At 70.2% G+C, this 57,671-nt stretch carries 45 protein-coding genes and 4 pseudogenes (2 of these 49 only partly in view); 24 read left to right on the plus strand and 25 right to left on the minus strand.

The genetic code is table 11. The annotated features are described in order from the left end of the window. From LNW71_RS09635 to LNW71_RS09670, 8 genes are all read right to left on the minus strand, one after another. On the minus strand, positions 1-425 hold the beginning of the coding sequence (locus LNW71_RS09635) for a dipeptide ABC transporter ATP-binding protein (protein ID WP_250967859.1). 724 nt of this gene lie to the left of the window's left edge; 425 of the gene's 1,149 nt are visible here — the first part of the coding sequence; it begins with the start codon at positions 423-425; its stop codon lies off the left edge, out of view. After that, positions 418-1,476: an ABC transporter ATP-binding protein gene (locus LNW71_RS09640; RefSeq protein WP_250967860.1), complete on the minus strand. Its 1,059-nt coding sequence runs from the start codon at positions 1,474-1,476 to the stop codon at positions 418-420. The genes LNW71_RS09635 and LNW71_RS09640 overlap by 8 nt, the downstream gene beginning before the upstream one ends. Before the next feature lie 11 nt (positions 1,477-1,487). Further along, positions 1,488-2,444, minus strand: coding sequence for an ABC transporter permease (locus LNW71_RS09645; protein WP_250967861.1), 957 nt, complete (start codon positions 2,442-2,444; stop codon positions 1,488-1,490). Continuing rightward, positions 2,437-3,369: an ABC transporter permease gene (locus LNW71_RS09650; protein WP_250971951.1), complete on the minus strand. Its 933-nt coding sequence runs from the start codon at positions 3,367-3,369 to the stop codon at positions 2,437-2,439. The genes LNW71_RS09645 and LNW71_RS09650 overlap by 8 nt, the downstream gene beginning before the upstream one ends. A 170-nt stretch (positions 3,370-3,539) precedes the next feature. Then, entirely contained in the window at positions 3,540-5,183 is a 1,644-nt protein-coding gene (locus tag LNW71_RS09655) for an ABC transporter substrate-binding protein (protein ID WP_250967862.1), read from the minus strand. 480 nt (positions 5,184-5,663) lie between these two features. Continuing rightward, positions 5,664-7,535 carry a translational GTPase TypA gene (typA, locus tag LNW71_RS09660; RefSeq protein ID WP_250967863.1) on the minus strand — a complete coding sequence of 624 codons (1,872 nt, stop codon included), beginning with the start codon at positions 7,533-7,535 and terminating at the stop codon, positions 5,664-5,666. Between the two features lie 137 nt (positions 7,536-7,672). Next, entirely contained in the window at positions 7,673-8,368 is a 696-nt protein-coding gene (locus tag LNW71_RS09665; RefSeq protein ID WP_250967864.1) for a hypothetical protein, read from the minus strand. A gap of 298 nt (positions 8,369-8,666) precedes the next feature. Continuing rightward, positions 8,667-11,063 carry an ABC transporter family substrate-binding protein gene (locus LNW71_RS09670; protein ID WP_250967865.1) on the minus strand — a complete coding sequence of 799 codons (2,397 nt, stop codon included), beginning with the start codon at positions 11,061-11,063 and terminating at the stop codon, positions 8,667-8,669. 480 nt (positions 11,064-11,543) lie between these two features. On the opposite strand from LNW71_RS09670, the gene LNW71_RS09675 reads away from it, so the two are divergent. The 4 genes from LNW71_RS09675 (at position 11,544) to LNW71_RS09690 (ending at position 15,529) form a co-directional block, all read left to right on the plus strand. After that, entirely contained in the window at positions 11,544-11,792 is a 249-nt protein-coding gene (locus tag LNW71_RS09675; protein WP_250967866.1) for a hypothetical protein, read from the plus strand. A gap of 177 nt (positions 11,793-11,969) precedes the next feature. Continuing rightward, positions 11,970-12,845, plus strand: a complete 876-nt coding sequence (locus LNW71_RS09680) for a hypothetical protein (protein WP_285802083.1) — start codon at positions 11,970-11,972, stop codon at positions 12,843-12,845. Continuing rightward, positions 12,846-14,759 (plus strand): fumarate reductase/succinate dehydrogenase flavoprotein subunit, encoded by a 1,914-nt coding sequence (locus LNW71_RS09685; RefSeq protein ID WP_250967867.1) that lies wholly within the window; start codon positions 12,846-12,848, stop codon positions 14,757-14,759. After that, positions 14,756-15,529, plus strand: a complete 774-nt coding sequence (locus LNW71_RS09690) for a succinate dehydrogenase/fumarate reductase iron-sulfur subunit (protein ID WP_250967868.1) — start codon at positions 14,756-14,758, stop codon at positions 15,527-15,529. Before LNW71_RS09685 ends, LNW71_RS09690 begins: the two co-directional genes overlap by 4 nt. 57 nt (positions 15,530-15,586) lie before the next feature. Here LNW71_RS09690 and LNW71_RS09695 read toward each other — a convergent pair whose 3' ends face one another. The 3 genes from LNW71_RS09695 to LNW71_RS09705 form a co-directional block, all read right to left on the minus strand. Then, positions 15,587-16,138: an isochorismatase family protein gene (locus LNW71_RS09695; protein ID WP_250967869.1), complete on the minus strand. Its 552-nt coding sequence runs from the start codon at positions 16,136-16,138 to the stop codon at positions 15,587-15,589. Positions 16,139-16,292: 154 nt separating this feature from the next. After that, positions 16,293-17,825: an MFS transporter gene (locus tag LNW71_RS09700; RefSeq protein WP_250967870.1), complete on the minus strand. Its 1,533-nt coding sequence runs from the start codon at positions 17,823-17,825 to the stop codon at positions 16,293-16,295. Continuing rightward, positions 17,822-18,277 carry a MarR family transcriptional regulator gene (locus tag LNW71_RS09705; RefSeq protein WP_250967871.1) on the minus strand — a complete coding sequence of 152 codons (456 nt, stop codon included), beginning with the start codon at positions 18,275-18,277 and terminating at the stop codon, positions 17,822-17,824. The genes LNW71_RS09700 and LNW71_RS09705 overlap by 4 nt, the downstream gene beginning before the upstream one ends. A 168-nt stretch (positions 18,278-18,445) precedes the next feature. Between LNW71_RS09705 and LNW71_RS09710 the strand changes: the two genes are divergently transcribed. Further along, positions 18,446-19,501, plus strand: a complete 1,056-nt coding sequence (locus tag LNW71_RS09710) for a LacI family DNA-binding transcriptional regulator (protein WP_250967872.1) — start codon at positions 18,446-18,448, stop codon at positions 19,499-19,501. Between the two features lie 104 nt (positions 19,502-19,605). On the opposite strand, the gene LNW71_RS09715 is transcribed toward LNW71_RS09710, so the two are convergent. Further along, positions 19,606-20,625, minus strand: coding sequence for an acetylxylan esterase (locus LNW71_RS09715; RefSeq protein WP_250967873.1), 1,020 nt, complete (start codon positions 20,623-20,625; stop codon positions 19,606-19,608). A gap of 267 nt (positions 20,626-20,892) precedes the next feature. Here LNW71_RS09715 and LNW71_RS09720 point away from each other — a divergent pair, with 267 nt between their 5' ends. The 7 genes and pseudogenes from LNW71_RS09720 to LNW71_RS09750 all read left to right on the plus strand — a co-directional run bounded on the left by LNW71_RS09720 (position 20,893) and on the right by LNW71_RS09750 (position 30,411). After that, positions 20,893-22,137, plus strand: a complete 1,245-nt coding sequence (locus tag LNW71_RS09720; protein WP_250967874.1) for a sugar ABC transporter substrate-binding protein — start codon at positions 20,893-20,895, stop codon at positions 22,135-22,137. Between the two features lie 5 nt (positions 22,138-22,142). Beyond that, positions 22,143-23,135 carry a carbohydrate ABC transporter permease gene (locus LNW71_RS09725; protein ID WP_250967875.1) on the plus strand — a complete coding sequence of 331 codons (993 nt, stop codon included), beginning with the start codon at positions 22,143-22,145 and terminating at the stop codon, positions 23,133-23,135. Then, on the plus strand, positions 23,132-24,040 hold the full coding sequence (locus tag LNW71_RS09730) for a carbohydrate ABC transporter permease (protein ID WP_374119374.1): 909 nt from the start codon (positions 23,132-23,134) through the stop codon (positions 24,038-24,040). The genes LNW71_RS09725 and LNW71_RS09730 overlap by 4 nt, the downstream gene beginning before the upstream one ends. A gap of 114 nt (positions 24,041-24,154) precedes the next feature. Next, positions 24,155-25,357: a family 1 glycosylhydrolase gene (locus tag LNW71_RS09735; protein ID WP_250967876.1), complete on the plus strand. Its 1,203-nt coding sequence runs from the start codon at positions 24,155-24,157 to the stop codon at positions 25,355-25,357. A gap of 270 nt (positions 25,358-25,627) precedes the next feature. Next, positions 25,628-27,136 carry a glucoamylase family protein gene (locus LNW71_RS09740; protein WP_250967877.1) on the plus strand — a complete coding sequence of 503 codons (1,509 nt, stop codon included), beginning with the start codon at positions 25,628-25,630 and terminating at the stop codon, positions 27,134-27,136. 338 nt (positions 27,137-27,474) lie between these two features. Continuing rightward, positions 27,475-29,555, plus strand: a pseudogene (locus LNW71_RS09745) (TPM domain-containing protein). Positions 29,556-29,697: 142 nt separating this feature from the next. Beyond that, positions 29,698-30,411, plus strand: coding sequence for a PspA/IM30 family protein (locus tag LNW71_RS09750; protein WP_250967878.1), 714 nt, complete (start codon positions 29,698-29,700; stop codon positions 30,409-30,411). 50 nt (positions 30,412-30,461) lie between these two features. Here LNW71_RS09750 and LNW71_RS09755 read toward each other — a convergent pair whose 3' ends face one another. From LNW71_RS09755 to LNW71_RS09780, 6 genes and pseudogenes are all read right to left on the minus strand, one after another. Beyond that, positions 30,462-33,041 (minus strand): SpoIIE family protein phosphatase, encoded by a 2,580-nt coding sequence (locus LNW71_RS09755; protein WP_250971954.1) that lies wholly within the window; start codon positions 33,039-33,041, stop codon positions 30,462-30,464. A gap of 192 nt (positions 33,042-33,233) precedes the next feature. Beyond that, positions 33,234-33,662 carry an ATP-binding protein gene (locus LNW71_RS09760; protein ID WP_250967879.1) on the minus strand — a complete coding sequence of 143 codons (429 nt, stop codon included), beginning with the start codon at positions 33,660-33,662 and terminating at the stop codon, positions 33,234-33,236. A gap of 190 nt (positions 33,663-33,852) precedes the next feature. After that, positions 33,853-34,257, minus strand: coding sequence for a (deoxy)nucleoside triphosphate pyrophosphohydrolase (locus tag LNW71_RS09765; protein WP_250967880.1), 405 nt, complete (start codon positions 34,255-34,257; stop codon positions 33,853-33,855). An 84-nt stretch (positions 34,258-34,341) separates the two neighbouring features. Continuing rightward, positions 34,342-34,542, minus strand: coding sequence for an SPOR domain-containing protein (locus tag LNW71_RS09770; RefSeq protein WP_250967881.1), 201 nt, complete (start codon positions 34,540-34,542; stop codon positions 34,342-34,344). 201 nt (positions 34,543-34,743) lie between these two features. Further along, positions 34,744-36,414, minus strand: a pseudogene (locus LNW71_RS09775) (cytosine permease); the annotation flags it as partial. Between the two features lie 285 nt (positions 36,415-36,699). Beyond that, on the minus strand, positions 36,700-37,452 hold the full coding sequence (locus tag LNW71_RS09780; RefSeq protein ID WP_250967882.1) for a GntR family transcriptional regulator: 753 nt from the start codon (positions 37,450-37,452) through the stop codon (positions 36,700-36,702). Between the two features lie 296 nt (positions 37,453-37,748). Between LNW71_RS09780 and LNW71_RS09785 the strand changes: the two genes are divergently transcribed. The 3 genes from LNW71_RS09785 (at position 37,749) to LNW71_RS09795 (ending at position 43,229) form a co-directional block, all read left to right on the plus strand. After that, entirely contained in the window at positions 37,749-39,155 is a 1,407-nt protein-coding gene (locus LNW71_RS09785) for a glycoside hydrolase family 18 protein (protein WP_250967883.1), read from the plus strand. A gap of 75 nt (positions 39,156-39,230) precedes the next feature. Then, on the plus strand, positions 39,231-40,328 hold the full coding sequence (locus LNW71_RS09790) for a pyridoxal-phosphate dependent enzyme (RefSeq protein ID WP_250967884.1): 1,098 nt from the start codon (positions 39,231-39,233) through the stop codon (positions 40,326-40,328). Between the two features lie 243 nt (positions 40,329-40,571). Next, complete coding sequence (locus tag LNW71_RS09795; RefSeq protein WP_250967885.1) at positions 40,572-43,229, plus strand: discoidin domain-containing protein; 2,658 nt, start codon at positions 40,572-40,574, stop codon at positions 43,227-43,229. A gap of 160 nt (positions 43,230-43,389) precedes the next feature. Here LNW71_RS09795 and LNW71_RS09800 read toward each other — a convergent pair whose 3' ends face one another. Next, positions 43,390-44,295, minus strand: coding sequence for a DMT family transporter (locus LNW71_RS09800; RefSeq protein WP_250967886.1), 906 nt, complete (start codon positions 44,293-44,295; stop codon positions 43,390-43,392). A 39-nt stretch (positions 44,296-44,334) separates the two neighbouring features. Between LNW71_RS09800 and LNW71_RS09805 the strand changes: the two genes are divergently transcribed. Then, on the plus strand, positions 44,335-44,859 hold the full coding sequence (locus LNW71_RS09805; RefSeq protein ID WP_250967887.1) for a MarR family transcriptional regulator: 525 nt from the start codon (positions 44,335-44,337) through the stop codon (positions 44,857-44,859). Positions 44,860-45,062: 203 nt separating this feature from the next. Here the strand turns inward: LNW71_RS09805 and LNW71_RS09810 are convergent, their stop codons facing one another. After that, positions 45,063-46,334 (minus strand): MFS transporter, encoded by a 1,272-nt coding sequence (locus LNW71_RS09810; RefSeq protein ID WP_374119375.1) that lies wholly within the window; start codon positions 46,332-46,334, stop codon positions 45,063-45,065. 95 nt (positions 46,335-46,429) lie between these two features. Here LNW71_RS09810 and LNW71_RS09815 point away from each other — a divergent pair, with 95 nt between their 5' ends. Beyond that, positions 46,430-46,810 (plus strand): helix-turn-helix transcriptional regulator, encoded by a 381-nt coding sequence (locus tag LNW71_RS09815; RefSeq protein WP_250967888.1) that lies wholly within the window; start codon positions 46,430-46,432, stop codon positions 46,808-46,810. Between the two features lie 105 nt (positions 46,811-46,915). On the opposite strand, the gene LNW71_RS09820 is transcribed toward LNW71_RS09815, so the two are convergent. Then, a complete protein-coding gene (locus LNW71_RS09820) occupies positions 46,916-47,260 on the minus strand; it encodes a DoxX family protein (RefSeq protein ID WP_250967889.1) in 345 nt (114 codons plus the stop codon). Positions 47,261-47,339: 79 nt separating this feature from the next. Here LNW71_RS09820 and LNW71_RS09825 point away from each other — a divergent pair, with 79 nt between their 5' ends. Together LNW71_RS09825 and LNW71_RS09830 are read left to right on the plus strand one after the other, a co-directional pair. Beyond that, positions 47,340-48,236 carry a LysR family transcriptional regulator gene (locus LNW71_RS09825; protein WP_250967890.1) on the plus strand — a complete coding sequence of 299 codons (897 nt, stop codon included), beginning with the start codon at positions 47,340-47,342 and terminating at the stop codon, positions 48,234-48,236. A gap of 233 nt (positions 48,237-48,469) precedes the next feature. Further along, positions 48,470-49,051: a Uma2 family endonuclease gene (locus tag LNW71_RS09830; protein WP_250967891.1), complete on the plus strand. Its 582-nt coding sequence runs from the start codon at positions 48,470-48,472 to the stop codon at positions 49,049-49,051. Between the two features lie 94 nt (positions 49,052-49,145). Here LNW71_RS09830 and ychF read toward each other — a convergent pair. Then, positions 49,146-50,233, minus strand: a pseudogene (gene ychF, locus LNW71_RS09835) (redox-regulated ATPase YchF). Between the two features lie 337 nt (positions 50,234-50,570). Between ychF and LNW71_RS09840 the strand changes: the two are divergent. Next, complete coding sequence (locus LNW71_RS09840) at positions 50,571-51,101, plus strand: DUF6542 domain-containing protein (RefSeq protein ID WP_250967892.1); 531 nt, start codon at positions 50,571-50,573, stop codon at positions 51,099-51,101. 166 nt (positions 51,102-51,267) lie between these two features. Here the strand turns inward: LNW71_RS09840 and ppgK are convergent. Then, positions 51,268-52,004 (minus strand): annotated as a pseudogene (gene ppgK, locus LNW71_RS09845) (polyphosphate--glucose phosphotransferase). 97 nt (positions 52,005-52,101) lie between these two features. Next, positions 52,102-53,091, minus strand: a complete 990-nt coding sequence (locus tag LNW71_RS09850; protein ID WP_250967893.1) for a 4-hydroxy-3-methylbut-2-enyl diphosphate reductase — start codon at positions 53,089-53,091, stop codon at positions 52,102-52,104. 74 nt (positions 53,092-53,165) lie between these two features. Here LNW71_RS09850 and LNW71_RS09855 point away from each other — a divergent pair, with 74 nt between their 5' ends. The 4 genes from LNW71_RS09855 (at position 53,166) to LNW71_RS09875 (ending at position 57,432) form a co-directional block, all read left to right on the plus strand. Further along, positions 53,166-54,605: an APC family permease gene (locus tag LNW71_RS09855; protein WP_250967894.1), complete on the plus strand. Its 1,440-nt coding sequence runs from the start codon at positions 53,166-53,168 to the stop codon at positions 54,603-54,605. Between the two features lie 349 nt (positions 54,606-54,954). Then, a complete protein-coding gene (xseA, locus tag LNW71_RS09865; protein WP_250967895.1) occupies positions 54,955-56,166 on the plus strand; it encodes an exodeoxyribonuclease VII large subunit in 1,212 nt (403 codons plus the stop codon). Between the two features lie 113 nt (positions 56,167-56,279). Next, positions 56,280-56,555: an exodeoxyribonuclease VII small subunit gene (locus LNW71_RS09870; RefSeq protein ID WP_250967896.1), complete on the plus strand. Its 276-nt coding sequence runs from the start codon at positions 56,280-56,282 to the stop codon at positions 56,553-56,555. 286 nt (positions 56,556-56,841) lie between these two features. Further along, positions 56,842-57,432, plus strand: coding sequence for a malonic semialdehyde reductase (locus LNW71_RS09875; protein ID WP_250967897.1), 591 nt, complete (start codon positions 56,842-56,844; stop codon positions 57,430-57,432). A gap of 135 nt (positions 57,433-57,567) precedes the next feature. Here LNW71_RS09875 and LNW71_RS09880 read toward each other — a convergent pair whose 3' ends face one another. Then, positions 57,568-57,671, minus strand: the 3' end of a protein-coding gene (locus LNW71_RS09880; RefSeq protein ID WP_250967898.1) for a DUF4245 domain-containing protein. The gene runs 415 nt beyond the window's last position; the window shows 104 of its 519 coding nt (coding positions 416-519); its start codon lies beyond the right edge, outside the window; it ends in the stop codon at positions 57,568-57,570.

The raw sequence follows: 57,671 nt of genomic DNA on the forward strand, positions 1-57,671 counted from the left end.
TACGGGTCCTGGAACACCATCTGGATGTTGCGGCGGACGGCCTTCAGCGCACGGCCGGACAGCTTGGTGATGTCCTGGCCCTTGTAGAAGACCTCGCCGGCCGTCGCCCGCTCCAGCGTCATCAGGAGCTTGGCGACGGTGGACTTGCCACAGCCGGACTCGCCCACGATGCCGAGCGTCTCGCCCGCGTAGAGGTCGAACGAGATCCCGTCCACGGCCTTCACCGCGCCGACGTGCTTCTTGAACAGGATGCCCTGGGTCAGCGGGAAGTGCTTGACCAGGTTGCGGACCTGGAGGATCGGCTCCCCCTGCGACACCGGTGCGTCGATGGCGGCTACGGCCTCCGCCTCGGTGGCCGCGTCGACCGTCTCCACTTCGGTGACGTTCGGGGTGGCGTCCACGGGCTCCTTCTGCATGTCAGCCATGGATCGTCTCCTTCCAGAAGTGGCAGGCGCTGCCGCGGCCGACCAGCTCGGTGCCGTCCTGCTCGGACACCGGGCGCAGCGCCGGGATCTCCGTACGGCAGATGTCCTGCGCAACGGTGCAGCGCGGGTTGAAGGCACAGCCCGGCGGCACGTGGAGCAGGTTGGGCGGCAGGCCCTTGATCGCGAAGAGCTCCTGGCCCTTCTGGTCCAGGCGCGGGATCGACTCCAACAGCCCCTTGGTATAGGGGTGCGCCGGACGCTTGTAGATCTCGTGGACCGGGGAGGTCTCGACGATCCGGCCCGCGTACATAACGGCGATCTTGTCGGCGACGTCCGCGACCACACCGAGGTCGTGCGTGATCAGGATCAGGCCCATGTTGTACTCGCGCTGAAGCTCCGCGAGCAGGTCCATCACCTGGGCCTGGACGGTCACGTCGAGCGCGGTGGTCGGCTCGTCCGCGATGATCAGGTCCGGCTCCAGGGCCAGCGCCATCGCGATCATGATGCGCTGGCGCATACCACCGGAGAACTGGTGCGGGTAGTCGCCCACCCGTGCCGCGGCGGCCGGGATCTTGACCTGGTCCATCAGCTCGACGGCCTTGGCCTTGGCCGCCTTCTTGGACAGGCCCTGGTGGACCCGGAACATCTCGCCGAGCTGGTAGCCGACCGAGAGGACGGGGTTCAGTGACGAGAGCGCGTCCTGGAAGATCATCGCGATCTTCTGGCCGCGGATCTTGCGGCGCTCCTCGTGGGACATCTTGAGCATGTCCTGGCCGCGGAACAGGATTTCGCCCTGCGGGATCCTGCCGGGCGGCATGTCGAGAATGCCCATGATCGCCTGCGCGGTCACGGACTTACCGGAACCGGACTCGCCGAGCACGGCGAGGGTCTCACCGGCGTTCACGTTGTAGTTGACACCGTTGACCGCTTTGGCCACACCGTCGCGGGTGTGGAACTCCACGTGCAGGTCACGGACTTCGAGCAGCGGGCCGACGTGGTCGTCACCCGAGCGCGGGGACGGGACTTCGGCCGTCTTGTCGATGGTGGTCACGTTCGCCCTCCTTATCGCGACTTGGGATCGAGGGCGTTACGAACGGCTTCGCCGAGCATGATGAACGCCAGAACGGTGATGCTGAGCATGATCGACGGGTACAGCAGGATGTGCTGCGCGACGCGGATCTGGCTGGCACCGTCGGAGATGTCCATGCCCCACGAGATGGTCGGGTCGGCGAGGCCGAGACCGAGGTAGGACAAGGTCGCCTCGGCCGAGATGTAGACACCGAGCGAGATGGTCGCGACCACGATCACCGGGGCCATGGCGTTGGGCAGGATGTGCCGGAAGAGAATCCGGTTGGTGCCCGCGCCCAGCGCTCTGGCGGCCTGCACGTAGTCCGACTGTTTGATCACGATCACCGCGCCACGCATGACACGCGCGATCTGTGTCCAGCCGAGGAACGCCAGGGCGAAGATGACCACCCAGATCGTCCGGTCGGTGAACGCCTGGAGCACGACCATCGCACCCAGCAGGAACGGAATCCCGAGGAAGACGTTGGTGAAGAAGCCGGACAGCAGCGCGTCGACCCAGCCGCCGAAGTAGCCGGCGAGCATGCCGACCAGTCCGCCGAACAGCGTCACCAGGACCGTGACACAGACACCAACGGTGATCGACGCGCGGGTGCCGTAGATGACGCGCGCGTAGACGCTGTGGCCCTGGCCGTCGTAACCGAGCCACCCGGCCGAACCGACCTTGCTCAGCTCCGGCTTGCCCAGGTAGTGGTGCACCAGGTCGCTGGTGGTGGGTGAGGCACTGGTGAACAGGCCGGGGAACACGGCCATCACGAGCAGGATGACGATCAGCACCGACGAGATGATGAAGTACCAGTTGGAACGCAGGTCCCGCCAGGCGTCACCCCACAGGCTGCGGGCCTTTTCGCCCTTCACCACCGCCGAGGGGTCCGCGATGGGCGCCTTGGCGTCCTCGGGCGCGGGTGCGGGTGCGGTCTTGGTCACGTCAGGCATAACGGATCCTCGGGTCCAGGACCGCGTACAGCAGGTCGACGATGAGGCTCATGAGGAGGTAGACGAGCACCAGGATGGTGACGAGGCCGACGAGCGTCGTGCCTTCACGCTTGACGATCGACTCGTAGATCGTGCCGCCGACGCCCTTGACGTTGAACAGGCCCTCGGTGACGACCGCGCCGCCCATCAGGGCGCCCAGGTCCGTGCCCAGGAAGGTGATGACGGGGATCAGCGAGTTGCGCATCAGGTGCACACCGACGATGCGACGCTTCGGAAGTCCCTTGGCGATGGCGGTACGCATGTAGTCCGAGCGAAGGTTCTCGGCCATGGTCGTACGCGTAAGTCTCGCTACATAGGCGAGTGACAGCGAACCCAGCACGATGGCGGGCGCCAGCAGTTCGCTCCATTTGGCATCGCCGGACACATTCGGTGAGATCCAGCCGAGCTGGAAGGCGAACACCGTCTTGATGATGAAGCCGAGGACGAACACCGGGATCGAGATGATCAGCAGGGTGAAGACCAGGACCACGTTGTCGGTGAGCCGGCCGGCGCGCAGACCGGCCATCGTGCCGAGGCCGATTCCGACGACGATCTCGATGGCGAACGCCATGCCGGCCAGCCGGAGGGTGACGGGGAACGCGTCGCCGAGGACGTCCGTGACGGGGCGTCCACTGGCTATCTGATCACCGAAATCGAAATGCAGGACGATGCCTGTCATGTAATTCCAGTACTGCTGCAGGATCGGCTGATCGAGCCCGTGCTCGTGGCGAAGCCTCGCCAGGGTCGCGGGGTCGACACCCTTGTCCCCGAAGAGCCCGCGCACGGGATCGCCGGGCAGCGTATAGACCATCAGGAAGATCAGCAGCGTTGTCCCGAGGAAGACCGGGATCATCTGGAGCAGTCGTCGTGCGACATAGCGCCCCATCATGCCTCCATGTAATAGGCAAGCAGCAGCCGACGGGCCCTCCCCCGCCCCGACTCCCCCTTGTGGGGTGGTCAGTTGCGTGAAAGGGCCCCCCGGCCACGGCGTGCGGACCGGCGCGGACCGTCCTTCAGTGTCGGTCCCGCGCCGGCGCGCGGACTACGTCGGTGTGGTTACTTCTTGACTTCGACTTCGGTGAGGATCGGGTCGCCGTCCTGCGCGTACTGGACGTTCTGGACCTTCTCCGAGTAGCCGGCGTTGACCTTGTAGTACCAGAGCGGGATGGAGGGCATGTAGTTCACCAGCTCCTTCTCGATCTTCTGGTAGGCCGCGACCGACTCGTCGAGGGAAGCCGCGGAGTCGGCCTTCTTGATCTCCGCGTCGAGGCCCTTGTCCGAGAAGTCACCCTGGTTACCGGCGGCGCCGGTACGGAACAGGTCCGAGATGAAGTTCGCGTTCACCGGGTAGTCGAGCACCCAGCCGGAGCGGTACAGGGACTTGACCTGCTTGTCGTCACGCGCGTTCGTGTCGGCCTGGAAGTCGGCCTTCGAGTCGGTGGTGCACTTGACACCGGTCGACTGCGTGATGCTGTTGCAGACCGCCTCGACCCATTCCTTGTGGCCGCCGTCGGCGTTGAACTGGATCGAGATCTTGTTGCCCGGGACGCCGCCACCCTCCTTGATGAGAGCCTTGGCCTTCGCCGGGTCGTACTTGGTGACGTCGCCCGCAGCGTCCTTCTGGAAGCCGAGAACACCCTTGGCGACCCAGCCCGTGGCCGGCTCGCGCGTGCCCTGGAGCACGGTCTTGGTGATCGTGTTGCGGTCGATGCCCATCGACAGGCCCTGGAGGACCTTCGGGTCGATGTCCTTGAACTGGTCGGTGTAGAACGCGACGGCGAGCGTCTGGATGGCGGAGTACGCCTTGTCCACCGCGCGGTCACCGAGGTCGGACCGGTAGACCGGGAGGTCCTTCGGGCCGATCTGGCGCAGCACGTCGACGTTGCCGGACTTCAGGTCCTCGTAGGCGGTCTCGAGGGTGGTGTAGTTCTTGAAGTCCACACCGCCGTTCTTCGCCTTGTCCGCACCCTTGTAGTCGTCGTTGCGGACGACCTTGATCAGCTTCTTGTGGTCCCAGCTGACGAACTTGTACGCGCCGTTGCCGACCGGCTTCTCGCCGGCGGCCTTCGGGTCCGCGTAGAAGGACTCGGGCAGCGGGGAGAAGACCGTGTAGCCGAGCTTGTACGAGAAGTACGGCAGCGCCGAGTTGAGCTCGATGGTGAACGTGTAGTCGTCCACCTTCTTCAGGCCGGACATGGAGTCCGACTTCGGCTTGGCCTTGGCGTCCTCGGGGTGGACGTCCGCGAAGCCCTTGATGTCGCCGAACCACGACGCGTTGGTCTGGTTGTTCTTGACGTTCGCGGCCCAGTTCCAGGCCTTGATGTAGGACTCGGCCGTGACGGGCGTGCCGTCGTGGAACTTCCAGCCCTTCTTGAGCTTGACCGTCCAGAGCTTGCTGTCCTTGGTGTCGACAGACTCTGCGTTGATCATCTCAAGCTTGCCGGACGGGTCGTAGTCGACCAGCTGCGAGAAGATCGCGTCGGTGACGATGCTGCCGTTCGACTCCATCGTGTTGGCCGGCTGCAGCGGGTTCTGCGGCTCACCGACCTCGACGGAGAAGATGCCGTCAGCATTGACAGCCCCCTTGGCCCCACCCTTGTTGCCCTTGTCGGCGTCGCTGTCGCTGCCACCGCAAGCGGTCGCGGCCAGGGCGATGATGGCCGCTCCCGCGACCCACTTGGCGCTCTTGGCACCACGCATGGGTTTCCTCCTCATGAGTCCACTTATGACTACAAGAAGGGCACTGGAGTGATTCACCGACACCCCTGACGGTGATCGTTTCAGTGCCCTGAGTGTGCTCGTGAGTCGGCACTCCCCACAGTGCGTGACCCATTGACCCGAGCTCAATGGAGCCAACTATTAAGTACGACTGGGCCGTAAACCACACTTAAAGGGTCTCGGTTTGACAACATCCGTCACTCGTGTGGATCAAAATCCGGACAAAGCGATCCCAGACAGACACTCCCGAAACGGACTGTTAACACATGTTCCGGAGAGCGACGCCCGATATCCGGACACTTTGTTCCCAAAATCGGGTTGACCTCCGAGCCCCCGAAGCACCCCTCGCGTAACACGACTTGACCCGCGTCGACCCCTGGCCGCCCTGTCCGGGAGCAGGACGGCCAAGGGCCCGGTACCGCACGGTGTGCGGTACCGGGCCCTTGGCGGACGGGCGGAGGGTCAGCGCTTGGCGCGCGACGCGGAGCGGCCGCGCTCCTTCTGGTCCAGGACGACCTTGCGGATACGCACGGTCTCCGGGGTCACCTCGATGCACTCGTCGTCGCGGCAGAACTCCAGCGACTGCTCGAGCGACAGCTTGCGGGCGGGCACCACGTTCTCCGTGGTGTCCGCGGAAGCCGCACGCATGTTGGTGAGCTTCTTCTCCTTGGTGATGTTCACGTCCATGTCGTCGGCGCGCGAGTTCTCGCCGATGATCATGCCCTCGTAGACCTCGGTGGTGGCCTCCGTGAAGATGACACCCCGCTCCTGGAGGTTGACCATCGCGAACGGCGTGACGACGCCCGCGCGGTCCGCCACCAGCGAGCCGTTGTGACGGGTGCGCAGGTCGCCGAACCACGGCTCGTGGCCCTCGAACAGGGAGTGCGCGATGCCCGTACCGCGGGTCTGGGTCAGGAACTCCGTACGGAAGCCGATGAGGCCGCGGGAGGGCACGATCCACTCCATGCGGACCCAGCCCGAACCGTGGTTCGTCATCGTCTCCATGCGGCCCTTACGGGTCGCCATGAGCTGCGTGATGGCGCCGAGGTGCTCCTCCGGCGAGTCGATCGTCATGCGCTCGATGGGCTCGTGCGTCTTGCCGTCGACCTGCTTGGTGACCACCTGCGGCTTGCCGACGGTGAGCTCGAAGCCCTCGCGGCGCATCGTCTCGATGAGGATGGCCAGGGCGAGCTCACCGCGGCCCTGGACCTCCCACGCGTCGGGGCGCTCGGTCTCCAGGACGCGGAGCGAGACGTTACCGACCAGCTCGCGGTCCAGGCGGTCCTTGATCTGCCGGGCGGTGACCTTGTGGCCCTTGCCGCCCTTGCCGACGAGCGGCGAGGTGTTGGCGCCGATGGTCATCGAGATGGCCGGCTCGTCGACCGTGATCAGCGGCAGCGCGATCGGGTTCTCGGGGTCGGCCAGGGTCTCGCCGATCATGATGTCCGGGATGCCGGCGATCGCGCAGATGTCGCCCGGGCCTGCCTTCTCGGCGGGCTTGCGGGTGAGCGCCTCGGTCATCAGGAGCTCGGTGATGCGCACGTTGGACATCGTGCCGTCGCGCTTGATCCACGCGACGGTCTGGCCCTTGCGCAGCTCGCCCTGCTCGACACGGCAGAGCGCGATACGGCCGAGGAAGTTGTCCGCGTCCAGGTTGGTGACGTGGGCCTGCAGGGGCGCGTCGTCGTCGTACTCCGGGGCCGGGACCGCGGAGAGGATCGTGCTGAAGAACGGCTCCAGGCTGTCGCTGTCCGGCGGGACGCTGCCGTCCTCCGGCTTGGTCAGCGAGGCGACGCCGTCACGGGCGCAGGCGTAGACGATCGGGAACTCGATCTGGTCCTCGTCGGCGTCCAGGTCCAGGAAGAGGTCGTACGTCTCGTCGATGACCTCGGCGATCCGGGAGTCCGGCCGGTCCGTCTTGTTGATGCAGAGGATGACCGGCAGCTTGGCCGTCAGCGCCTTGCGGAGCACGAAGCGGGTCTGCGGCAGCGGGCCCTCGGAGGCGTCGACCAGCAGCACGACCGCGTCAACCATCGACAGGCCGCGCTCGACCTCACCACCGAAGTCGGCGTGACCGGGGGTGTCGATGATGTTGATCGTGATGACGTCGCCGCCATCCTTGGGGTGGTACTTCACGGCCGTGTTCTTGGCCAGGATCGTGATGCCCTTCTCACGCTCCAGGTCGTTCGAGTCCATCATGCGGTCGTCGAGGTGCTCGGCGGCGTGCGCGGCGAAGGCGCCGGCCTGCTTGAGCATGGCGTCGACCAGCGTGGTCTTGCCGTGGTCGACGTGGGCGACGATGGCTACGTTACGGATGTCGTGGCGCGTGGGCATGGGTGGCTTGCGCTTCTCTCGGATCGGGGATTCAGGCGTCTTAGTCGGTCTTGAGTCCTCGTACGCCCGCCGGGCGGACGCGCCACGGCTAGTCCCATGGTACGGGCCCGACGGGTCGGGGGCTTCCCGGGCAGCTTTTACCGGCCGCAGGACAGCCGCTCGGCCTCATGTGCGGGGGCCAGGGTGTCCTTGGTCAGAGGCTCATCACAGTTGAGCGTCCCCTCGCCGTCCGTGATCCATGTCGATACATGCCCGGTGGTCGGTTCCCGGTCCTCACCGCTTCCGCAGGAGTACCGGAAATCCGTCTCGACCAGCTTGACGAAGCTGTAACTCACCAGGCGGGCGGCCAGTCCGCTGAACTCTCCGCCGCCCTCGGCGAGAGGCGCGTACGCCCCCGGCTCCCCCAGCCCCGACCCTCCCTGCGGGTCGTCCCCCTTCTCCGCGAAGCCGAGGTGCACGCTCAGCGCGAAGAGCACGGCCTGCGAGTCCAGCCTCGGGCCGTCGGACGTCAGGGACCCCTGGTCCGTGCGCAGCCGCCGCATCGGCTCGGTCATCTTGGTGGGCTTGGCTGTGACGCGCTGCACATCGGTGACCCCGTTCAGCACGGAGTACTTCTGCATGTTGAACCAGGTGTACGTGCCGCCCTTGCACGCCCGCTCCTCTGGGGCGGCAACCTGCTCCGCGCCGGTTTCCGAGGCCGTACGCGAACCGGCCGTCTTCGGTTTACCGCTCGTGCCCGGGTCGTCCGGCGTCGAGCTGCAGCCGCTCGCGCCCGCGAGGAGCCCCGCTACCAGCACGCCGGCCGCGCAGGTGAAAGCCCGCGTCCGCTCCATGTTTCCGCCCCCGTGATCAGTTCTTCCGGCGGAATTCACCGGTGGTCATGACCACGGTCCCCCGGGCGGAGGGCACGGACACGGGACTTGAGCAACCTCAGAGGTGGGGCTCCGAAGCTGCGGCGCCGAGTTGGGGCTCGGCGGACGGCCTCCGTTCACTGCGTCGGCGAGGTGGGGCTCGCAGACCTGGAGGCAGAGCGGCTACCCGGGTCAACAGGTGCGCACAACCTTGCCCGCCGACTGGTCGGCGGGCAAGGGAATTGAGCCAAGTCTGAGCTTTCGAGCCCGCTCTGACCTGCTACTTCTTCTTATTGGCCGGGGCGCCGGCGCTCTGCGACGTCTTGAAACCGATGTCCTGGTAGTGGGGCACCCCGAAGCCGAAGGCGCCGACGTTCACGAGCTTCTTGTCCGTCGCGACCAGTTGCGGGCGCTGGTAGAGCGGAATCGATCCTGCAGCGGCCCAGATCCGGGCGTCCGCCTGCTTCATCAGGTCCCTGGCCGAGCCCTCGTCGAGCTCGGAGACCGCCTGGTCGAAGAGCTGGTCGATGTGGTCGGTGCCCACGCGGGTGTAGTTCTGCTCGACGAGCAGCGATCCGTCGGTCGCGGGTACCGGCTTGGCGAAGATCGGACGGTCGTCCGTGGCCGGGTAGGCGGTGGCGGGCCAGGAGTACAGCGCCAGGTCGTAGTCACCGGACGCGACGTGGTCCCGGAAGTAGCTCTCGTCGGAGACCTTGGTGATCTCGGTCCGGATCCCGATCGTGTCGAGCATCGAGGCGATCTTGTCCCCGACGCTGCGCAGCGACTCGGAGCCCGGGCCGGACGGCAGGACGAACCGCAGGCTCAGCGGCTTGCCGTTCTTGCCGAGCGGGCCACGGGCGGTGTCGGGGGCCTGGGCGGGGGCCGCGGTGCCGACCGGGGCGTAGGCGCCGGCGGCGCCGCCCGGCTGCCGGTCCTGGGCGGTGACCCGGGCCGGGGCGTCCTCGGAGGTGCCGGTCTCGCCCAGGTGTCCGGCCTGGCGCAGCAGGGCGGCGCTCTGCACGGCGGCGGCGGGGGCGGGGGCGATGACGCGGGTGGCGGTGCCTTCGGTCTCGCCGGGCTTGTCGTCGTCGCCGACGATGTAGAGGCCGTCGTCGGCGGAGGGCTCGCGGCGGGCGGCGCGGTCGGTCTTGCCGTCGTCCTTGGCGCCCTCGGCGTCCTTGTTCTTCTCCTTGTTCTTCTCCTCGGAGCTCTCCGCGGACTTCTCGTTCTTCTCCGCGTCCTCCTTCTTCTGCGCGCTGTCCTTCTTCTCGCCCTCGCTGCCGGCCTTGGTGCCATCCGTCTTCTTGAGGGCGCCCTCCCGCGTCCAGCCCGCGTCGGCCAGCAGCGCCTGGGCCTCCTTGGTGTCCTGGCCGCCGAGTGCGCCACTGTTGTCCTTGTACGCGGGCTGTCCGGCCAGGGCCAGGTGGCTGCCGAGCGGGGCCGCGGGCAGACCGAGCGGCTTGAGTACGGTGTCGACGAGCTCCTGGCGGTCCAGCGCGCGGGCCACCGCCCGCCGTACCCGGTCATCGGCGAGCGGCCCGGTCTCACCGTTCAGGGCGAGCTGGGTGTAGGCGGGCTCCAGGGACTTGCGCACCACGTAGCCGCGCAGATCGTTCTGCTCGGTGGCGTACGCCTCGGCGGCCCGTGCCTTCTCGTCCCTGGACTCCTGCGCCTCTTCGGCCGCGTCCTCGTCGGAGCCGTGCGCCAGCGCCCAGGACCGCAGCGCCTGGGCCGGGGTGATCTCCGACCCGGGGCCGTGGGCGGGCGGCGCCCCGCTGTTGCCGTTGTCCCGGGCGGCCTGGGCGATGCGGTGGGCCGTCGCCGCGTCGATGTCCGCGACGTCGACCTTGCCCTCGGTCAGCGCCTCGGTGCGGTCCTGCGGCTTGACCGCCTTGAAGACCAGCGAGTCGAGCTTGGCGGGGCTGCCCCACCAGCGCGGGTTGCGGGCCAGCGAGACGGAACCCGACTCCTTGTCGACGCTGCGCAGCCGGAACGGTCCTGCGGTCGCCTTGAGCGTGGACCGCGCGCCGTCGTTGAAGGCGTCCGGGGAGCCCGTCACCTGCTTCGGGTACAGCGGGGAGAAGAGGGAGCGCCAGTCCGCGTACGGCTTGGCGAAGGTGACCTTGACCTCCAGGTCGTCCGCGCCGCGCTCGATCTTCTCGATGCGCTCGTACCCGGCGTTGCGGGCGGTCCAGAACGCGGAGTCCTTGCCGCTCAGCGCCCGCCACTGGGCGACGAAGTCCGGCGCCCCGATCTCCCGGCCGTCGCTCCACACCGCCTGCTGGTTGAGCCGGTAGAGCACCACCTGCCGGGGCTCGTGCTCGACCACCTTCGCGGACTCCAGGTAGTCCGGGTTCAGCTGCGGCCGGCCCTTGGCATCCAGCGGGAAGAGGGTCGGCAGCAGCGCGCCGGTGATCCGGGTGGTGGCGCTGTCGGCGTCCGCCTGGAAGGCGTTGAGGGTGGCGGGCATCGAGTCGATCGCCCAGTTGACCGTGCCGCCCTCCGCGATCCGGGCCCGCGCAGCGGGTGAGACGTCCTGCGGGACGAGGGCGGTGGTGGCCTCCTCGTGGCCCGAGCTGCAGCCGGCCAGTACGGGGAGCGTGAGCACACCCGTGGTGAGGAGCGCGAGCGAGCGGCGCTTTCGGGCTGTCCCGCGCGGGACGCCGACGTGGGACATGGCTGATACCTCCGGAGACGACCCGGACCACCCGTTCCCGAATGGGCCGGATTATGCGTGTTTGGTGGCATTTGCAGTTGATCACACTGGTTCCGCCCGTCCACTGAAGGCGCCCACGCGCGAGAGACGGCGCAGACACGGCGCAGTCGCCCGCAACCTCACCCGAGCGGCGGAGCCCCGGCACCGGCTGGCGCCGCCGGACGCGGCAGGGAGCAGCCGGGGAGTGCGGCAGGGTGCCGGGGGCGCGGCAGCGGGCGGCAGGGGGCAACGAAGGTGGCCGGGGTGGCCGAAGCGACCAGTAAGTGGCCGGGGCGGCCCGAAGTGGCCGATGCCGCCGGAAGTGGCCGGAACCCGCCCCCCAAGGGGGCCGCTCCGCCCCGGTTCGCAAGACGGCTCCGCCCGCTCTCTTCACAAGAGGGGTGTGACGCGCAACACTCGCATGCGCATGGCCACCCGCGACTGCGGAAGTGAGATCAAGTCATGTCTCTGCAAGACGAATTGACGGCAGTTCAGCACCGTCTCGACGACCTGGTCCGCACCGTCGGGCGGCTGGAGCGGAGTCTCGCGCAGCTGCGCGAGGCGGACCCCGCACCGGCCGCGCTCGACCCGGCCGGCCACGCCGCCCCTGTCGACGGCGTCATCGCGATCACCGAGACGCCGTACGACACCGCTCTCTGGACGGACTCGGACGACGAGGGTCTGGGCGTCCGCGGCAGACACGCCCCCTAGGGACTCTCGTTCGGGTCATGCCGGGCTCGCGTGCCCTGGCACCGCTGCCTCGCGGCGTTGTCGTCGGTCGCCGACGCTCCGCGTCGACTCCCTCCTCCGCCTTGCGAGGCACAGCACCGGACCCCGTTCCCTGACCCGACCCGACCTGACCCGAACGAAAGACCCCAGGAGAGTTCCTTGGCCACCGGTACGGAAACAGGCACGGATTCAGGCGGGGCTCCGGGCACGGAGCCACCGCCGCCGGGCAGGGCGGTGGCCGGGCCGGCCGGGGTGCACCACGCCTCGCGGGCCGCCATCGCCGCCCGCCATCTGCGGACCGACCGCTGGTGGCTGGCGCCCGCCGTCACGGCGGGCGGCCTCCTCGCCTTCATCGTCTACTCGACCTGGCGGGCGTTCTCGAACGCCGACTACTACGCCGCCCCCTATGTCTCGCCGTTCTACTCACCCTGTCTGGCGGACAGCTGCGCCCCCATGCGACACGGTCCGAACTGGGAACTCTTCGGCAGCTGGTGGGGCCTCTCCCCCGCCCTGCTGATCCTGATCTTCCCGCTCGGCTTCCGGCTGACCTGCTACTACTACCGCAAGGCCTACTACCGGGGTTTCTGGGCCTCGCCCCCGGCCTGCGCGGTCGCCGAGCCGCACAAGACGTACAGCGGCGAGACGCGCTTCCCGCTGATCATGCAGAACATCCACCGGTACTTCTTCTACGCCGCGGTGCCGGTCGCCGGCATCCTCACGTACGACACCGTGCTCTCCTTCCGCGACGAGCACTACGCCTGGGGCCACATGGGTCTCGGCTCGCTGATCTTCCTGGTCAACATCGCCCTGATCTGGGCGTACACCCTGTCCTGCCACTCCTGCCGGCACATCATCGGCGGCCGGCTGCGGCACTTCTCGAAGCACCCCGTGCGCTACCGGCTGTGGGGCTGGGTGGGGCGGCTCAACGCCCGTCACATGCTGCTCGCCTGGGCCTCGCTGATCAGCGTGGCGCTCGCCGACTTCTACGTGTACCTCGTCGCCTCCGGCGCCTTCGACGATCCGAGGTTTTTCTGAATGACAGAGCTCGAACGGCAGCAGTGGGACGTCGTCGTGGTGGGTGCCGGAGGCGCCGGGCTGCGCGCCGCGATCGAGGCACGGGAGCGCGGAGCCCGTACCGCCGTCATCTGCAAATCGCTCTTCGGCAAGGCGCACACGGTCATGGCGGAGGGCGGTATCGCCGCCTCCATGGGCAATGTGAACTCCGGGGACAACTGGCAGGTGCACTTCCGCGACACCATGCGCGGCGGGAAGTTCCTCAACCAGTGGCGCATGGCGGAGCTGCACGCCAAGGAGGCGCCCGACCGGGTCTGGGAGCTGGAGACCTGGGGCGCGCTCTTCGACCGCACCCCCGAGGGGAAGATCTCCCAGCGCAACTTCGGCGGCCACGAATACCCGCGCCTCGCGCACGTCGGGGACCGCACCGGCCTCGAACTGATCCGCACCCTCCAGCAGAAGATCGTCTCGCTCCAGCAGGAGGACTACCGGGAGTTCGGTGACTACGAAGCCCGGTTGAAGGTCTTCCAGGAGTGCACCGTCACCCGCGTGCTCAAGGACGGCGAGCGGGTCTCCGGGACCTTCTGCTACGAGCGCGAGAGCGGCCGGTTCTTCGTGCTGGAGGCGCCCGCGGTCGTCCTGGCCACCGGTGGCATCGGCAAGTCCTTCAAGGTGACGTCGAACTCCTGGGAGTACACCGGCGACGGTCACGCACTGGCCCTGCTGGCGGGCGCACCCCTGCTGAACATGGAGTTCGTGCAGTTCCACCCGACCGGCATGGTCTGGCCGCCCTCGGTCAAGGGCATCCTCGTCACCGAGTCGGTGCGCGGCGACGGCGGCGTGCTGCGCAACTCCGAGGGCAAGCGGTTCATGTTCGACTACGTCCCCGACGTGTTCAAGGAGAAGTACGCGCAGTCGGAGGAGGAGGGCGACCGCTGGTACGAGGACCCGGACAACAACCGCCGCCCGCCCGAGCTGCTGCCGCGCGACGAGGTCGCCCGGGCCATCAACTCCGAGGTGAAGGCGGGCCGGGGCTCACCGCACGGCGGGGTGTTCCTGGACGTGTCGACCCGGATGGACGCGGATCGGATCCGGCGCCGGCTGCCGTCGATGTACCACCAGTTCAAGGAGCTGGCGGACGTCGACATCACGGCCGAGGCGATGGAGGTCGGCCCGACCTGCCACTACGTGATGGGCGGCATAGCCGTCGACTCCGACACCGCCGCCGCCCTCGACGTGCCGGGTCTCTACGCGGCGGGCGAGGTCGCGGGCGGCATGCACGGCTCCAATCGGCTCGGCGGGAACTCCCTCTCCGACCTGCTGGTCTTCGGCCGCCGGGCCGGGCTGCACGCCGCCGGGTACGCCGAGTCCGTCGAGGCGCTGCCGGTGGTGGACGAGGCCCAGATCGACGCCGCGGCGGCGGAGGCCCTGCGCCCGTTCAGCGCGGAGGAGCTCGCCGAGGGTGCGCCGACGGAGAACCCGTACACCCTGCACCAGGAACTCCAGCAGACGATGAACGACCTGGTCGGCATCATCCGGCGCGCGCCCGAGATGGAACAGGCCCTGGAGAGACTGGCCGGACTGCGGGAGCGGGCCCGCCGGGCCGGGGTCGAGGGCCACCGGCAGTTCAATCCCGGCTGGCACCTCTCGCTGGACCTGCGGAACATGCTGCTGGTCAGCGAGTGCATCGCCCGGGCTGCGCTGGAGCGCACCGAGAGCCGCGGCGGCCACACCCGCGAGGACTGCCCGGCGATGGAACGCTCCTGGCGCCCGGTCAATCTGCTCTGCCGGCCCGCCGACGTGTCCGCGGCGCCGCTGGAGGGCCGGATCGACCTCGTACGCAAGGTGACCGAACCCATCCGTCCGGATCTGCTCTCCCTCTTCGAGAAGGAGGAGCTGGTCAAGTACCTCGCCGAGGAGGAGCTGTACGAATGAGCAGCTACAACGCACGGTTCAGGGTGTGGCGCGGGGACACCGACGGCGGCGGTCTGGAGGACTTCGCGGTCGAGGTCAACGACGGAGAGGTCGTCCTCGACATCATCCACCGCATCCAGGCCACCCAGGCGGGCGATCTGGCGGTGCGGTGGAACTGCAAAGCCGGCAAATGCGGTTCGTGCAGCGCGGAGATCAACGGACGGCCGCGGCTGATGTGCATGACGCGCATGTCGGTGTTCAGCCGCGAGGAGACGATCACCGTCACCCCGCTGCGGGCCTTCCCGGTGGTGCGCGACCTGGTGACGGACGTGTCGTTCAACTACGCCAAGGCACGCGAAGTGCCCTCCTTCGTCCCTCCGGAGGGGGTGAAGGCGGGCGAGTACCGGATGCAGCAGGTCGATGTGGACCGCTCGCAGGAGTTCCGCAAGTGCATCGAGTGCTTCCTGTGCCAGGACACCTGCCACGTGGTGCGCGACCACGAGGAGAACAAGGCGGCCTTCGCCGGGCCGCGCTTCCTGATGCGGGTCGCGGAGCTGGACATGCACCCCCTGGACGCCGCCGCCGAGTCCGGACTCGACCGGAAGGCGACGGCCCAGGAGGAGCACGGACTCGGCTACTGCAACATCACGAAGTGCTGTACGGAGGTGTGCCCCGAACACATCAAGATCACCGACAACGCGCTGATCCCGCTGAAGGAGCGGGCCGTGGACCGCAAGTACGACCCGCTGGTGTGGCTGGGGAACAAGATCCGGCGGCGGGAGTCGTCCTGAGGCCCCCTGGTCGCGGCGTCCCGGCCGTGCACCGGCCGGGACCGCCGCGGCGTGCGGTCAGCCCAGCAGCTTGAGGATCGCGTCGGTGGTGTCGGTCTCGCCGAGCCGCGGGAAGATGCGCTCGACGCTGTTGTCGTGGGCCTCGGCGCTCATGTCGGTCACCGCGTCCGTGGCGACGGTGACGTGGTAGCCGTGCTCGTACGCCGAGCGGGCGGTGGACTCGACGCCGATGCTGGTCGCGATACCGACCACGACGACCTGGGTGATGCCGCGACGGCGCAGCTGGAGGTCGAGGTCGGTGCCGTAGAAGGCGCCCCACTGCTGCTTGGTGACGACGATGTCGCCCTCGTGCGGGCCGAGCTCGGGCACGATCTCGGCCCAGTCGGCAGCCGGCTGGCCGGAGCGGGCGGGGCCCTCGGTGCGGCCGGGGGCGCCGCCGGTGACGCGGACCAGGACGACGGGCAGGCCCTTGGCCCGGAAGGCGTCGGCGAGCGTCGCGGACTGCGCGACGACATCGGCGCTCGGGTGGGCGGTGGGCAGCCCGACGATGCCCTTCTGGAGGTCGACGACGACCAGTGCGGTCTTCGGGTCGAGGGTGGTGGCGCTCATGGTGGTGCTCCTTGCTCGATTCTTGGGTGCGGTGGTTCGGCTGGTTCCGGGTGGGGCTCGGGGCGGGTCTTCGGTTACCGGGTGGGCTTCGGGTAGGCCTTCGGACGGCGGCTCCTGTGCGGCGGCTCAGGAGCGTTGACTCACGGGCGTTGGCTCAGGTGCGGCCGCTGAGTGCGCGGTCGGTGAGGGTCAGGACGATCAGGACGAGGCCGAGCACGACGGAGACCCCGGCCATCAGGTGCAGGCCGTGGTCGCTGGCCGACTGCCCGTACGCGAGCGCGATCAGGCTGGACGCGGTGATGGCCCCTATGTACTGGGCGGTCCGCTGGAGGCCGGCGGCGGAGCCGATGGACTCGGCCGGGGCGTAGGCCTGGACTGCGGCCTGGTTGCTCGTACCGATCAGCCCCTGCGGGATGCCGAAGCAGGCCCCGGCGAGCAGCAGCACGGCGAGCGGGGTGTCCCCGGAGAGGAGGACGAGCACTCCGGCCCCGACGGTGAGCAGCACACAGGCCAGGGCGAGGGGGCCGCGGATGCCCTTCGTGCGGGCACCGAGCAGCGAACAGACCAGCGCGGCGACGGACATCGGCAGCATCAGCAGACCGGTGTGCCCGGACGAGTAGCCACGTACCTCCTCCAGCCACTGCGTGTACCCGTACATGACGCAGTAGATCAGCAGGTAGCTGATTCCGTGCCGCAGATACGTCCGGGACAGCGCGGCGTTTCCCGCCAGCATCCGCAGATCGATGAAGGGCTCCCGGCAGCGCAGCTGCCACCACACCAGCGTGGCGGTCAGGGCCAGGAAGGGGGCGAGCAGCCACCACATCGGGTGGGCGAGATCGAGCAGGAAGAAGACCAGCACGGTCAGGGCGGTGGCGAAGAGGCCGATACCGAGCGGGTCGAGACCGAGCCGCGGGGCACTGCCGTCGGCGGCGCGTCCGCGCGGCGGGTCGGCCGGGATCCAGAGCAGCGCGGCACCGAACGCGATCAGGGCGACGGGCACGTTGACGGCGAAGATGCCGCGCCAGCCGACGACCATGACCAGCAGCCCGCCGAGCGTGGGACCGACGGCCGCGCTGCCGAGCGCGGCGAAGGAGAGCCGGGCCAGCACGGGCCGCGGGGTGGCCCGGCCGATCCGGGCGGACTCGTCACGCAGCACCGCCATGGCCGCCGGGTAGGCGGCCGACGTACCGATGCCGAGCAGCAGCCGGGACACGATCAGCCAGCCGAAACTCGGCGCCACCGCCCCGACCAGGCCGGATGCGATGACGACGACCAGACCGGCCAGGAAGACCCGACGGGGGCCGAGCACATCGGCGAGCTTGCCCAGCACCGGCTGGGCGACGGCGCTGGCGAGGTAGAGGACGGAGATCAGCCAGGCGGTGTCAGCGGCGCCGATGTCGAAGTGGTGCCCGATCGCCACCAGAGCGGTGGAGATCATGGTGGTGTTGAGGGGGTTGAGCAGCGAGCCGATCAGCAGCGGGGCGGTGAGCCGGGAGCTGAAGCCCGGGGCGGCCGCCCGCGTCGACGCGGGCGCGGGTGAGGGGGCAGACAGCTGCGTGGGCGGCGCTGCTGGGTCTTCTGCCTGTGCGGGCAGCGAGGCTCGCGCGGCCCCGGCCGGCAGCGGCGCCTGAGCCGGTGCCCGTGACTCCTGGGGTATCGCTGCGGGGGCCGTGTCGCGGGCCGTCATGAACCGACCAAGCGGTCCAGGAGGGCGGTCGCCTCGGCGACGGTGCGGCGTTCGGCCCCGTCCAGCTCGGCGGCGATCACCTCGGCGAGCCAGTTGCGCTTGGCGGCCCGGACCTCCGCGAGCGTCGTGCGCCCGGTGCCGGTGATCGACATGACCGACTTCCGGCCGTCGTCCGGATCGGGTGCCCGCTCGACCAGCCCCTGCCCCTCCAGCGCGCCCAGCGTCAGCCGCATGGACTGCGGGCGTACGTACTCGGCGCGGGCCAGCGCGGCCGTGGTGGCCGGGCCTCCGTCGTCGAGCCGGGCCAGCACCGAGCGCTGAGTGGGCGTGAGGAGGCTCTCCGACGACGAGGAGCGCAGCCGTCGCAGCAGCCTGCCCACCACGGCGGAGAGGTCGCTCGCCACTTGCTCGGCCGTGGGGTCGACGGGGGTGGCACCGGACGGTTGCGTCATGCTTCCACCGTAAAGATGCACAGGACATCTTGCAAGGCAGCCTGTCTATTCCGTGGCGGCCTTGCTCGCGACGGACCCGCGATCTAGGGTGAATGCGCTTTCAAAACATGTATGTCGACGTGCCTGCCGATACGTGTCGGTACGAAGAAGAAGCGGACGGTCGGTCGAGTGAGCGCCCCAACGGTGTACGACGTCGCCGAGCGGTCGGGCGTCTCCATTGCCACGGTCTCGCGGGTCTACCGCAACCCTGATTCGGTGCGCGCCCAGACCCGTGAACGGGTCCTGGAGGCGGCCCGCGAGCTCGGCTACGTACCGAGCGGGAACGCCAGGGGGCTGGCCAGCCGCACCACCGGAGTGCTCGGCCTGTGCTTCCCCGACTACGCCGACCCGGACGCCGAGGCCGACGCCGAGGCGGACAGCGACGCGGACGACGCCGTGATGCTCTACTCCGACCAGATCATCCGCGGCATGGAGCGCGCGGCGCGGCGGCACGGCTACGCGCTGCTGATCGCGGCGTCACTGGAGGGCGGGCCGGAGAGCCTGGTCGCGAAGGTCGCGGGGCGGGTCGACGGCTTCGCCGTACTGGCGCAGACCGTTCCGACCGAGGACCTTGAGGTGATATCGCGCCGGCTGCCCGTGGTGATGCTCGCCGGGCCGCGCGAGATCGACCACCTCGACCACATCGTCGTCGCCAACGCGGACGGCGAACGCGAGCTGACCCGCCACCTCATCGAGGACCACGGGCTGCGCCGGCTGGCCTTCATCGGCGGCGACGCCGACTCGCCGGACGCCGAGGCGCGGTTCCGGGGGTTCCAGGAGGCGTGCCGGGACGCCGGTCTGCCGGTGCCGGACGCGCCGGATCTGCGGACCACGATGATGAAGCAGGCCGAGGGGGCCTGGGCTGCCGAGACCCTGCTGGACCGGGACGCGGAGCGGCCGGAGGCGATGCTGTTCGCCAACGACCAGATGGCGGTGGGCGCCCTGCGCGCACTGGCACGACGCGGGGTACGGGTGCCCCAGGACATGGCGGTGACCGGCTTCGACGGGATCCCGCTCAGCCGGATCGTCCAGCCGTCACTGACGACGGTGCGCCAGCCGATCCGCCAACTCGGCGAGCAGGCAGTCGAATTGCTGGTCCAGAGGCTGGGCGACAGCAGCCGCGACCCGGTATCGCTCACGCTCCCGGTATCCCCGATCCGCCGCACCAGCTGCGGCTGCCCCTGAGCACGCGACTGCACCTCCGGCCCCCGCGGGGCCTTCGCGACCTGAGCCCCATCCGGCCCTCAGGGACCCGAGGTCCAGCGGGGCCCTTCGGGACCTGAGAGCCGTCACCGCCCCAGCCACTTCGCGAAGAACCGGCCCCGGGCCGCCGCCAACGCCGCCACCTCCCCCGCCAGCCCCGCATGCTCGAAGTGCCCCGCGCTCAGCACCAGCAGCTCCCGCTCCCCCGCCAACGCGTGGTGCACCGCGAACTGCCCCGGCGGCGGCACGCTCGGGTCGAACAGCGCCGCGGCCACGAGAGTCGGAAGCTCCAGCCGGCCCGCCGCCGTCGCGGCGTCGAAGTACCGCAGCACCTCGGTGACTTCGGGATGCTCCCGGTGGTACCGCCGCACCGACTCCCCGCTCCCCACGCACGGCAGCGTGAGCCGCAACGGGTGGTTCCCGAAGGTGGGCACCGTCAGCTGAGCGGCCCCGAACCGGTCGTCCCACGGCAGGGCCAGCGCCCCCAGCCCCCCACCGAAGCTCTCCCCCAGATAACCGAGCCGGCCGGTTCCCGCGTTGCTCGCCGCGCCGTGATCCACGCCGCTCCCCGGGGCGAGCTCGGGGACCAGTTCATGGAGCGCCGACGCCGCACACCACAGGTCCGCCACGCAGTCACCGATGACATAGGTGTCGCGCGACTCGATGCCGTGCAGCACATGCCCGTCGGCCGCATCAGGGATGCCCGCACGCAGGCCACGCGCCCCCATCCCCCGCACGCAGGGAAGGATCGCTGCCGCCCCGGGCAGCGGCAGCGGCACATCAGGCCCGGGTTCCTGCCGGCCGCCGTAACCGTGCCCGATGACGAACCCGTGGCGCACCGGGCCGTCCACCGGCAGCGCGAGCCAGCCCCCCAGACGCACCCCGCCCACCGAAGTGAACGTCACGCCGTGGATCCGGACGCCGTCGCGCTCGTCCTCCAGCGGCCCGATCTCCGGCTCCGTGGCGACCTGCCGGGCCACCTCGTGCCGGGCCCGCCAGAAGTCGGCGAAGTCGTGCGGCTCCGGGGGTACGGGGATGGACATCAGGTCGTCAGGAGTGCGGCCGTAAGAGGGATCAAAAGGGAATTCATGCACGAACGAAGGCATGATCACGACAATATCCCCGCCCCGGCTCGGCAGCTCCGGCCGCCGGCGAACACCCGCACCGAACATGCGTAATCGGTCACATCGCCGCCTTTTCCACAAACAGCACACTTACCGTTCCAGGTTGAACATTCAGATGTCCCACACGTTGCGCGAGTGTGACCAAGCACCCTCTTGCGGATTCCCGAACCTCTGCCGCAGAGTGATGTATGCGCTTACAGGCAGCGCATACATTCGGCTTCATTCGGATTGCTCAAGGAGGAGCCCTCCATGCCCCGCACCGTCAGAACCGCCTCCGCCGGTATCGCAGCCGCGCTCGCTCTCGGCCTCACCGCGTGCGGCAGTTCCGGTGGCGACGACGTCGCCGCGGACAAGAAGCAGACGCTCACCGTCTGGGCCATGGGGGCCGAGGGCGAGAAGCTCGCGGATGTGGCGAAGGTGTACGAGAAGGCCAACCCGAACATCACCATCAAGGTGACTCCGGTCGGCTGGGACGTCGCGCACCAGAAGCTGGTCTCCGCAGCCGCGGCCGGCAACATGCCGGACGTGGCCCAGATGGGCGGCAGTTACCTCGGCGAGTTCTCCGAGCTCGGCGTCCTGGAGCCGGTCGACACCAAGACCTTCCGGCAGAAGGACTTCTTCCCGGCGGGCTGGAAGCAGGGCGAGGTGGACGGGCAGGCGTACGGCGTGCCGTGGTACGTCGACACCCGCGTCCTCTACTACCGCACCGACCTGGCCAAGAAGGCCGGCATCACCAAGGCGCCGACCACCTTCAAGGAGATGCAGGACCTCGCCACCGCCTACCAGAAGAAGGCGGGCACCAAGTGGGGCCTGTCCATCCAGCCCAGCGGCCTGGACACCGTGCAGAACTTCTACCCCTTCCTCTACTCGGCCGGCGGCGAGATCGTCAACGACAAGGGCGAGGCCGTCATCGACAGCCCCGCGGCCGTCAAGGCGCTGAAGGAGTACGGCTCGTACTTCGACAAGGGGCTCTCCAACAAGTCCGTGCAGCCCGGCTACGACGTGGTGAAGGACTTCGGCAACGGCCGCGTCCCGATGTTCTTCGGCGGCCCCTGGCACGTCACCCTGCTGAATGAGGGCCAGCCGCAGCTCAAGGGCAAGTGGGCGGTGGCCAACGTGCCCACCGACGAGTCCTCCGTCTCGATGGCGGGCGGTTCCTCCCTGGTGATCTCGAAGGACAGCGCGCACAAGGCCGCTGCTACCGCGTTCATCAAGTACCTCACCGACACCAAGGGTCAGGCCGACTGGTACGAGCGCACCAAGGACCTGCCGGCCAACACCGCCGCCTGGACCTCCGGTGACCTCGCCGACGACGCCGACCTGCAGATATTCAAGAAGCAGATGGACACCGCCAAGTCCTCCCCGTCGCTGCCCAACCTGACCGAGGTCACCGACAAGGTCGACCAGGCCATCGCGAAGGTGACCCAGGGCAAGGCGTCCGCCGAGGACGCGCTGAAGACGGCGCAGTCCCAGATCGAAGGCCTCGTGAAGTAGGAGCCATGAGCACCACGACCGGAAAGGCCGCACAGCCGGCCAGGGTGCAGGCCGGACCGGGGACCGTGAAGTCCCCGGCCGCCGGGCCCAAGGGCTCACGCATACGCAGGAAGCCCTCGATGGGTGTGCAGAACGTGGCCGGCTGGCTGTTCTCCACTCCCTTCCTCGTCATCTTCCTCGTCTTCATGGCTGTCCCGATCATCGCCACCCTGGTGATGAGCTTCACGGACTTCGGGCTGCGCAACGTGACGCACCCGCTGGACGCGAACTTCGTCGGACTGGAGAACTACACCGAGCTGTTCGGCGACGAGAAGTTCCTCAAGTCGCTCTTCAACACGGCGTACTTCGTGGTCGTCGGCGTCCCGCTGACGATCGTCCTCGGGCTGGTCGTCGCCGTACTGCTGAACAACGGCATCGACCGGGCCCGGACCTTCTTCCGCGTCGGCTTCTACGCCCCGGTCGTGACCACCATCGTCGCGGTCGCCGTCGTCTGGCGCTTCGTGCTGGACCCGAGCGACGGTCTCATCGCGGGCCTCTTCTCCGAAGTGGGCCTCACCTCACCGGACTTCCTGGGCTCCGAGAAGCTCGCCATGCCCTCGATGATCGCGATGGCTGTCTGGCGCAACCTCGGCACGGTCATGGTGCTCTTCATCGCCGGCCTGCAGGCCATCCCCACCGAGGTGCGCGAGGCCGCCCGGCTGGACGGCGCCGGCGCCTGGCAGGAGTTCAAGGGGATCACCGTCCCACTGCTTCGGCCCACGCTGCTGTACGCCACGGTGATCACCACCATCGGCTACCTCAACGTCTTCGAGGAGCCCTTCGTGATGACCCAGGGCGGGCCCTCGGACTCGACGCTCACCGTCTCGCTGAACATGTACCGCGAGGGCTTCAACTTCTTCCACATGGGCTACGCGAGCGCCATGGCGTATGTCCTCTTCGTAGTGATCATGGGCATCACGGTGCTGCAGCTCCGACTGCTGAAGGACAACACGAAATGAGCGCCACCGATGCACCCGGCGCCGTCTCGACGGCGCCGTCGAAGGAGCCGAACCCCGGCCGGGCGGGCCGGGAAAGGAGGCCGAGGTCCCTGAAGCGGGTCATGGTCTACGTCCTGCTCTCGGCCGGGCTGCTGATCATGTCGGCGCCGTTCCTGTGGATGGCCGTCTCCTCGTTCAAGACGACGAGCGAGCTGACCGCGAGCCCGCCGGTCTGGATCCCCACCGAATGGACCCTGGACAACTTCCGGGACCTGCTCGACAAGCTCGATCTGCCGCTGTACTTCATGAACTCGGTGATCGTGGCGGTGCTCGTCACCGTCTCGAACCTGGTGTTCTGCTCGATGCTCGGCTACGCCCTGGCCAAGCTGAACTTCGCCGGCCGCAACAAGATCTTCAGCCTGGTGCTCGGCGCGCTCATGGTGCCCGGCAACCTGATGCTGCTGCCGCTCTTCGTCCTGATGAGCAAGCTGCAACTGATCGACTCGTACGCCGGTCTGGTGCTGCCGTTCGCAGCCGGGGCCTTCGGCGTCTTCCTGATGCGGCAGTTCATGCAGTCGATCCCGGACGAGCTGCTGGAGGCTGCCCGGATGGACGGCGCCGGTGAGTGGTACATCTTCTGGCGGATCGTGATGCCGCTGGTGAAGCCCGCTCTCGCCACGCTGTCGATCTTCACGTTCCTCGGCTCCTGGAACAACTTCGTCTGGCCGCTCATCGCGACCAACGACCCTGACAAGTACACCCTTCCGGTGGCCCTGGCCACCTTCGCCACCGACCCCAACAAGTCGGGCGGGTCCAACGGCATGCTGATGGCCGGCTCCTTCCTGATCGTGCTGCCGGTCCTGGTCGTGTTCATCGCGCTCCAGCGGCACTTCACCCAGGGCATCGCCACCGCGGGCATGAAGTAGTCCGTCCCCGGGGCCGCTCCGGACCGTCCCCGGCCGCCCCACCGACACGTTCGTGGCCGCTCCCCCGCACACCGGCCGGCCGCGCCCCCTCACGCACCAGAAAGACAGTTTGCGATGACGCACACCCAGGTCCCGTTCCCCGAAGGTTTCCTGTGGGGCGCCTCCACGGCCGCCCACCAGATCGAGGGCAACAACACCAACAGCGACTGGTGGGTCAAGGAGCACACCGCGGGCACCCACATCCAGGAACCCAGCCTGGACGCCTGCGACAGCTACCACCGCTGGCACGAGGACATGGACGTCCTGGCCGGACTGGGTTTCACCGACTACCGGTTCTCCATCGAGTGGGCGCGTATCGAGCCGGCCGAGGGGCGGTTCTCCCGGGCCGAGCTCGCCCACTACCGCCGTATGGTCGAGGGGGCCGTCGAGCGCGGGCTGCGCCCGATGGTCACGCTGCACCACTTCACCGTGCCGCAGTGGTTCGAGGCCCGCGGCGGCTTCACCGCCGAGGGCGCGACCGAGCTGTTCGCCCGCTACGTCGCGGCCTGCGCACCGGTGATCGGCGAAGGCGTCAGCCACGTCTGCACCATCAACGAGCCGAACATGATCGCCGTGATGGCGGGCCAGGCCAAACGTGGCGACATCGGCTTCCCGCCCGCCGGCCTGCCGACCCCCGACGACGAGACCACCCTGGCCGTCATCGCCGCGCACCACGCCGCCGTCAAGGAGGTCAAGGCGATCAACGCCGGCATCCAGGTCGGCTGGACCATCGCCAACCAGGTCTACCAGGCCCTTCCCGGCGCCGAGGAGATCACCGCTGCCTACCGCCACCCCCGTGAGGACGTCTTCATCGAGGCCGCGCGCGGCGACGACTGGATCGGTGTGCAGTCCTACACCCGGACCAGGATCGGCCCCGACGGACCCATCCCCACCGCCGACGACGTGGAGCGCACCCTCACGCAGTGGGAGTACTACCCCAGCGCCGTCGGCCACGCGCTGCGCCACACCGCCGAGGTCGTCGGGCGGGACATGCCCCTGATCGTGACCGAGAACGGCATCGCGACGGACCAGGACAGCCGTCGGGTCGACTACTACACGGGTGCGCTGAGCGAGGTCGCCGCCGCCATCCAGGACGGTCTGCGCGTCGAGGGCTACCTCGCCTGGAGCGCCCTGGACAACTACGAGTGGGGCTCCTACGCGCCGACGTTCGGCCTCATCGGCTGGAACCCGGAGACCTTCGAGCGGCTGCCGAAGCCGTCCGCCGTCTGGCTGGGCGACATGGGCCGCACCCGCACGCTGCCGCGCATCGCCGGCTGACGCCGGCCCCGAGACCGGGAGCCGCCCCACGGCTCCCGACCGTGCGGGGTCCGTCGGATCCTGACGTCCGCCGGACCCCGCACCGACCGTCTACCGGACCCCGCACCGAAGTCCGGCGTGGTCCCGGTCCCACAGCCCGGGCAACACCGGCGGCCCCACCCGAAAAACGGCGCCGAAGGCGCGGCACCCGTCCCGGGCAGCCCGCGTCGCCGCATCGAGCACGCCACGAAAACCCCCCATCCCCCTTCTGCCACCGGGAGCTGGACCTTCATGGACCGTCGCACGTTTCTCACCGCCACCGGGACCGGGGCTGCCGCTCTGTCCCTCGGAGCCGTATCCACACCCCCGGCGAGCGCCGCTCCCGCCACTCGCTCCGCGCCTTCCGCGGACGCCGCTCATCCCGTTGACGCCTTTGACACACCGCTGCTGCTGCGCTGGTTCCGCGACACGTATCGCTCGGTCGAGGCAATGACGACCGATCTGGGTCTCGCCGTCGACAAGATCGACGTGAGCGGGCCGGGCGGCCCCGTTCAGTCGCGCCAGACCTCACCCACCAATATCGGCTGCGGCCTGTGGTCGACCGTCGCCGCCGCCGGGCTCGGGGTCATCAGCGAGGCCACGATGCGGCGCCGCCTGGAGCGCACGGTCCGGTCCGTCGAGAAGCTGGCACGCCCGCACGGCTTCTGGCTCAACTGGTACGACGCGCACGACGGTTCGGTACTGACCGAGTGGCCCGGTACCGGCGAACCGGTCCGCCCGTTCCTCTCCTCCGTCGACAACGCCTGGCTGATCACCGGCCTCCGCATCGCCGCGGACGCCGTTCCCGAGCTGCGTCCCCGGATCGCCGGCCTGCTGTCGGGCGCGGACTGGTCCTATTTCTACACACCCTTCGATCCGGCCGACCCCGTCGCCGGGCCCGGCCAGCTGCGCGGCGGCTTCTGGACGGACACCGGGGAACCCACCGGCCACCACTACGGCGCCCTCAACACCGAGCCCCGGATGGCCAGTTATCTGGGCATCGCCGACGGGTCCCTGCCCGCCGACCACTACTGGCACCTGCTGCGCACCATGCTGCCCGGCAATGAGCAGGAGCAGCCTCCGCAGGGCAGTTACGTCGCGATGGACGGTATCCGCGTCTGGCAGGGCCATTACACGCACGGCGGCCGCAAGCTCGTTCCCACCTGGGGCGGGTCGATGTTCGAGGCGCTGATGGTTCCGCTGTTCGTGCCGGAACCCGAGTGGTCGCCCGGATCGTGGGGCCGGACCCACCGCCGGTACGTGCGCAGCCAGATCGAGCACGGCATGACCGAGACGGGCTACGGGTACTGGGGCTTCTCCCCGGCCGCCGTTCCGGAGGGTGGATACCAGGAGTACGGGGTCGACGCGCTCGGCATGCAGGTCGACGGGTACGCCTCCAACACCGACCGCACCTACACCACGCACGGCGCACCGCTGCCGCCCGCGTCGGCGTTCACCAACGGTGTGGTCACCCCGCACGCCTCCTTCCTCGCGCTGCCCCACGCGCCGGCCGAGGCGGTCGCGAATCTGCGGGCGCTGGACCGTGATTTCGGCGCCTACCATGACGGCTACGGGTTCCGGGACTCCGTGAACGTCTCCACCGGAAGGGTCAGCGACTACCTGCTCGCCCTGGATCAGGGGATGACGGCCGCGGCACTGGCCCAGGCGCTCCGCCCCGGACTGCTGCAGCAGCCCTTCCGGACCGGCGGATTCCGCTCCCGGGTGCGCCCACTGCTCGCCAAGGAGCGCTTCAGCATCTGAGCCCTGCACCGGGTGGTCCCGTACGGCTGGGATTCAGCATCCGGCTGGACCGGCGGGGCCCGGCATCGCCCGGCCGGAGTGGCAGGACCGGCCGGAGTGGCAGGACCCGGCAGCCCTCGGCGGGACCCGACACGACGCGGCTGGGCACGGCACGACGCGCGGCGCGGCATGTCCCCCGACCGGGCGACGTGCCGTGCCGGGTCCCCGCCGGGCGCGGTGCGACCGGTCCACCCGCCCGGTCGCGGCTCTCCGAACGTGGACATAGCCTCGCAAACGTGATGCCGCCTGTGAGCCGAACCCGGATCCTCATACCGGGCCGGGCCCTGCTCGCCGTCCTGATGACGGTGTGCTGGCTGGCCCTTCCCGCCGCGCTGACCGCTCGCGCCGACGACCCCATCACGCTGTCCCGCGACGGGCAGATCACCGACAAGGTGGGTGCGCTGGGAGACCGCAAGGGCCAGGTGGTCACCGCACTCGACCAGCTCTACGACAAGCGCCGCGTCCAGCTCTTCGTGGCCTACGTCCGTGACTTCTCCGGACGGTCCGCGCAGAACTGGGCGGACGACACAGCCGACCGCAACGGGCTCGGCCGCGACGACGTCCTGCTCGCGGTAGCCACCCACGACCGGCAGTACGCCTACTCGGTCGACCAGGACTCCCGCTTCACCGACGCCCAGCTCCAGGATGTGGCGAGCACCGCCATCGAGCCCGCGCTCAAGGAGAACGACTGGGCGGGTGCCGCGATCGGGGCCGCCGACGGGTACTCCGCCGTCCTGGCCGGCGACGCCGTACCCACTCCCGCGATCACCCCGGGTGCCGACGACCCCGGAACAGGGAGCTCCGGTGGGACGACCGCCGGGGACCTGGTCCTGCCCGTAGTCGTCGTCGGCGGAGCCGCAGCGGTGGCCGCCTATGCGTACACCCGGCGCAAGCGGCGCACCGCCACCCGGACCACGCCCGGTGCGACCGGATGGGGACCGGCCGGTTCCGACCGGAACGAACCACCCGAACCGCCCACCCCGCTGCCGGAACTCGACGCCCGTGCAAAAGAGACGCTGGTCGACACCGACGACGCGGTCCGCACGAGCGACGAAGAGCTCGGATTCGCGACCGCCCAGTTCGGCGAAGAGGCCGCAGCGCCGTTCACCGAGGCGGTCACCTATGCCAAGGGCGAGCTGACGGCCGCGTTCCGGTTGCGTCAGCAGCTGGACGACGCCTTCCCCGAGGACGACGCCACCCGTCGGCGGATGCTGGACGAGATCATCAGCCGGTGCCAGGACGCCAACACCCGTCTGGACGCGGTCTCCGAGGACTTCGACCGGCTCCGTGCACTGGAGCGCAACGCCCCGCAGGCGCTGGCCGCGGCGGAGACGGCGTTCCGTGCGCTCGCCGGCCGGGCCGCCACGGCCGACGCCACCCTCACCTCGATGCGCGGTCGCTACGCGGAGTCGGCCTGGTCCCCCGTCGCCGGCGACGTCGAGCAGGCCAAGGACCGGCTCGTCTTCGCGACGTCCTCGCTCAATCAGGCCCGGCAGGCGGTGGACGGCGGCGACAACGCCGCGGCTGCGGTGTACGTGCGGGCGACGGAGGGCGCGGTCGGCCAGGCGGCCACTCTCGTCGACGCCGTCGACCGGCGCGCGCGGGAGCTCAAGGAGGCGGCGGGCAGGCTGCCGGCCGCGCTCACCGAGATGGAGACGGACCTGGCCGACGCGGGCGGACTGCTGGAGGGGACGGCCGAGGGGGTGTCCACCGCGGACCTCAGGGGCCGGATTGCCCGCGCGCAGTCCGTCACCCGCGATGTGCGGCAAGAGGTACAGGCCGGTCCGCACGACCCGATCGACGCGCTGCGCCGGGTGGAGGAGGCGGACGCGGCCCTGGACGAGGCGCTGGCCGGCGCGCGCGAACAGGAACAGGGCAACCGGCGGGCCCGCTCGCTCCTCGACCAGGCGATGCTCACCGCGCGGTCGGCGATCGGCGCCGCCGCCGACTACATCACGACCAACCGGGGAGCCGTCGGCAGCCAGGCCCGCACGCGCCTGGCGGAGGCCCAGCGCCGGCTGGAGCAGGCCCGTGAACTGGCCGGCACAGACGACGCGCAGGGTGCGCTGGCCGAGGCGCACCAGGCGGACTCGCTGGCCGGGCAGGCCCAGAACCTGGCGGAACAGGACGTGCGGGCCTACGGGAACCCGAACGGACCGGGCGGTTCCCGAGGAGGGGGCGGCGGGGGCATGGGCGGTGCCGTCCTCGGCGGAATCATCCTCGGCGGCCTGCTGGGCGGGGGCGGCCGCGGAGGCGGACTCGGGGGTGGCGGCTTCGGAGGGGAGGCGGCTTCGGCGGAGGCTTCGGCGGGGGTGGCGGTCCGGGGAGCTTCGGCGGCGGGGGCACCCGTGGCCGAAGGGGCGGTGGCGGCCGTTTCTGAAGGGGCGGCGGTGCCCGCGTTGGCGGCCGCTTCTGAACCCCCGCAGGCCGCACACCCGCAGCCTGCGGGACGCATCTGGACACAGCACTCGCAAATTAGCAGCACTCGTAAGCAACAGAACTGGACAGACAGGAGAGGTGCCATGACCAAGCAGACCATCCTCGGACGCGTCACCCAGCTGGCGAAGGCCAACATCAACGCACTCCTCGACCAGGCCGAGGATCCGCAGAAGATGCTGGACCAGCTGATCCGCGACTACACGTCCAACATCTCGGAGGCCGAACAGGCCGTCGCCGCGACCATCGGCAATCTGCGCCTGATGGAGCAGGACCACCGGGAGGACGTCGAGGCGGCCAAGGAGTGGGGCGAGAAGGCCCTCGCCGCCAGCCGCAAGGCGGATGAGCTGCGCGCGGGCGGATCGGCCGCCGATGCCGACAAGTTCGACAACCTGGCCAAGGTCGCGCTCGGCCGGCAGCTCCAGTCGGAGAAGGAGGCGAAGACCGCGGAGCCCACCATCGCCTCGCAGACAGAGGTGGTGGACAAGCTCAAGACGGGCCTGGACCAGATGAAGGGCAAGCTGACGGAGCTGAAGTCCAAGCGTGACGAGCTGGTCGCGCGAGCCAAGTCCGCCCAGGCGCAGAACCAGATGATGGACTCCGTGAAGAACATCAACGTCCTGGACCCGACCAGCGAGATCAGCCGGTTCGAGGACAAGGTGCGGCGCGAGGAGGCGAAGGCGGTGGGGAAGCAGGAGCTTGCCGCGTCGTCCCTGGACGCCCAGTTCGAGCAGCTGGACACCCTGGGAGACAGCGCCGAGGTCGAGGCGCGCCTCGCGGCCCTGAAGACGGCCTCATGAACCGGTGCGCGTCCCGCACCAGGCCGGTACGAGTCCGCTGAGGGCCGTGCTCAGAACATGCTCAGAAGCTCCTCGACCGTGCGCTCGGCGGCCGGCTCGCCGTCGGGCAGCGGCAGTTCGAACCAGACCGTCTTGCCGCGCGGCGTCCGCCTCGATCCCCATGCCGCGCTCAACAGCCCGACCAGTTGCAGGCCGCGGCCGCCCTCGTCCGTGTCGCGTGCCCGCCGCCGCCGCGGCTGGACGAGACCCGCGTCCCATACCTCGCACACGAGGGTACGGTCGCGCAGCAGCCTGAGCCGGATCTCACCCTCGCCGTACCGCAGGGCGTTGGTGACCAGCTCACTGACGAGCAGCTCGGTGGTGTCCACCAGGTCGTCGAGGTCCCAGGCGAGCAGCTGGCCCCGGGCGAGTTCGCGGGCGCGTCCCACCGAGCGGAGTTCGCGGGGCAGCCGCCAGTCGCCGACGGCTTCGGCCGGCAGCCCCTGTATCCGGGCCATCAGCAGGGCGATGTCGTCCTCGCCGTGCCGGGTGTCCAGGGTGCTCAGCACATGGTCGCAGACGTCCTCAAGAGGCCGGACGGGTTCGACGAGCGCGCCGCGCAGCGCCTCCAGTCCCTCGTCCAGCGGGTGGTCGCGGGACTCGACGAGGCCATCGGTGTAGAGGGCGAGGAGGGCGCCCTCCTTGAGTTCGACCTCGACTTCCTCGAAGGGTTCGCCGCCGACGCCGAGCGGCATGCCGGGCGGTACGTCGAGCAGGAGTGCCGGTTCGCCGGGCTCGACCACGACAGGGGGGAGATGGCCGGCATTGGCGAAGGTGCACCGCCGGGTGACCGGGTCGTAGACGGCGTAGACGCAGGTCGCGAGATAGACCTCGGAGAGGTCGGCCTCGCGGGACTTGTGCGCGGCCCGCGAGGGCCACTGGGCGCCGCCCCCTCCGTCGGAGGAGTTGCTGCCACCGGGAGTACCGAGTCCCCGGGCCACCTCGTCGAGCGCGGAGAGGACCTCGGCGGGCTCCAGGTCGAGGAGTGCCAGGGTCCTGACGGCGGTGCGCAGTTCGCCCATGGCGACCGCGGCGCGCAGTCCACGTCCCATCACGTCGCCGACGACGAGGGCGGTGCGGTGGCCGGGCAGCTCGATCACGTCGAACCAGTCGCCGCCCACCTCGGTCGCCGTGTTGCCGGGCAGATAGCGGCAGGCGATGTCGAGACCCGCGGCCTCGGGGTCGCCGGGGGGCAACAGGCTGCGCTGAAGTATCAGCGCACGCTCGTGCTCGCGCCGGTAGAGGCGGGCGTTGTCGATACAGACGGCGGCGCGGGCGGCGAGTTCGGTGGCCAGGGCCCGGTCGCGTTCGCCGAAGGGCTCGCTGCCCTTGGCACGGGAGAAGCGCACGAGGCCGACCACCGTGTCGTGGGCGACCATCGGCACGGCGAGGGAGGACTGGACGAATCCCCGCTCGTCGCCGGGCACGTCCTCGACGTGGCCGGTGCGCAGGGCGATCGCGCAGGGCGAGTTGAACGCGTAGCGGTGCACCGCACCGAGTGCGGGCGCCGCGGTGAGCGCCCGGGGTCGCGAGGCGTCGCCGACCGCCTCGACGGTGTCGGGTATGGCGTCGGGCATGGCATCCGACACCGCGCTGGCGAAGGCGACGCGGCGCAGTTCGGCGGAGCCGCCGACCGATTCCTGGCGGAGCGAGCTCCAGCTGCCCGGCGGGGCCTCCTCGCCGGTGAGCAGCGCCTGGTACAGGTCGACGGAGGCGAGGTCGCAGAAACCCGGCACGGCGACGTCGAGGAGTTCGCGGGCGGTGGTCTCCAGGTCGAGGGAGTTGCCGATGCGTGCGCTGGCCTCGTTGAGCAGAGCGAGGTTGCGCCTGGCGCTGGCGGCCTCGCGGGCGGCGATATGGCGGCGGGTGACGTCGGTGGCCAGTCCGGCGATGCCGATGGGCCGGCCCGTACCGCTGTGCACCCGGTAGAGGTTCATCGACCAGTGGCGGCGCTCGCTGTCGCCCGGGGCGGTGCCGACGAGCTGGAGGTCGGTGACGGACTCGCCGGTCTCCAGGACGCGGCTGAGTGTGGCTGACAGCCGGTCGGCCTCCGGGCCGGCGAGATAGTCGTGGACGGTGCGGCCGCGGTGTTCGTCGGCCCGGCCGCCGAAGACGGTGGCGAACCGCTGGTTGGCCCGCAACACGGTGAAGTCGGTACCGAACAGCACGAAGCCGAAGGGAGATTGGCCGAATATAGCCTGCGAGGCCGCGAGGTCCGTCTCGATGCGGCGCAGTGCCCGGACATCCACGACGATGCAGACCGCGGCCCGTTCACCGGTCGCCGACTCACTCGGCATCACATAGATCTCGGCGAGCCCGCGCAGGCCGTCCTCGCCCGGCATCCGGAAGGGGACGAGGCCCGTCCACTCCTTGCCGTCGAGCACCTCACCGACCCGGCGATGGCCGTCCACGCGCAGCTCACCAGGCATGAAGGCCTCGACCGGGTCCTTGCCCACCGCGTCGTGCGCGGCAACGCCAAAGAGACCGGCGGCCCGGCGGCTCCACTGCTCGATCAGCCCGTCGGGGCCGATCGAGAAGGAGGCGACCCTGATGTAGTCGTAGATCGAGCCAGGCGGACTGCTCTGCCACACGACGTCGCCCGCTGTCCCAGGTATTTCGCTCACGCGACCGTCCCCTCCAGCTCACACACCGGACCGGTCCTGCCCGCAGTATTCAGCACTACGGCCCTCACCGACACGGCGTTCACGATCACAGCACGGTCTCAGTCCCTTTCAGCCAGGTTCTGCCGACCTCTGGTGATCGCTGTTCATCCCACCCCACTCCTAACCAGGCAGGGCGAGCTCGAACCACACCGTCTTGCCACTCTTTCCGCGCCGGGTTCCCCAGCGCCGCGCGGAGCAGGCCACGAGCTGGAGTCCTCTGCCGCCCTCGTCGTCGGGTCCCGCCGGACGTTCGGTGGGCGGATCCGGAAGCGGATCGGAGACTTCCACCAGCAGACCGGGGTGCGCGGCGGGACCTTCCCCGTCGGGATGGGGGCGCACCAGCCGTACGCCGATGGGGCCCGACGCGTAGCGCATGGAGTTGGTCACCAGCTCGCTGACCAGGAGTACAGCCACATCGCCGACGGCCGTGTCGAGGTCCCAGCCGCGCAACGCCTCATGGACGGCGTGACGTGCCGTGCGTACGGCGCCGGGTACAGCCGGAAAGCTCCACTCGACGCAGTCGCCTTCGGTATCGATCACGCCGATCACTTCCCAAGACCAGCAACGGAGAACATCCAGTTCGCGAGGGACTAAACACCACATACCCGATATTGGGGATGAAATACCGCCGGAGTCGACACGTGGGGCGTACGGGTGTAAGGCCATGCGCACGAACGGGTGTACGTGCAGGGAGAGGGCGCACAGATCCATCGGCGCGCGCCACGGGTCGGGCAGCCGCTCAGCGGTGTGCGCCGCCGGGGAGTCTCCGTACGGCTTCGGCGACCGCGGGGCGGTCCTGCTCGAGCCAGTCGACGGTGTCGCCCTCGCCGGGTCCGAGCCAGCGCAGCTCGTCGTGGTCCTGAAGCGGCGCGGGCTCACCGGAGACCAGACGCGCCGTCCATACCCGCAGCACATAGCCGGGCTTCAGCGGCCACTCACCGGGGATGCGCTCCAGCGGTTCCGTCTCGATGCCCAGCTCCTCACGGAGTTCGCGCACGAGTGCCTGCTCGCCGCTCTCCCCCGGCTCGACCTTGCCACCGGGCAGCTCCCAGCGGCCGGCCAGCTCGGGCGGGGCGCTGCGACGCGCGGCCAGCAGCCGGCCCCGGTCGTAGACGGCACCGGCCACCACCACGCGATCAGTCATGCTCCGGAGCGTAATGCCCGGCACGGGCACCCCGGATGGTGCGGGGCCCGGGCCGAGGAGGCGACGGCGGTCCGGCCCGGCGCACTACGGTCGCGCGGTCTGCCCGATGCGCTCCACCCAGTAGAGCTGCTTGTGGCCGCGGTCCTGGAGTTTGTCGGCGGTCCGCTGGGCCTCGTCCTGCGTGGCGTACCTGCCCACGCGGTAGCGGTTGCCGTTGTCGTCCTGCCGTATCACCAGCCAAGGGAGCACGGCACCGCTCTCGCTCATCGTGTCACTCCCGAGCATTGCGCCCCTCCCCTGAACGGCGTGCACGTCTCTAAGGATCCCCAGGAAACCGCAGTACGCATATGCCCGAGCGTACGCCTGACCTTCACGCAACGAATATGTAATTGCACAAAGAGGTACCGATCCGGCCAGGATCGGACCACCGCCGTGCAGCACTGAGGGGGCGCACCCGGACGGGTGCGCCCCCTCGAACGAGAGTCCCTACGCCGGGATCGCTCCCTCGCGCAGGGTCGGCATCGGCATGGGGACCGGACCGGCGGCCGGATCCTTGCGGCAGACGTCCCCGCACTCGGCGTCCAGCGAGCAGCAGAGCGAACAGATCGGCCCCGACTGCACGGGGCAGTCGGCGACGTCCGGGAGCTCGTAGGCCGTTTCGCAGACGGAGCAGGTGTGGGTGGCGGTGATGTCCGCGACCTCGACCCCGGGGCCGTTCACGGGGTTGGGCCGGGCCAGGTAGTACTTCCCCTTCGTCGCCCAGGCGATCAGCGGACAGAGGGTCAGCGAAAGTCCGGCCGCGATGAAGGTCGAGAAGGCCTCCGCGTACACGCCGAACAGCCCGAAGAAGGCGAGGATCGAGACGGTCGAGGCAATGACCATCGCGCCGAATCCGGCCGGGTTCACCGCATACAGATAGGCCCGCTTGAACTCGATGTACGGGGGGCTCAGCCCGATCCGCTTGTTGATGACCAGGTCGGCGGCGACCGCGGCGATCCAGGCGATGCCGACGTTCGAGTAGAAGCCCAGCAGCTTGTTGAGGGCCGCGAACATGTTCATCTCCATCAGCGTCAGCGCGATGACGAGATTGAGGAAGATGTACCAGACCCGGCCGGGGTGACGGTGTGTGATCCGGGAGAAGAAGTTCGACCAGGACAGCGAGCCGCTGTAGGCGTTGGTCACATTGATCTTGATCTGCGACACGATCACGAAGAGCGCGGCGGCCGGCAGGGCGAAGGAGCCGAGCCACGGCTTCAGGGCCTCGATCTGCGGCGCGATCGGCTCCAGCGCATGCGTCTTGCCGACCGCTTCCAGGGCCACGAAGGCCAGCAGCGCGCCGCCGAGCTGCTTGGCCGCACCGATGATGACCCAGCCGGGCCCGGCGGCGAGGACCGCGAGGTTCCAACGGCGCTTGTTGGCCTCGGTCTTCGCCGGCATGAAGCGCAGGTAGTCGGCCTGTTCACCGATCTGCGCGATGAGCGAGAGCGCGACGCCGGTACCGAGCCCGAACCCGATCCAGGAGAATCCCGACCCCGCCCCTTCCGTACCGCCGAAGGAACCGAACGCTCCCCAGGCGTCCGGCGCCTCGAAGGCGAGGACGACGAAGGGCAGCACCAGGCCGATGAGCCAGACCGGCTGCGTCCAGGCCTGCACCTTGGCGAGCGCACCCATACCGCGGAAGACGATCGGGATGACGATCAGGGTGGTGACCAGATAACCCACCTGGACCGGCAGCCCGATGGCCTGGTGCATGGCCTGCGCCATGATCGAGCCTTCGAGGGCGAAGAAGATGAAGGTGAAGGACGCGTAGATCAGCGAGGTCAGCGTCGAACCGAAGTAGCCGAATCCGGCGCCCCGGGTGATGAGGTCCATGTCCAGGCCGTACTTCGCGCAGGCCCGGGCGATGGGGATGCCGGTGAGGAAGATGATCGTCGCCGCCGCCAGGATCGAGGCGAAGCCGCTGGTGAAGCCGTAGGTGAAGACGATCGATGCGCCGATCGCGAAGTCGGCGAGGTAGGCGATCCCGCCGAGCGCGGTGCCCGCGACCGTGGCGGGCGACCAGCGCCGGAAGGAGCGCGGGGCGTAGCGGAGCGAGTAGTCCTCGCGGCTCTCGTCGGCGGCGAGCTTCGCGTAACTGCGCCGTGGGGGCGGGACGCCGGCCCCGCCCTCCGGGGCACCGGCGACGTCCTGCGGGGCCCCGGGGACGAGGTCCGGCCCGGAGCCACGGCAGCGAGGTCCGACGCCGGGCCCCCGGCCGTCTTGGGTGTGACTGTGTCCGTCATCGGCGACTTCCCGTTCGTCAGTCCGGTGTGCGGGTTCGAACGGGAAGGTACGAGCAGGACATGACAGGCCATCACGGGCGACGATTGCCCCGCTGTTACGTGATCCGGGCGGGCGTTAACTTGTCGTCACGGGCACCGGACGGGCGCCTCCGGGTATCGGTCACCTGACAGGAAGGTGGTAGGCGATCCGGTAGCGGTCGGCGGGCACCACCACGTCGGCGGTCTCGACCGGCCTCCCCGACGCGTAATACGTGCGCTCGATCACCATCACCACATGGCCCGGCACACCGCCGAGCGCCAGGAGCTCCTCCGCCAGCCCCGGGCGCGCGCCGACCTGTTCGGCCACATTGTCCACAACCACGTCGATGGCGGCCATCCGCTCGACCACCCCGCAGCCGCCCAGCGGGCCCTCCTCCGGCAGCATCACCGGCGTGCGTCCGGTGACCGCGAGGGTCTCCCACGAGGTGGAGAGCATCATCGGCTCGCCCGCCTCCCGGAAGACGTAGCGCGTGCGCATCACACGGTCGCCCGGCTCGATCCCGAGCCGTTCGGCGACCTCCGGGCTCGCCCCCTCCTGCTCGCTCCGGGACTCCCAGGTGCCGCGCGCCCCCTCCGCCGTCTGCTCCTGCCGGAACGGGCTGGCCCCGGCCTCCGACCGGAAGCCGGAACGGGCGATCCGGCGCGGGACCGGACGCTCGCGCACATACGTACCGGAGCCGGAGCGGCCCTCGACCAGCCCCTCGGCCATCAGCACCTTGCGCGCCTCCAGCGCGACGGTGTCCGAGACCCCGTACTCCTCGCGGATACGCGCCTGCGAAGGCAGGCGCGTATGCGGCGGCAGCGAACCGCTGACGATCTTCTCTCTCAGATCGCTCGCAACGCGCAGATAGGCGGGCTGCTCACCGAAAGTCACAGGCCACTCCCCAAGAGGTTGCCAGAATGCAACACCCTCGCAACCGTCGGTTCCGGACCGCAAGCACAGGCCAGAGTTTCACTCGAAGTGATGATTCGTCACCGCCGCGTGCATACCCGCACCCTGAGCCACCACCAGCATTCCGGCCGCTTGCCGCCGGGTCGGCCGCCGCCTCCAGGAACGCCGCTCGCAGCCGGATCCGCCCGCCCCTTGACCCCATTTGGTCCAGACCAATAACTTCCTCTCCACACAGCACGGCTCACGCACCTCTCAGCACACGCACAGGAACGGGCCTCATGCGTCGAAGAACCCTGTCCAAACTGGCCATTGCCGCCTGCGCCTTCTCGCTGGCAGCAGCCGTCACCCCCGCCGCCAACGCCTCCGCCGGACACGGCAGGGACCAGGGCGACGGCCACGGGGGAAGCAGTCATCACACCGCCGCTCCCGCCTACAAGCGGGTCGGCTACTTCACCCAGTGGGGCGTCTACGGGCGCGACTTCCAGGTCAAGGACCTGGAGACGAGCGGCACGGCGGCCAAGCTCACCCACGTCAACTACTCCTTCGGCAACGTCAGCGCCGACGGCAAGTGCTTCACCGGCAACGTGCCCGGCGAGGCCGACGCCTGGGCGGACTACGTCCGCCCGCTGGACGCCGCAGGTTCGGTGGACGGCGTGGCCGACACCGACACCCAGGCCCTCGCGGGCAACTTCAACCAGCTGCGCGAGCTCAAGGCCGCACACCCCGGCCTCAAGGTGATGATCTCGCTGGGCGGTTGGAGCTGGTCCACCCACTTCTCGGACGCGGCCCGCACCGCGGCCTCCCGCAAGGCCTTCGTCTCCTCCTGCATCGACCTGTACATCAAGGGCAACCTGCCGGTGGACGGGGCGCGCGGCGGCGAGGGTGCCGCGGCCGGTCTCTTCGACGGTGTCGACATCGACTGGGAGTGGCCGGGATCCGCCGGTGACACCGACACGGTGTACCGCCCCGAGGACAAGCGGAACTTCACCGCCCTGGTGCACGAGTTCCGCACCCAGCTCGACGCCTACGCGAAGAGCAGCGCCGCGTCCCGCAAGGGTCAGCAGGGCAGGAAGCACGGCTCGAAGCCCAAGCACTACGACCTCTCCGCGTTCGTCCCCGCCTCCCCCGAGAAGATCGACGCGGGCTTCGACGTCCCGCGCATCATGCGGGACTTCGACTTCGTGAACCTCCAGGGTTACGACTTCCACGTCTCGGGCGAGACGACCACCGCCCAGCAGTCCGCGCTGTACGCGAAGGGCGACTTCAGCGGCGACCAGACCGTGCGCGACTGGCTGAAACGCGGTGCCCCGGCCCGCAAGCTGGTGTTGGGCATGCCGTTCTACGGCCAGGGCTGGACCGGGGTGACCGGTGGCGGCGACGGTCTGGGACAGCCGGCCGCGGCACCCGCCCCCGCCACCTGGGCGGCCGGCTACGAGGACTACAAGGCCCTCAAGAAACTGGCCGAATCCGGTACGTACAAGGTCCATCGCAACGTCCGGGACGGCAGCGCCTGGCTGTTCGACGGCACCACCCTGTGGACCTACGACGATCCGCAGGTCCTGCGCACCAAGACCACCTACATCCGCGACCACCGGCTCGGCGGCGCGATGTTCTGGTCGCTGGACGGGGACACCGACGACGGCGAGCTGATGACCGCCGTCGACCGCGGGCTCTCCCGGCGGTAGTGACTCCCGGGCCCGGGGCGGCTGCGTCGGCGCAGCCGCCCCGGGCTCCCGCCGCCTCCTGGCATGCTGGCCGCCATGGCCACATACCACTGCCCGCAGGACGGGACCCTCGCCGAGACGACCTCGCTGACCTGGTGCTGTCCGGTCTGCCGAGGCCCCTGGGACCTCGACTTCGAGAGCGCGGGCCCCCTCCGTCCCGACGCCCTGTCCGGGCGGGTCAACTCCCTGTGGCGCTACGAGGAGGTGCTGCCGCTCTCGTCCCCCGTGACCACCCTCGGCGAGGGCCGCACCCCGCTCGTTCCGCTGACCGGCACGGTCTCGGCCAAGCTCGACTTCCTCATGCCGACGCTCTCCTTCAAGGACCGCGGCGCCGTGATGCTCGCCGAACTGGCCCGTCGGCTCTCACCCGGGCGCGTCGTGGCGGACAGCAGCGGCAACGCGGGCACGGCCGTCGCGGCCTACTGCGCCCGCGCCGCGCTCCCCTGCACGGTGTACGTCCCCGAAGGCACGTCCCCGAAGAAGACCGAGCAGATCCGGGCCCATGGAGCCCGGCTGGAAATCGTTCCCGGGGGCCGCGAGTCGACCGCAATGGCCGCCCGTGCCGCCGCCGACGAGCCCGGCACGTTCTACGCCTCGCACGTCTTCAACCCGTACTTCCTGCACGGCACGAAGACCTACGTGTACGAGTTGTGGGAGGACCTCGGCGGCAGGCTCCCCGACGCGATCGCCGTGCCGGTCGGCAACGGCACCCTGCTCCTCGGCGCGGCGCTGGCCACCGCGGAACTCCACGCCCAGGGCCTGATCGACACCCGCCCCGCCCTGGTCGCGGTGCAGGCCGAGGCGGTCTCCCCACTGGCCGCCGCCTTCCACGCCGGGGCGCAGGACCTCCTCGAAGCCCCGGCCGGCCCGGCGTCCCCGACCCTCGCGGAGGGCATCGCCATCCCGCGCCCGCCGCGAGCCAGGGCGATCCTGGCGGCGGTGCGCGAGTCGGGCGGCACCTTCCTGACGGTGACCGAGGACCAGATCCGCTCAGCCCAGCTGGACCTGGCCGCCCGCGGCTTCTACGTGGAGACGACCGGGGTCGCCTGCTGGGCCGCGGTGGGCGGCTGGACGGACCGAAGCGTCGTCGTACCGCTGTGCGGCGCGGGGCTCAAGACGGGGCTGGCGGGGTGAGGCGGGGGCGCCGACCGCAGGCGGGCGCTCGCGGGGCGCGGCGGGCGCTCGCGGGGCGAGGCGGGGGCTCGCGGGCTGAGGCAGGCGGTTCGCCGACCGCAGGCGAGGGGCCGGGCCTACCGGCCGCAGGCGGCACACCGCCGCACGCGACCTACGCGCCCCAGCCCGCACCCTTCCCCGAGTCAGCCGTTCACCCGCGCGCCGTGCGCCGCCGCGTGACGGTCGCGTCCCTACGTTCGTACCGTGAGCCTCTCGCGCATCTCTCGCATCTCTCTCCTCACGTCGCTGGTCGCGTGCGCCTTGGTCGCGTCCCTGCCGCCCCTCTCGTACGCCTCGCATGACTCCCACGCCTCGCGCGCCTCGGAGCAGGCCGCGCCCGCTCCTGCCCGCGCGGTGGCATGCGGCCGGGACACCGATCCTGCCTGGGCACCGACGTCCACCACTTACGGTGAGGCCAACGGCTACGACCCCTATGTCGGCAACGGCTACCTGGGCCACCGGGTACCAGCCGCGGGCGCCGGATACGCGGAGCCGGGTGAGAAGACCGGCTGGCCGCTGTTCACCCCGCGCTACGACGGGGCCTTCGTGTCCGGGCTCTTCGGCCGCGACCCGGACCTCGCGGCCGGCCGGGAGGTGGCCGCCGCGCTGCCGAGCTGGACCAGCCTCGACGTGCGGGTGGGCAGCGAGACGTACGGGTCCGCCACGCCTGCGGGCCGGATCTCCCGGTACCGGCAGACGGTGTTCCTGCGCTGCGGGCTGGTGCGCACGTCACTGCGCTGGACGACCGCCGACGGCCGCGCGACCGACCTGACGTACGAGGTGCTGGCGGACCGCGCCGAAGTGCACACCGGCGCCGTACGGCTGCGCATGACCCCGCACTGGAGCGGCACGGCGACGGTCACCGGCAGGCTCGACCCGCGCGGCGCGCGCCGGATCGCACTCGACGAGGACGGTACGTTCCGCACGCGGGGCACCGGTACGGCGGGCGCGATCGTCCAGACGGTACGCCCGGCCCCCGGCATCGCGCGCCCGGCCGCCGCCCCGAGCGCGCATCCGGCCCGGTTGAGCGCCGGGCGCACGTATACGTTCGAGAAGTACGTGGGGGTCGACACCGCGCTCACCTCACGCGCTCCGCGCACCACCGCTCGCGAGGCGTCCCGGCGCGCGGCACGGCTCGGCTGGTCCGCCGTCCTGGCCGAGAACGCCGCGGCCTGGCGCCGGGACTGGACCGCGGACGTCCTGGTGCCGGGCGACCCCGAGCTGCAGAAGTGGCTGCGCTCCGCGCAGTACGGACTGCTCGCCGCCACCCGTACCGGCTCCCGCGACAGCATCGCTCCGGCGGGGCTGACCAGCGACAACTACGCGGGCATGGTGTTCTGGGACGCCGAGACCTGGATGTTCCCCGGGCTGCTCGCCACCCGTCCCGAGCTGGCTCGCTCGGTGGTCGAGTACCGCTACCGCACCCGCGGCCAGGCCCGTACCAACGCCGAGAAGCTGGGCTTCCAGGGGCTGTTCTACCCGTGGACGAGCGCGAGCAAGGGCAACCTCTGGTCCGAGTGCCAGAGCTGGAACCCCCCGCACTGCGTCACCCAGAACCACCTCCAGGGTGATGTCTCGCTGGCCGTCTGGCAGTACTACCTGGCCACCGGGGACCGCGACTGGCTGGCCGGACACGGCTGGCAACTACTGGAAGGGATCGCCGAGTTCTGGGCCTCGCGCGCCACCGCGAACGACGACGGCAGCTACTCGGTGAAGGAGGTGGCGGGTCCCGACGAGTACAGCAACGGCGTGACGGACGGGGTGTTCACCAATGCCGTCGCCGCCACCGCCCTGCGCAACGCCACCCGCGCGGCGCGGCTGCTCGGGCACCACGCTCCGGCAGAGTGGACGCGGGTCGCGGACGGCCTGCGCATCCCGTACGACCCGGCGCGAAAGCTCTTCCTCCAGTACGCGGGCTACGACGGATCGACGATCAAGCAGGCCGACACGGTGCTGCTGATCTATCCCCTGGAGTGGCCGATGGAGCAGGGCGCGGCGGCCGCCACGCTCGACTACTACGCGGCACACACCGATCCGGACGGCCCGGCGATGACGGATTCGGTCCACGCGATCGACGCGGCCACGATCGGGGAACCGGGCTGTGCCGCGTACACCTATCTGCAGCGCGCGGTGCGCCCGTTCATTCGCGGGCCGTACGCGCTCTTCAGCGAAGCGCGGGGCGCGAAGGCGGGCGCGCAGGACCCGCTGTCGGGTTTTCCCGCCGAGGACTTCCTCACCGGCAAGGGCGGATTCCTCCAGGTGTTCACGCACGGGCTGACGGGGCTGCGGCTGCGGGAGGACGGGGTGCGGCTGGACCCGATGCTGCCGCCGCAGCTGCGCGAGGGCGTCACGCTGACGGGACTGCGCTACCAGGGGCGTACGTACGACATCGCGATCGGCCCCCGGACGACGGAGGTCCGGCTGACCTCGGGCGCCCCGTTCACGCTCCGCACGCCGGCCGGGCCGCGTCTGCTGTCCACCTCGCTCACCCTCCCCACGCGTCGCCCTGACCTCGCCCCGACCACCGACGCGTCCCGCTGCCGCCCGGCGACGGCCACCTCCGAGATCCCAGGCCTGTACGCGGCCGCGGCGGTGGACGGCAGCCCGGCGACCGCCTGGTCCCCGGACAGGACGACAGGGACGCTGACCGTGGACCTGGGGCGGACGGCGGCGGTGACTGCGGTCGCGCCCGAGTGGACGGACACCCCTCCCGCCTCGTACCGGCTGGAGACCTCGACCGACGGCCGGCGCTGGCAGCCGTTCCGGGCAGGGGCGGCGGCCCGCGAGGTGCGGGTGACGGTCAGGTCGTCGTCTTCGGACGAGCCCACAGGCGTACGGGAGTTGAGGGTCACCCAGCCGTAGTCGAGCGGACGGGGGCCCAGGGATGGGGGGCCACGCGGCTGACGTGGACCCGAAGGGGAGCCAGGAACTGAGGACCACCCAGCCGAAGTGGGCCCGACGGGGCTCAGGGCTTCGGGGACACGCGGCTGACGTGGACCCGACGGCGCACGCGGACGGAGGCTCACGCGACCCTGGACGAGCGCTCCCCGTCCACCGGCGTACCGATACCGGCCGCCGGCCGCCGGGCCCTCGGCCTGCCGAGGAGGATCCCGCCCAGCACCAGGGCGAGCCCGCACACCTGCCGGAGGGTGAGCGACTCGCCGGCCAGCGCGGTGCCGAGCAGCACTCCGGTCACCGGGTTGAGCAGCCCGACCAGGCCGACGGTCGCGGCGGGCAGGTGGCGCAGGCCCGTGAACCAGGCGGCGAACGCGACGGCGGTGGCCACCACGGTGACGTATCCGAATCCGAGGACGGCCGGCCCGTCGAGTGCGGGCGGCGCGCCCTCCACCGCGACCGCGAGGGGCAGCAGCAGAAGTCCGCCGGCGATCAGCTGCCAGGCTGTCGAGGCGAGTACGTCGGCCCCGGAGCCCCAGCGCTTGGCGAGGATGTAGCCGAGGGACGACATCAGCATGGCGGCAACCGAGGCCAGCACTCCGCGGGCGTCGACGGAGACCGACCCGGTCAGCAGCATGAGGCACACGCCTCCGATGCCCGCCGCGGCACCCAGCAGGGGCAGCAGTCCCGGCCGTTCCGCGACCAGGGCCCAGGCGATCAGCATCATGGCCACCGGCGAGGCCGCCATGATCGTCGAAGCGGTGCTGGTGGGCAGCAGCTGCGCGGCGACGTACACGAGGGCGAAGAATGCGCCCATGTTGAGGACGCCGAGGACCGCCGCCTTCCACCACCAGGAGCCGCGCGGCAGTTCGCGGCGGACGGCCAGGAGCAGCAGCCCGGCGGGCAGGGCCCTGATCGCGGCCCCGTACAGCGGGGTCCCGGTGGGCAGATAGGCGTGCGTGACGTAGTAGTTCGTGCCCCACGCCACCGGTGCGATCGCCGTGACCAGCACCCACCGCAAAGTAGCTTCCATGGAAATCATTATGCCTTCCGTGGAAGCTATAGTGAAGTCATGCCGGATTCCACCGCCCCCGAACCCCTGGACCACGTCGCGCGCATCCAGGCCGAGTGGTCCCGCGAACGCCCGGACCTCGATGTGAGCCCGCAGGGCGTGATCGGGCGCCTGCACCGGCTGGCCGGGCTCCTCACCGAGGAGCTCTGCGTGGTGTACCGGCGCTTCGGGCTGAGCGAGGGCGAGTTCGACGTGCTGGCCGCGCTGCGACGGGCCGGTGAGCCGTTCGAGCGGGCCCCCGGGGAGCTGGCCGCGCACACCATGGTCACCACCGGCGCGATGACCAAGCGCGTCGACCGCCTGGAGCGCGCCGGCCTGGTCACCCGCCGCCGAGCGGCCGAGGACGGGAGGGGCCGGGTGGTCGCCCTCACCCGCGCGGGCCGCGAGCTGATCGACCAGGCGTTCACGGAGCACATGCGCAACGAACGCCGTCTCCTCAGGACCCTGACCGAGGACGAGGCCGCGGCTCTGGAGCCACTCCTGACCACGTGGCTGGCACGGGTGGAACCGCCACAGGCGGGCTGAGAGGGCCGCCTGCCTCCGCAGGGCCCGTCCCTCCGCATGGCCTGCCCCCACCTCCGGAGACTGCCCGCACCCCCACCCGCCGGTCGCACTGCCCGCCGGCGCGGGACATCACTCCGGCTGCCCCAGCTACCCGGCTACCACAGCCACCCTGGCCGCCCCGGCCACCCACGCCGACCGGAGCCGGGTCGAGACCCGCGCCGGGCTCACTCGTTCGCCGGACGCGCGCCCGCCACCACCACGACCCCGCCGATGACCGCCAGCCCCATGAGGACGCCGCCGAAGACTGTGGCCCCGCCGGTGAGTCCCACCGCGTCGCTCAGGTAGCCGGCGGACACGGGCAGGATGCCGGCCAGAAGGTACCCGCCGATGTTGAACGCCGCGTTGGCCTCGGCCAGGCGCCATGGCGGAACCGCCGAGTTGAGCAGCGACAGGCCACCGAGTTGCCCCATCCCCTGCCCCGCACCGGCCAGCAGGGCAGCGGCGACGAGGAGCGGCACCGACGAGACGTGCACGGCGACGATCAGCGCGACCGTACTCGTCACGACACTCGCCGCTCCGGCCACGAGAATGACGCGGATGCGCAGCCTCCGTACCGCGAACTGGACCAGGGTGGCGGCGAGGAACATGACGAACGCCATGGCACCCGCAACGATCCGGTTCGTCGCGCCCAACAGGCCGGACAGCAGCGAGGGGCCGAGGGAGAGCACGAAGGACGTCGCGGTGATGCCGGGGGCGAACACGGCGACACCCAGCACGAGTTGCCGGCCGCTGCCTCGCGGGACACCGGGCACCCGCACCCAGGCACCCCGTTCCGGTGCCGCGAGCCGCGGGAGGGGCATGCGCAGCACGGCGAGAACGGCAGAGGCCAGGAGGGCAGCTTCGACAACGAAGACGGTGACGGTGGGCGCGGGCAGCGTTTCGGAGAGCACCCCGGCGAGGAGCGGTCCCAGGCCGGCGCCGAAGACCATCGCGCAGGATGCCAGCAGGGCGGCGAGCCGCTTGCGCTCCGGGCCTGCCACGTCGGTCACCGCGGCCATTCCCGCCGAGACGGCCGCTCCCACAGCGATCCCGCTGAAGAGCCTCGCCACGATCAGCGCCGCGACCGTGGAGGCGGTCGCGAAGACCGCGCAGGCGGCCAGGGCGAGCGCGAGCGCGGGCAGGAGCACATGTGTGCGTCCGAGCCGGTCCGAGACGACGCCGGAGACCAGCAGCGACCCGAGCAGCCCGACGATGTAGAACGCGAAGATCACGGTCAGCATGCCCTTGGAGAAGCCGATGTCGCGCTGCCACAGCACGTAGAGCGGCGTCGCCGCGTTGGACAGGACGAAGACCGCCGCGACCGGCCACGCCGCCAGCCACACCCACCACAGGGGCGCGGCCCGTCGCCCCGCACCGGCCCCCTCCGCTCCCCCGGCAACCCCGCTCGCCCGCCCCTCACCGACAGTCCGCCCACGCACGGTCCGCACTCCTGACATGACGAATCCCCATCCCCTCCAGTACGAATAAAGTCGAACTTAGCATGCAGTACGATCAGAGTCGTACAAAGGAATCGAGTCGTGAGGAGCCGGCCGTGTCACCGATCGCGAACGCCGTACCTGCCGTCAAGTCGCTTCCGGAGCCGGCCGGCCTGCCCGAGCCACTGCCCGAGCCGGCGGTGGGCGCCTTGCGACTGGAGGCGGTGCTGGGAGCGCTGAGCGACCCACTGCGACTGACCATCGTCCGCAAGCTGCTGCTCGAATCGGAGCAGTTCGACCACTCCTGCGGCTGGTTCGGCCTCGACCGGCCCAAGTCGTCACTCACGCACCACTTCAAGGCACTCCGCGAGGCGGGGATCACGCGGCAGCGCCAGTACGGCCTGGAGCGCCGCAGCCACGTACGCGTCGCCGACCTCAACACCCGCTTCCCGGGCCTGCTGGACCTGGTGGCCGCGTGGGAGCCGGACGCAAGCTAGATCCCTGCGCCATGGCGCTTCGCATCCTGGCCAAGCTGACCGAGCTGGAAAGCGACCCGCTGGGCTTCCACACCACCGCCCTCGTGTCCCGCTTCTGCATGCCCGTCAGGCGGTTACCGCTGTGGCGAGCGTCGCGGTGGACAGGACCAGGAACAGCAGGGCACCGCCGAGCTGATGGTCGCGCACCCGCAGGTGGGTGATCACAGCGCCGATGAAGTACAGAACCAGGCCGGCCGCGGCCGCGACCCCGAAGGGCCGTACGACCAGGCCGGCCAGCAGGCCCAGCGAGGCCGCCCCCAGACAGGCGCCGAGCGGGTACATCCAGGACACCGGCACCTGGAGCCGCTCCGCAATGGCAACGATCGCGGGGTGTCGGGTGAAGTCCATATAGGCGCCGATGCCCGTCGCGGTGGCGGTCAGCAGGGTCAGGATCAGATACGCGGGGTACATGGGGTTCCTTTCCGGATCACCTCCACCCTCGCGGGCCCCTGCCGTGGCGGTCCAATACCTGCATCCATAGCCTGATGGCATGGATGTGGACACCCGGCTGCTGCGCTACTTCGCCATCGTGGCCGAGGAGGGCAACATCACCCGTGCCGCGGAACGCCTGTTCATCGCGCAACCGTCCCTGACCAAGCAGATCAAGCAGCTCGAAACGACGCTGGGGGTGCAGCTCTTCGTCCGCTCGCGGGCCGGCATGGCGCTCACCGGGCCAGGTCGGGCACTGGCCGACCGTGTGCCGGCCCTGCTCGACGCACTCCACGAGGCGGTACGGGAGACCAAGGCCGCCGCGAGCCGGTCGGAGCAGATTCTGCGGGTCGGCATCATGGGCAGCGGAGCCAACGAGGCGACCCCCGCGATCATCGCGGCGTTCGGCGACCGCCGACCGGGCTGGCGGGTGGAGCTGCGGCAAGGCGTGTGGTCCGAGCCGACGGCAGGGCTGGCTGACGGGGGCGTCGATGCCGCGCTGCTGTATCTGCCCTTCCCCGGCCAGGAACGCTGGCGGGTGACCGAGCTGTTCACCGAGCCGCGCTGCGTGCTGCTGTCCTCCGGACATCGGCTGGCGGACCGGGCGTCGATCGCCTTCCGGGAGCTACGGGACGAGCCGTTCGTAGCCGCCCCGCCGGAGGCCGGTGAATGGCGCGACTGGTGGCTGGCGACCGACGCGCGCGAGGGCCACCCGCCCCGCATCGGCGCCGAGACGCGCCATCCGGACGACTGGCTGAACGCCATCGCCAACGGCTACGGCATCGCGCTCGCCCCATCGGCGGCCGCCCGCTACTACCCCCGCCCCGGCATCATCCAGCGCCCCCTCACGGGCGTCGCGCCCTGCACCGTCGCCGTGGTCCGATCCCCGGCCGCCGACGCAGACCCTGCTGTCGAGGCCTTCGTCGACTCGTGCCTCACCGTGGTCGGGTCACGGTGACTGCTCCGGTCCGTTTCGCCAACCCCGCACTGGCGGTCTTGATTATGCGGCGAGGGTGACGGCGGGGGCTCGGGGCTCGGGGCTCGGGGCTCGGGGCTCGTAGAAGGTTCCGTCGCGGAGCATTGGCGAACAGGACGCTGATGCGCTGGACATACAGGACTCGGAGGTCTGACCACCACCACGAGCACGTCGACCTCGAGGCCCGGACCTCGCCGAGTCGCTACGGTTGAGCCATGGCCGCACTGCCCGACTGGATGCGCCCGCCCCGCGCGGAAGGCTGGTTCGCAGAGGACCTGGACCGCCTCCCGAAAGCGCCGCGCCACACCGAGCTGATCGACGGAGCCCTCGTATTCATGCTGTCCCCGCAGCGGTGGTGGCACGGCCATCTCGTCACGATGCTCACCGTGGCTCTCATGGAGCAGGCGCCGGCCGACGTAAGGGTCGGACGGGATATGACCATCAAACTCGATCAACGCAATCGGCCCGAGCCGGATCTGCTGGTGACGACGGCCGACTTCGACGGTGACCGCACCTGGTTCGCACCGGATGAAGTACGACTCGCCGTCGAGGTGGTCTCCCCCGAGTCCGCACACCGGGACCGCACGGTAAAGCTCCACAAATACGCAGAGGCCGGCATCCCGCACTACTGGCGCGTCGAGGACGAGGACGGAGCACCAATCGTCCACGTCTACGAACTCGACGAGCCGACCGCCACCTATGTACCCGTTGGCATCTTCAGGGGCTCGCTCAACCGTCCGGTGCCCTTCGAGATCAACCTCGACCTGGAAAAGCTCGCTCCACCCCGCCGCGGCTGAGTCAGTACGGAAATGCGGTAGGGGCCGGACACACCCAAGTCCGACCCCTCTGACCAGCACTCTTGACGAGATAGCTAGCTTGCAGCAACCACCGCTACACGTTGAAGCGGAACTCCACCACATCGCCGTCCTGCATGACGTAGTCCTTGCCTTCCATGCGGGCCTTGCCCTTGGCGCGGGCCTCGGCGACCGAGCCCGTTTCGACGAGGTCGTCGAAGGAGATGATCTCCGCCTTGATGAAGCCCTTCTGGAAGTCGGTGTGGATCACACCGGCCGCCTCGGGGGCCGTGGCGCCCTTCTTGATCGTCCAGGCGCGGGTTTCCTTCGGGCCTGCCGTGAGGTACGTCTGCAGGCCCAGGGTCTCGAAGCCGACGCGGCCGAGGGTGGCGAGGCCGGGCTCTTCCTGGCCCATGGACTGCAGTAGCTCCAGGGCCTCCTCGTCGTCGAGCTCGATCAGCTCGGACTCGATCTTGGCGTTGAGGAAGATCGCCTCGGCGGGGGCCACCAGTGCGCGCTGCTCGTTCTTGAAGTCCTCGTCGACCAGCTCGTCCTCGTCGACGTTGAAGACGTAGAGGAAGGGCTTGGTCGTGAGCAGGTGCAGCTCGTGCAGGAGACGCCCCTTCTCGGTGGCGGCCGTGATGCCCGCGTGGAAGAGGGTGTCGCCCGCTTCGAGGATCTTCTGGGCCTCCTCGACGGCGGCCAGGACCGCGACCTTCTCCTTCTGGAGGCGGGCCTCCTTCGTGAGGCGCGGGACGGCCTTCTCGACGGACTGGAGGTCGGCGAGGATCAGCTCGGTGTTGATCGTCTCGATGTCGTCCTTGGGCGAGACCTTGCCGTCGACGTGGACGACGTTCTCGTCCTTGAAGGCCCGGATGACCTGGCAGATCGCGTCCGACTCACGGATGTTCGCGAGGAACTTGTTGCCCAGGCCCTCCCCTCGCTCGCGCCGCGCACGATGCCCGCGATGTCGACGAAGTCGACGGTCGCCGGGAGCAGCTTCTGGGAGCTGAAGATCTCCGCCAGCTTGTTCAGGCGCGGGTCGGGGACGCCTACGACGCCGACGTTCGGCTCGATCGTGGCGAACGGGTAGTTGGCCGCCAGCACGTCGTTCTTGGTCAGGGCGTTGAACAGGGTCGACTTGCCGACATTCGGCAGGCCGACGATTCCGATCGTGAGCGACACGTTGGCGACTTCCTGAGGGGTGGGCGGGCTCGCAATGACGTCCGGCCCGGGTGGGCCGATTCTCCAGTTTACGGGCGGGCGCGAGCGCCTCACCACGGGTCCGGTCGGGTGCCGATCCGGTTCCCGTTGGGCCGTGTGGCATCGAACTCATCGCCAAGGTCGGCCAAAGCGCGTGTCCCGCACCTGATTCCTCCCGCCCGGCGACCTACGTTGTCCCGGTGGAGCAGCACAGGACACGTCCCCGCAGCGCAGGCAGACCCAGCAGGCCCCGCTGTCCCCGCTGGGGACCAAGGGAGCCAAGGAAACCATCGGCGACGGCGCCTCCGTGTACCGGGTGATGAGCACCCCGGCGGACCGGGGCCGCCCGGTCGCGCCCGTCGTGCTCGCCCTGCGGCGGCTGCCCAATCCCCGGCTCACCGGAATCGGCGCCGGTCTCTTCGCGGCCGCCGTCATGTTCGTGCTCGCCTGTGCGGACCGGCTGCTGTTCGACGGCTCGTCGGCCGTCTTCGGTGCACTGTTCCTGCCGGTCAGCGCGCTGACCGCGCTCTGGGTGCGGCCCGCGGACCTGGTGACCGCGCCGATCAGCGTGCCGATCGCGTTCGCCGTCGGCATCATCCCGATCTCGGGCGGCACGGGCGGCTTCGGCGGGCAGACGATGGCCGTCGTCACCGCGCTGGCCGTCCACGCCGGCTGGCTTTACGGCGGAACGCTCATCGCCGGGCTCATCGCGTCCGTACGGAAGGTCCGGCTGATGCGGGCCCGGCAGCGGCGGATGCTGCTGGCCGCACAGACCGCGCGGGCCGCCGGGCAGCCGTCGCCCGCCCCCCGGGCGGCTGGACGCGCGCCGCGCCGGCCGTCCCAGCGGTAGTCCTCAGCGTCCGAGGGTCCCACCGGCCTGATCGAGGCCCCACCGGCCTGATCGATCCGCCGGTGGGGCCCCGTACCGCGTCCGTCCTCGGGTGCGGACCCGACGTAGTCCCTGGCGCCCGATGTAGTCCCTAGTGCCTGACGTAGTCCCGTGGCAGCGTCGGCCGTCAGCTGCCCGCTGCCGCCATTGCCGCGCCCACGATTCCGGCGTTGTTCTGCAGCTCCGCGGGCACCATCTCGGCCCTGACGTGCTCGATCAACGGCAGGAACTTCTCGGCCTTGCGGCTGACGCCGCCACCGATGATGAACAGTTCGGGCGAGAACAGCATCTCCACGTGGGCCAGGTACTTCTGCACCCGGTGCGCCCAGTGGTGCCAGCTCAGGTCCTCGTCCTCCTTGGCCTTGGTGGAGGCGTGCTTCTCCGCGTCGTGGCCGTTGAGCTCCAGGTGGCCGAGCTCGGTGTTGGGCACGAGCTTTCCGTCGATGAAGAGCGCGCTGCCGATGCCCGTGCCGAGTGTCAGCACGATGACCGTGCCCTTGCGGCCGCGCCCCGCACCGAAGGTCATCTCGGCGACGCCGGCCGCGTCCGCGTCGTTCAGCACGGTGACCGGGAGGCTCAGCTTGCCGCTGAGCAGGGTGCGGGCGTCCAGGTCGATCCAGCCCTTGTCGACATTGGCCGCGGTACGGGTGACGCCGCCGGTGACGACTCCGGGGAACGTGATCCCCACCGGTCCCGACCAGTCGAAGTGACCGACCACCTCGGCCACGGCCCCGGCCACGTCCTCGGGTGTGGCCGGGTGGGGGTGAGTACTTTGTGGCGCTCCTGCGCCAGGTCTCCGCGGTCCAGGTCCACGGGAGCACCCTTGATCCCGGAACCGCCGATGTCCACGCCGAAGATCTCCATGCGATCCACGGTACGGGCACGCGGCCCGGCTCACTTCCCGGAACGGAAACCTGCACCCGAACCCGCACGCGAACCCGGCTCCAGGAGCCGGGAGCCGTCACTCGCCGGACAGTGCCGCCGCCTCAGCGCGCAGGTCCCGGCGGAGCTCCTTGGGCAGCGAGAAGATGATGGACTCCTCGGCCGCCTTCACGATCTCCACGTCCTCGAAGCCCCGCTCGGACAGCCAGGCCAGGACGCCGTCGACCAGCACCTCGGGGACGGACGCACCAGAGGTGACACCGACTGTGGAGACGCCCTCCAGCCAGGACTCCTCGATCTCGTCGGCGAAGTCGACCAGATGGGCGTCGTTCGCGCCCGCGCCGAGGGCGACCTCGACCAGGCGGACCGAGTTGGAGGAGTTCTTCGAGCCGACGACGATCACCAGGTCGGCGTCCGAGCCCATCTGCTTCACCGCGATCTGACGGTTCTGCGTGGCGTAGCAGATGTCGTCGCTGGGCGGCGAGATCAGCAGCGGGAACTTCTCCTTGAGCGCGCCGACGGTCTCCATCGTCTCGTCCACGGAGAGCGTGGTCTGGGAGAGCCAGACCACCTTCGAGGGGTCCCGCACCTCGACGTTGCCGACGTCCTCGGGGCCGTCGACCAGCGTGATGTGCTCGGGCGCCTCGCCGGAGGTGCCGATGACCTCCTCGTGGCCCTCGTGGCCGATGAGGAGGATGTCGAAGTCGTCCTGCGCGAAGCGGACGGCTTCCTTGTGGACCTTGGTGACCAGGGGGCAGGTCGCGTCGATCGTGGCGAGCTTCCGCTCGGCCGCCTCCTGGTGCACGGTCGGGGCGACGCCGTGTGCGGAGAACATCACGATCGAGCCCTCGGGGACCTCCGCGGTCTCCTCGACGAAGATCGCGCCCTTCTTCTCCAGGGTCTGTACCACGTACTTGTTGTGGACGATCTCGTGGCGTACGTAGACCGGGGAGCCGTACTGCTCCAGGGCCTTCTCCACGGCGATCACGGCACGGTCCACGCCCGCGCAGTAGCCACGGGGAGCGGCGAGCAGGACGCGTCGGGGTGTCGTAGCAGTCATGCGTCCCATCGTAAGGCCGTACCGAACAGGCGCGGGGCCGACCGGGTCGGGAGACTGATCATCACGCTACCAACGGAGGATTCATGGCCGGCAACGGCAGCGGCACCGGTTCCGGCAACGGCAGCCGCATCGGTTCCGACATCGGCAGCGGCAGCGGTCCCGGCAAGGGCGACGGCGCCGGCTCCGGCAGCACCGCGGACCGGGCGGGGCTCCGGCGGACGCTGGGCTTCCGGGACCTGGTGGTCTACGGGCTGCTCTTCATCGCCCCGATGGCCCCCGTCGGTGTCTTCGGCACCCTGGACGCGAAGTCGGACGGCGCGGTGGCGCTCGTGTACGTCGCGGCGACCGTGGTGATGGCGTTCACCGCCTTCAGCTACGCCCAGATGGTGCGGGTCGCACCGCTGGCGGGCTCGGTCTTCGCGTACGCGCGCAAGGGGCTCGGGGAGGCGCCCGGGTTCATCGCCGGGTGGATGGCGATGCTCGACTACCTGCTGATCCCCGCGGTGGCCTACCTCTTCTCCGGGATCGCGATGAATTCGCTGGTGCCGGACGTGTCGCGGTGGGTCTGGACCGCGCTGGCCGTGGTCCTCACGACGCTGCTCAACCTCTGGGGCGTACGGGCGGCGGCCCGGGTCGGCTTCGCGGTGCTCGCCATGGAGATCGTGGTGCTGCTGGTGTTCCTGGTGTCGGCGGCGGTGGTGCTCGTGCAGGACGGGGCGCAGCGCGGCTGGCTGACGCCGCTCACCGGGGATTCGGGCTTCTCCGCGTCGGCGGTGCTGGGTGCGGTGTCCGTGGCCGTGCTCTCGTATCTGGGTTTCGACGCCATCGCCTCGTTCGCGGAGGAGGTGACGGGCGGTTCGGCGAAGGTGGCGCGGGCGTTGCTGTTCTGCCTGGTGCTCGCGGGGGTGCTGTTCGTGGCGCAGTCGTATCTGGCGGCCCTGCTGGAGCCGATGACGTCGGCGGAACTGGCCGCCGATCCGGCCGCCCAGGGCTCGGCCTTCTACGACACGGTGGACTCCGCGGTCGGGTCCTGGCTGCACGACCTGGTGGCGGTCAGCAAGGCGATCGGGGCGGCGTTCGCGGCGCTGGCCGGGCAGGCGGCCGCCGGCCGGCTGCTGTTCGCGATGGCCCGGGAACGACGGCTGCCCGCGCTGCTCTCCCGGATCGACCCGCGCTCGGGGGTGCCGCGGATCGCGATCCTGATCGCGGCGGTCATCACGCTGGTGGCAGCGGTGTGGGCGGCCCGGCGCGACGACGGCCTGGACCACCTGGTGTCGGTCGTGGACGTCGGCGCGCTGACCGCGTTCATCCTGCTGCACGCGTCGGTGGTCGGCTGGTTCGTGGTGCGCCGGATGGCGGGGCCGCCGGTCTGGTGGCGGCACGTCCTGATCCCGGTGGTGGGCGCCGGGGTGCTGATCGCGGTGATCGTCGAGGCGACGACGAGCGCGCAGGTGGTGGGGGCGTGCTGGCTGGTGGTGGGGCTGGTGGTGCTGGCAGTGCAGTGGAGGCGCCGGACCGCGTGAGGTGAGGGGTGACGGGTCGCGGGGCCACGGCGGCCTGGGGCCGCGGGTTCGCAGGGCCGCGGGGTCGCGGTGGCACAGGGTCACGGGGCCGCGGGTTCGCAGGGTCGCCGGGTCACGGGGCCACGGGTTCGCGGCGTCACGGGGCCACGGGGCCACGGGGCCACGGGTTCGCGGCGTCACGGGGCCACGGGGCCACGGGGCCACGGGTTCGCGGCGTCACGGGGCCACGGGCCACGGGTTCGCAGCGTCACGGGGCATGGGCTACCGCAGCGGGCCCGGCCGTCGGTGCCGGCTGGCGCGTCGCCGCGGAGCCGCCTCCTTGTCCGTGGTGGCGGATACGCTCCCTCGTATGGCTCTCCAAACATCCGCGGAAGCTCCGCTGCCCGTCGGTGACGTGTCACGGCTCATCGGCGGCTGGATCGACCGGCTCGGCGCCGTCTGGGTCGAGGGGCAGATCACCCAGCTGTCGCGGCGGCCGGGGGCCGGAGTCGTGTTCCTGACGCTGCGCGACCCCTCGCACGACATCTCGGTGAGCGTGACGTGCTTCCGGCAGGTCTTCGACCGGATCGCGGATGTGGTGACGGAGGGGGCTCGGGTCGTCGTCCTCGCCAAGCCCGAGTGGTACGCACCGCGCGGCCAGCTCTCGCTGCGGGCCACGGAGATACGGCCGGTCGGCATCGGCGAACTGCTGGTCAGGCTGGAGCTGCTGAAGAAGTCGCTGGCCGGGGAGGGCCTCTTCGCCCTCGACCGCAAGAAGCCGCTGCCCTTCCTGCCGCAGCTGATCGGACTGGTCTGCGGCCGCGCGTCGGCTGCCGAACGCGACGTCCTGGAGAACGCGCGGCGCCGATGGCCCGCCGTCCGCTTCGAGGTGCGCAACACCGCGGTGCAGGGGGTGCACGCGGTGAACCAGGTGGTCCAGGCCGTGAAGGAACTGGACGGCATCCCGGAAGTCGACGTGATCGTCGTGGCGCGTGGCGGGGGCAGCGTGGAGGACCTGCTGCCGTTCTCCGACGAACAGCTGATCCGTACGGTCGCGGCGTGCCGCACCCCGGTGGTGTCGGCGATCGGGCACGAGCCCGACTCGCCGCTCCTCGACCTGGTAGCGGACGTGCGGGCCTCCACGCCGACGGACGCGGCGAAGAAGATCGTGCCCGACGTCGGCGAGGAGCTGGACCGCGTGCAGCAGCTGCGGGACCGGTCGCTGCGGACGGTACGTGGGCTGCTCGACCGGGAGGAACGGGGGCTGGCCCATGCGCTGGGGCGGCCCTCCATGGAACATCCGCAGCGGATGGTGGACGAACGCGCCGCGGAGGTCGACGCACTGATCGGGCGCGGCCGGCGGGTGCTGGGCCACCTCCTGGACCGGGCGGACTCGGAGCTCGCCCACACCCGGGCCCGGGTGGTCGCACTGTCGCCGGCAGCGACCCTGGAGCGCGGCTACGCGGTGCTCCAGCGGGCGGACGGCCATGTGGTGCGGGATCCCGCCGAGGCGGGGGCGACGGGGGACACGCTCCGGGCGCGGGTGTCGGGGGGCGAGTTCGTGGTGCAGGTCTCCGAGTAAGGACAACCGGCGGCGAAGCAGGACCCCGGGCAGTCGGACCCGGGTGACAGGACCCCGAGCAGTCGGATGTCGGCCAGGATCGGCGGACGCGCTCACGCAATAAGGTGGATCACATGACGGACGACGGGACGACGGCTGCGGCCACGGGCACGCTCGGGTACGAGCAGGCGCGCGACGAGCTGATCGAGGTGGTGCGCCGGCTGGAGACGGGCGGGACGACCCTGGAGGAGTCCCTCGCGCTGTGGGAGCGGGGCGAGGAGCTGGCGAAGGTGTGCCGGCGCTGGCTGGAGGGTGCACGGGCCCGGCTGGACGCGGCGCTGGCCGGACCGGCCGACCGCGAGGACGGCGCCGGCGACGGCCCCGTGGACACGGCGGCCGACGCGGGCTGACGCCTCGGCCGGACACACCACGGTCGAAGGCCAGCACGGTGGGGCACGGCGGGCACGGCGGCGCACACCGGGGCGCCGCGAGGCACCGCAAGGCAGGCAAGGCACCGCAAGGCACCTCAAGGCACCGCCGCCGGAACGCGGCACAGGTCCTGCGCCGTGGCGCAAGATCTCCGTTCTGTGGGGTCAGTCACTCCGTTCCGGTTTTAGTTGAAAGTTAACCTACCTCTCCCGTAGCGTGAGCGGTGTTGCTCGATCCCCCGCGTTCGTCCGGAAGGTAATACGCAAGATGTCCCTCGTTCTTGACCCCGCCGCCCAGGACCTCCTCTTCCGTGAGGCCCGCACCGCCAACAGCTTCACCGACGAGCCGGTGACCGAGGAGCAGGTCCAGGCGATCTACGATCTGGTCAAGTACGGCCCGACCGCCTTCAACCAGTCGCCGCTGCGCGTCGTCCTGGTCCGCTCGGACGAGGCCCGCGCCCGCCTCGTCCCGCACATGGCCGAGGGCAACCAGCCCAAGACCGCGACCGCCCCGCTGGTCGCGATCCTGGCCACGGACAACGAGTTCCACGAGGAGCTCCCGGCCCTGCTGCCGCACTTCCCGCAGGCCAAGGACTTGTTCTTCTCCGAGCGCCCGGCCCGTGAGTCCGCCGCCGCGCTGAACGGCGCCCTGCAGGCCGCCTACTTCATCATCGGCGTCCGCGCCGCCGGCCTGGCCGCAGGCCCGATGACCGGCTACGACGCCGCGGGCATCGAGAAGGAGTTCCTGGACGGCGACCACAGCGTGCTGATGGTCGTCAACATCGGCAAGCCCGGCGAGGACGCCTGGTTCCCGCGCTCGCCGCGTCTCGCCTACGACGAGGTCATCAAGACGGTCTGACCGTCCGAGCTGTGGGCCGGACCGGCCCGCCCCCGCCCGCAGCATGAGGAAGGCCCTGGAGCACTCGCTCCAGGGCCTTCCTCATGCTGTCGCACCCATCGGCGCGCTCTCGCACCCGTCGCGCACCCGACGGCCTCAGGACGTCTTGAGCGCCGCCGCCATCTCCGCCAGCCGCTGCGGCGAGGCGGACCCCGTCACGACCGTGGTCGCACCCTTGTCCTGGCGCACGAGGGCGTCGT

Origin of the sequence: Streptomyces sp. RKAG290, from assembly GCF_023701695.1 — a bacterium.
Taxonomy (GTDB): Bacteria; Actinomycetota; Actinomycetes; order Streptomycetales; family Streptomycetaceae; genus Streptomyces.

Excerpts from the sequence above, each read along its gene's own strand:
- LNW71_RS09645 (WP_250967861.1), bottom strand. The coding sequence starts at position 2,444 with ATGCCTGACGTGACCAAGACCGCACCCGCACCCGCGCCCGAGGACGCC.
- LNW71_RS09650 (WP_250971951.1), bottom strand. The coding sequence starts at position 3,369 with ATGGGGCGCTATGTCGCACGACGACTGCTCCAGATGATCCCGGTCTTC.
- LNW71_RS09655 (WP_250967862.1), bottom strand. The coding sequence starts at position 5,183 with ATGCGTGGTGCCAAGAGCGCCAAGTGGGTCGCGGGAGCGGCCATCATC.
- typA (WP_250967863.1), bottom strand. The coding sequence starts at position 7,535 with ATGCCCACGCGCCACGACATCCGTAACGTAGCCATCGTCGCCCACGTC.
- LNW71_RS09665 (WP_250967864.1), bottom strand. The coding sequence starts at position 8,368 with ATGGAGCGGACGCGGGCTTTCACCTGCGCGGCCGGCGTGCTGGTAGCG.
- LNW71_RS09670 (WP_250967865.1), bottom strand. The coding sequence starts at position 11,063 with ATGTCCCACGTCGGCGTCCCGCGCGGGACAGCCCGAAAGCGCCGCTCG.
- LNW71_RS09675 (WP_250967866.1), top strand. The coding sequence starts at position 11,544 with ATGTCTCTGCAAGACGAATTGACGGCAGTTCAGCACCGTCTCGACGAC.
- LNW71_RS09685 (WP_250967867.1), top strand. The coding sequence starts at position 12,846 with ATGACAGAGCTCGAACGGCAGCAGTGGGACGTCGTCGTGGTGGGTGCC.
- LNW71_RS09690 (WP_250967868.1), top strand. The coding sequence starts at position 14,756 with ATGAGCAGCTACAACGCACGGTTCAGGGTGTGGCGCGGGGACACCGAC.
- LNW71_RS09695 (WP_250967869.1), bottom strand. The coding sequence starts at position 16,138 with ATGAGCGCCACCACCCTCGACCCGAAGACCGCACTGGTCGTCGTCGAC.
- LNW71_RS09700 (WP_250967870.1), bottom strand. The coding sequence starts at position 17,825 with ATGACGGCCCGCGACACGGCCCCCGCAGCGATACCCCAGGAGTCACGG.
- LNW71_RS09705 (WP_250967871.1), bottom strand. The coding sequence starts at position 18,277 with ATGACGCAACCGTCCGGTGCCACCCCCGTCGACCCCACGGCCGAGCAA.
- LNW71_RS09715 (WP_250967873.1), bottom strand. The coding sequence starts at position 20,625 with ATGCCTTCGTTCGTGCATGAATTCCCTTTTGATCCCTCTTACGGCCGC.
- LNW71_RS09720 (WP_250967874.1), top strand. The coding sequence starts at position 20,893 with ATGCCCCGCACCGTCAGAACCGCCTCCGCCGGTATCGCAGCCGCGCTC.
- LNW71_RS09725 (WP_250967875.1), top strand. The coding sequence starts at position 22,143 with ATGAGCACCACGACCGGAAAGGCCGCACAGCCGGCCAGGGTGCAGGCC.
- LNW71_RS09730 (WP_374119374.1), top strand. The coding sequence starts at position 23,132 with ATGAGCGCCACCGATGCACCCGGCGCCGTCTCGACGGCGCCGTCGAAG.
- LNW71_RS09735 (WP_250967876.1), top strand. The coding sequence starts at position 24,155 with ATGACGCACACCCAGGTCCCGTTCCCCGAAGGTTTCCTGTGGGGCGCC.
- LNW71_RS09740 (WP_250967877.1), top strand. The coding sequence starts at position 25,628 with ATGGACCGTCGCACGTTTCTCACCGCCACCGGGACCGGGGCTGCCGCT.
- LNW71_RS09750 (WP_250967878.1), top strand. The coding sequence starts at position 29,698 with ATGACCAAGCAGACCATCCTCGGACGCGTCACCCAGCTGGCGAAGGCC.
- LNW71_RS09765 (WP_250967880.1), bottom strand. The coding sequence starts at position 34,257 with ATGACTGATCGCGTGGTGGTGGCCGGTGCCGTCTACGACCGGGGCCGG.
- LNW71_RS09770 (WP_250967881.1), bottom strand. The coding sequence starts at position 34,542 with ATGCTCGGGAGTGACACGATGAGCGAGAGCGGTGCCGTGCTCCCTTGG.
- LNW71_RS09785 (WP_250967883.1), top strand. The coding sequence starts at position 37,749 with ATGCGTCGAAGAACCCTGTCCAAACTGGCCATTGCCGCCTGCGCCTTC.
- LNW71_RS09790 (WP_250967884.1), top strand. The coding sequence starts at position 39,231 with ATGGCCACATACCACTGCCCGCAGGACGGGACCCTCGCCGAGACGACC.
- LNW71_RS09800 (WP_250967886.1), bottom strand. The coding sequence starts at position 44,295 with ATGGAAGCTACTTTGCGGTGGGTGCTGGTCACGGCGATCGCACCGGTG.
- LNW71_RS09805 (WP_250967887.1), top strand. The coding sequence starts at position 44,335 with ATGCCGGATTCCACCGCCCCCGAACCCCTGGACCACGTCGCGCGCATC.
- LNW71_RS09810 (WP_374119375.1), bottom strand. The coding sequence starts at position 46,334 with ATGTCAGGAGTGCGGACCGTGCGTGGGCGGACTGTCGGTGAGGGGCGG.
- LNW71_RS09820 (WP_250967889.1), bottom strand. The coding sequence starts at position 47,260 with ATGTACCCCGCGTATCTGATCCTGACCCTGCTGACCGCCACCGCGACG.
- LNW71_RS09825 (WP_250967890.1), top strand. The coding sequence starts at position 47,340 with ATGGATGTGGACACCCGGCTGCTGCGCTACTTCGCCATCGTGGCCGAG.
- LNW71_RS09830 (WP_250967891.1), top strand. The coding sequence starts at position 48,470 with ATGGCCGCACTGCCCGACTGGATGCGCCCGCCCCGCGCGGAAGGCTGG.
- LNW71_RS09840 (WP_250967892.1), top strand. The coding sequence starts at position 50,571 with ATGAGCACCCCGGCGGACCGGGGCCGCCCGGTCGCGCCCGTCGTGCTC.
- LNW71_RS09850 (WP_250967893.1), bottom strand. The coding sequence starts at position 53,091 with ATGGGACGCATGACTGCTACGACACCCCGACGCGTCCTGCTCGCCGCT.
- LNW71_RS09855 (WP_250967894.1), top strand. The coding sequence starts at position 53,166 with ATGGCCGGCAACGGCAGCGGCACCGGTTCCGGCAACGGCAGCCGCATC.
- xseA (WP_250967895.1), top strand. The coding sequence starts at position 54,955 with ATGGCTCTCCAAACATCCGCGGAAGCTCCGCTGCCCGTCGGTGACGTG.
- LNW71_RS09870 (WP_250967896.1), top strand. The coding sequence starts at position 56,280 with ATGACGGACGACGGGACGACGGCTGCGGCCACGGGCACGCTCGGGTAC.
- LNW71_RS09875 (WP_250967897.1), top strand. The coding sequence starts at position 56,842 with ATGTCCCTCGTTCTTGACCCCGCCGCCCAGGACCTCCTCTTCCGTGAG.